Genomic DNA, 57,076 nt, shown 5'->3' with positions numbered 1-57,076 from the left:
CGCTCCCGTTGCCATGAAGGCGCGCAGAAGCTCCCGGCCGATTCCCTTGCGGCGATGCGACTCGTCTACCTCGATCTGATGGAGGTACAGCATCGACGAGTCATCTGGCCGGACAAGGTGATATCCCCAGGCCCATCCGTAGATCGTCGTGCCGGCAGATGCCACGAAGGTCAGAGTGCCTGGCGCTTCTGAATAGACCTCGCCGGCACCAGCGTCCATGAACTTACTAACTGCCAGTTTCAGCCAGTACGGGTCGGCCATCGTGATGCGGGGGTCCATTCGTACATCATGTCGTTCGTCCGGGCCGGTTCTGCGCTCCGGGTCAACCCGAATTCTTCATTAGCGCGGCCTCGTCAGCTGCAGAGCTTGAAACGCTAACCCACCTGTGGAGCCGTTGGACCTGATTCGAGAGGGTCGACCCATCCCGCCTTGACGAGGATCTCCCAGGCAACCTCGGTGGCACTCCGGTCATTGATGACGAAGAAATCCTCGATAGCGGCTGCATCAAACTGGGCCTCTTGCCGTGTGAGTGTCGCCAGAAGCCGTTCAGTCCTCGCCCCTTCCTCTCGATTGTGGAGACGCTGGCGGACGGTCGCCGTAGGGGCCACCAACCGGCACAACTTGACCTCACAGCCAGTAAGGCTAGTCGCGTATTGCTCGCGCAGGGTGAGACTGTCAATGCCACCAGCTACGACTATGAAATGGGCGCCGAACGCCTTGTAGTTCGTCCAGACTGAGGACAGGTTGACGCACTTCATGCGGTCATAGAACGCTCGGCGCTCCACCTGCGGTTTGCCCTCCAGCGCTGGCCCAAACTGGGCAAGCGCGTCGGTGTCGACAAGCGCGGTGACCTTTCCAGCAGCGCCGAGAGTCCGTCCGATCGCAGTGGAGATCGTCGTTTTCCCAACGCCGGCGACTCCACTTAGCAACAAGCCTCGATACATTGAGAACCTCCAACTTCCAGCCGAACATAGTCAACCGACATGGGATTCAGTAGTATGACGTGCCGTCACCGCTGGTCCCCCAGAACCGCCCGTGAGATCACCCAGATCTACGAACCACGCGTATGGCTCGGGTGTTATTTCGGAGGGCAAGTCGTTGGCCGAGCCAGCGCCGTTCCCCTCGGTGCGAGCCGTAATTCACCCTGCCGTCGTCCGGTCGAACGGATCGACACGCTGCCCACTCATGGCTGCCTTGGTCACACTCCACAAGCCTGTGATCACCGTCTCGTTGAGCGGTCGAAGTGAACGTGTGAAGGGTCGGTCGCACGGCCGATTCCTCCTTGCAGGTTTCGGTTCAGGCCCATCTCGGAGGGACCAGCTCCGGGCGGCGCCGCCTCTGGATCTTCAGGCCTAACCGGGTGCGCTCCCAGAGTCATTCCGGCCGGACACTTCCTCGATTCCCCGGTCAGCTCGTGCCGGTGACAGGGGTTAGTCCGAGATTGTCGAGAGCTGCCTGGCCGGTCGATGCGGTGTCGTGACCGGCCAGGATCAGCGTGCGGGCTCGTTGATACGGGCAGCCGGCGGTCTGGAACATGGTGGCGGTGGCGATGAGGCTCTCGTGGTCGTCATCGAGCAGCGCCGCGGCCCGGTCGAGTATCGCGCCGGCGACGGGGTTCCCGACGACGATCGGGCGGGCAGCGTCGAGATGGTGGGTCGCGTCGGGGTGACCGGCCAGCACGGCGGCCTCGGCTCGCAGGGCGACGTGCCAGTGGAGCAGTATCCCGGTGAGCCACGGGTTCGGCTCGTCGTCCCGGACGTCGAGCCGCTCCAGGGCGACTGTGGGCTGTCCATGGTGGAGCAGGGCGATGGCGTCGAAAGTAGGGCTATAACCGGCTCGGTCTGCGGCGGTGACGCCCAGCTGGTCGATGATGGCGCGCCATGTCGTTTGAGCGGCCCGGTCACCGCGCAAACCGTGGATCATCGTGACCGCGGCGGCCACCGGGCCGAAGCTGGGTGCCCGTGGGCAGCCCGCCTGGGTCCAGGCGTCGAGGAACCGGCCACTGGCGGCGATGACCTCAGTGGCATGCCCGGCGAGGGCATCGGCCATGAGCAGCCGTGACGTCGCGACGTGCCCGACCCCGGCCAGCACCGGCAGGTCACGCAGTTGCCGGCCCCATCGTCGCGCCGACGGGAGATCGCCGACGCCGATGCTGGTCGCCGTGGCGATCAGCAGAGCGTCGATCAGCTCGTCGGCCGTGGCTGGAGTGACCGGCACCGAGTCGAGCAGCTCGACGCGGCGGCGCGCGGTGGCCGCGGCAGCGCAGATGTCACCTGCCCGGCGCTGGGCTCCGATCAGGGCGTGGAGCGCGGCACACTCCGCCAGCGGGTCGTCCAGCCGGCGGGCCAGCTCAACGGCCCGCTCCGCGAGTGCGGTCATCTCCGATGCAGCCATCGTGCGCTCGGCCTGTTCGGCGAAGAACGCATAGCCTCGAGCGGAGCAGTCGGCCAGCGCCACCGTGGCCTGCGCCGCCGCGTCGTCGCCGGCCAGCTCGCGCGCTCGAGTGAGCAACGCAGTCGCCTCGTCGCGCGGGGGCAGCTGAGTGAAGGTGCCGAACTTCCGGAAGTAGGTGGTGGTGGCCATGGCCAGGTCCCGGGCAGCGGCCGCTGTGTCTCCGGCCCGCTGAGCGACGTCCGCGGCAGCCAGCCACAGGCGGTAGGCGTCGTCGCCGCGCATCCGGCACGCGGCCACGTTCGCGGCACACCGAAGGGCGGCAGCCGCCGCGGCGGGCACGTCGGTCAAGGCGGCTGCCTGCTCGTAGCGCTGCTGGGACTCGCTGGCCAGGTTGCGGGTGAAGGCGAGATGCGCCAGTGACAGTGCGAGGTGGTGTGCATCGGGGCGCCGGCCGGCCTGCTCCGCGGCCCAGCTCAGTGCGGCGCGGAAATCGTCGGCCGCCGCGTCGAACGTGGCCCGCCAGGCGCCGGTGGTGGGCTCCGGTTCCTCTGCCAGCTCCTTGGCGATAGCCAGGCACCAGCGCAGATGCCGAGCCCGGGCGGCGGCGAGCACACCGGCCGCGGCGAGCTGTTCGGCCCCGTACTGGCGGATCGTTTCCAGCGCCCGATACCGGGTGCCGCCGGCTGATGGGCCGACGCTGAGCAGGCTCTGGTCCGCGAGCCGGGCCAGCCCGTCGACCACCTGCCCCGGTTCGAGAGGGCTGAATCCGGCTACCTCCGCGGCCGCTGACGCGGTAAACGGCGAGACGAACACCGAGACCCGCTGCAGCAGGGTCAGGTCGTCACCGGTGAGCAGCGCCTGGCTCCAATCGAGCATGGCCCGCACCGACCGGTGCCGGTCGTCGGCCCGGTACCCGCCGACCAGTAGGCGCAGGTGATCCGAGAGACCTGCGACCAGCCCGTCGAGCCCGAGTGCCGGCAGGCGGGCCGCGGCGAGCTCGATCGCCAGCGCCACGCCGTCCAGCTTCCGGCACACGTCGGCGACCTGGTCCATGTGCTCGGCTTCAACCGTCCAACCTACGGCCGTGGCCCGGTCAATGAACAGTGCGACAGCATCCGGCGAACCGGCGTCACCGTGCCCGCCGGCGTCGCCGTGTCCTTCGAGGGACAGCGGCGGAACCGAGTAGACCCACTCGAAAGGAACCGTCAGCCGGGCACGGCTGGTGGTCAGCACCCTCACATGTGGGGACCGCGCGAGCAGGCGCTCGACGAACGGCGCCACCCCGTCGGATAGGTGCTCACAGTTGTCCAGCACCAGCAGGGAGCGCCGATCGGCCAGCGCAGCCAGCACCGAGTCGTCGATGCTGCGGCCCTGCAACTCCCCCACACCGATGGCGGCCGCGACCGCGGAACCGACCATCGCGGGGTCCGTGACCGGAACGAGGTTGACGAACCACACGCCGTCGGCGAAGTCGCCGGCGAGGTCTGCCGCGACGGCCAGCGCCAAACGGGTCTTGCCGACACCGCCGGGGCCGACGGCTGTGACCTGACGGTGCGCGCGGACGGCGTCGCGCAGCTCGGTGCGCTCCTGGGCTCGGCCGATGAAAGGGTTCAGGGGCGACGGCAGCCCGCTCAGCACCTGGCTGGTCCGCTCGGACTGGTTGATCTCGGCCGCGAGGTCGGCGAGTGCCCGGCGATCCGGGGCCTCGAGCTTGCGCAGCAGGGACGATACGTGCGTCTCGACGGTGCGCACCGAGATGAACAGCTGCGCACCGATCTCGGCATTGCTGCGATGTTCCCCGACCAAGTTCAGGACCTCGACCTCACGAGCCGAGATCCCCGCCGTGGCTGCCTGCTTCGACACGCGCCCCATTCTCCCGCATGGCCGCGCCACCCCACCTCACTGCCGGTCGCACCGCCCATCACGCCACCGGTCGTGCGACGGCCTACCGAGGGGTACGTGATGGATCCGTGGCACGTTCCGTGCTCGGCACGGATGTGGGCGCAGGCCGGTCAGCGACATGCTGTCTCGTGTCAGTCCACGTCACCGAGGAGCACACATGAGTCACAGCATCAAGACCATCATCATCCCGGTCCGGGACCTGAACGCCGCCAAGGCGCTCTACGGCACCGCCTTGGGCGTGCAGCCCTACGCCGACGAGCCGTACTACGTCGGCTTCCGGGTCGGCGACCAGGAGATCGGCCTCGATCCGAACGGCCACAACCACGGCATGACGGGTCCGGTGGGCTACTGCCACGTCGGCGACGTCACAGCGACCCTGCGCCTAGCCGTCGAGGCCGGCTGGCGAACGCGCCAGGACGTCAAAGACGTCGGCGGTGGGCAACTGGCCGCTATCGTCGAGGATCCCAACGGCAACGTCCTCGGGTTCCTCCAGCGCTGATCAAAGCTCCGGCACAGTCAACCCAGACAACGTCAACCTTAAGGACCAGCCATGACCACGATCGAGTACGTCACCTTCGAGGTGGCCGACACCACGGCCGCCAACGGCTTCTACACCGCTCTCGGATTGGACAAGCACGTGCGTGTGCGGGCCTCCGAAGCACCGACCACCGGCTTTCGTGCGTTCACGCTGTCGCTCGTCGTGTCCCAACCGGCGGACGTCGACGGCCTCGTCGGCGCGGCGCTCGATGCCGGCGCCACGACCCTGAAGCCCGCAGCGAAGTCCCTGTGGGGCTACGGCGGCGTCGTACAGGCACCGGACGGCACGATCCTGACGGTCGCGTCCTCGTCCAAGAAGGACGCCGGCCCGGCCACCATGCGGATCGACGACGTCGTGCTCCAGCTGGGCGTCGAGGACGTCGCCGCGAGCAAGCGCTTCTACGCGGACCGCGGCCTCACCGTCGGAAAGAGCTATGGCCGCAAGTATGTCCAGTTCGACTCTGGTCCTGTCACGCTGGCGCTTTACAAGCGTCGTGCCCTCGCCAAGGTGGCCGGTGTCTCGCCGGACGGCACCGGATCGCATCGGCTCGTCGTCGGCAGCGACGCCGGGCCCTTCACCGACCCGGACGGGTTCGCATGGGAGGCCACCTCGGCCTAAGCCGGACGGCGGCTGGCGTGGTGTTCGGCCGGACTCGGCACGGCGTAGCGTCCGGCGAGTTCGGCGCCGATCCTCCCGAGCTCGGCTCGGACGGCCGGCGGGTCCACCACCTCGGCCGCCGTACCCCAGCCGGCGAGGTTCCGGGCGATGTCCAAGGCCGTCGGCGCACCGACGCGGACCCGGGCCCGCCCGTCGTCGGCCTCGCCGTCGTCGTGACAGTGCTGACCGAAATGGTCGCGCAGGATGCGCACGAACCGCGCCTCGATGAGCACCGTGGCCCACGTGCGCGAACGGCGTTGCTCGACCTCCCCCACCACCTCTCGCCATGCGGCATCGAGTGCGAAGTCATCCGGGCGCTCAGCGGGCTGATCGGTTCGTTCGGCACGCTCGATCCGGTCGACCCGGAAGGTGCGCCGGCCTCGCGCGGTGCCCGCGATCAGGTACCAGATGTCGTCCTTGTCGACAAGCCCCCAGGGGTCGACGAGGCGTTCGGACCGTTCCCGGGACCCGCTGGTGTAGGTCAACCGGACCTTGCGCCGATCGATCACCGCGGCCTGCAGCAGATCGACGGTCGCGGGCCGGTCCCGGGCCCGCTCCCCCCACCTGGTGGGATCGATCATGGTGGCCGTGGCGGCGGCTTCGGCATGCTCCCGGAAGGTCTGCGGCAACGCACGTACCAGTTTGCGCAAGGCTGACTTGGCCTCGTCGGAGACGGCCGCGGCCGGGCCCACGAGCAGGAACAGCGCCTGTGCCTCACTGGCCGACAATCCGCTGAGGTCCGTGCGGGCGCCGCCGACCAGCGACCAGCCGCCGCCACGGCCCGGCTGCGGGTAGACAGGGATGCCCGCGGTCGACAGCGCTTCCAGGTCCCGGCGCGCCGTCGCCACCGACACCTCGAGTTCCTCGGCCAGCTCAGCGGCTGTCACCCGGCCCCGTGCCTGCATCAGCAGGAGGGCGGCGACAAGGCGGTCAGCGCGCATTTCTCCAGTCTGCCCGAAAAAGTGCTCAATTGGTGAGCACTTTGGCCGGCACGATGGTCTGTGTCACCAACCGAACGAGGGAAGGAACAGCCATGTTGCGAGGATTCACCACCGTCAGTTACTTCGCCGACGATGTCCCGGCCGCCGCCGCGTGGTACACGCAAGTGGTGGGCGTCGAGCCGTATTTCGTCCGCCCGGAGGAGGGACCGCCCGCCTACGTCGAGTTCCGCATCGGCGACTACCAGAACGAACTGGGCATCGTCGACAGCCGGTACGCGCCGCACGGCCAGTCGGACGCGCCTGGCGGCGCGGTGATCTACTGGGCCGTGGACGATGTCCAGGCAAGTGTCGAGCGGCTGCTATCCCTCGGAGCCACCGTGCACCAGGAGCCCATCGAGCGCGGGCCCGGGTTCGTCACCGCTTCCGTGATCGATCCCTTCGGCAACATCCTCGGTGTCATGTACAACCAGCATTACCTCGACGTCGTCAGCCGCACGATGGGAGACACGAGATGAACGTCGTGTTCGCGAGCACCGCGGAGGAGTGGCGGGAGTGGCTGATCCGCAACAGCCAGTCCGAGAAGGAGGTGTGCCTGGTGATCCAGCACAAGGACAGCAGCACACCGAGCGTGCGCTACCACGAGGCGGTCGAGCAGGCGCTGTGCTTCGGGTGGATCGACGGCCTGCACCGCAAGCGGGACGCGCACAGCTCCCAGCTCCGGTTTACGCCCCGCAAACAGCGCAGCTCATGGAGCCGGCTGAACCGGCAGCGCGCCGCCGCCATGATCGAGCTGGGCCTCATGACCCCGCAAGGCCAAGCGGCCATCGACGCCGCCAAGGAGCGCGGGACATGGCAGGCCGACCACACCTAGCATGAACTGGATGAGTACCAGCGCGAATCGGCAAGCGGGTCAGCCATGCCGGATGTCATGACCGTGGGCCACGGCGCGCGGTCCGCCGAGGAGTTCGTCGCGGTGTTGCTCGACGCCGGCGTCGGCACACTGGTCGACGTCCGCCGGTTTCCGGGCTCGCGTCGTCACCCGCAGTTCGGCCGCGAAGCCCTGGCCACCACCCTCCGCGCGCATGGCATCCGCTACGAGTGGCAGGGCGAGTCGCTCGGCGGACGACGACGCCGCTCGAAGGAAACCCGGCACATGGCGATCCTCAACGAGTCCTTCGGCGGATACGCCGACCACATGGACACACCGGAGTTCAGGGACGCCCTGACCGTGCTGCTCCGCCGGGCCGAGGGAGGCGAACGGCTCGCGGTCATGTGCGCGGAGACGTTGTGGTGGCGATGCCACCGCTCGTTCATCGCCGACGCCCTCATCTGCCGCGGCTCTGGCGTGGTACATCTGACCGACGTGGGCCAGCGGCGACACCACCGGCCCAAGCCCATCATGCGATGCGACGATGACGCCTGGCCCGTCTACGACGTCCCGGACACGCTGCCCATCGACGGTGAAGCCGGTCGCGGGCCGGGCGGCGTGTAGCGTTTCCCGGGTGACCGCCCTTGTGACTCTCGCCGATATCCGGGCAGCGCAACAGCGCATCGCCGGCGTCGCAGTCCGCACCCCGCTCCTCCCCGCGCCATGGGCCCCGGGTGACGGTGAGCTTTACGTCAAGCCCGAGATGCTGCAACCGATCGGCGCGTTCAAGATCCGCGGCGCCTACAACAAAATCGCACTGCTGTCCCCTGAAGAACGCGCCCGCGGGCTTGTCGCCTCGTCCAGCGGGAACCACGCGCAGGCGGTCGCCTATGCGGCCAGGATGTTCGGCGCCAAGGCCACGATCGTCATCCCGGACACCGCTCCGCCACACAAGGTCGAGGCCACCACGTCGCTCGGTGCGGACGTCGTCCTCGTTCCCCCTGCCGAGCGGGACGTGGTGCCGGTGCGGCTGGTCGAGGAGCGCGGTTTTGTTCTCGTGCCGCCGTTCGACGACCCGGCCATCATCGCCGGGCAAGGCACCATCGGCGCGGAGATCGGCGACGATGTGCCGGACGTCGATCTGGTGCTGGTGCCGGTGAGCGGCGGTGGACTCATCTCCGGAATCGCCACCGCCGTGAAGGTGCTGTGCCCGGACGCGCGCGTGGTGGGCGTGGAACCGGAGCTCGCCGGCGACGCGGCCGAGAGCCTCCGAGCCGGGCGGCGCACGGCATGGACACCTGAGCAGACGCACCGCACCATCGCAGACGGGCTGCGGACTGTGTCCGTGGGTGTCGCACCGTGGGAGCACATCCGCACCTACGTCGACGACATCATCACTGTGTCCGAGGACCAGATCCGGGCAGCCATGCGCGTGCTTGTGGTTCAGGGCCGGCTGGTGACCGAGCCGAGCGGGGCGGCCACCACCGCGGCCTACCTGTATGCCCGTGACCGGCTGCCCGAGGCGCGTGTGACGGTGGCCGTCGCCAGCGGTGGGAACGTCGACCCTGCCTTGCTGGCGGACGTCTTGGTCGGTAGCTGACACGGCTGTCTCCCCGCGCCCCCCAGCTGGCGGTCGCTGAGATGATCCCGGTGCCGACCCTGAAGGGTGTTATTCCTCTCCCTTTGCAGTGCACACACGGGCGCAACGGCTCCGGGATCGCGTCTATGGACCATCGATCACGGGTTGTCCACAGCCGCCCGATCGAGGGTTGATCATGACGCCCGGACGTATAAGGCTGGCCGTCATGACTCGTGACCGCCCTCCGGAGGCCGGAGATGGTTCTGGCGGCATCCAACCGCCTGAGCTGCCTCCACCGTACCTGTGGGAGCGCGTACTTCCAGGCATCGTCCGCCGAGTGCGACGTGAAGCCGACTTGAGTCAGCGTGAACTCGCCAAACAGGCAGGAGTAGCCGCATCAACAGTTGGGCGGATCGAAGCCGGGACGCTCGTGCCGAGTTTCCGGATGCTGCTTCGGCTGTTGGCTCCGGCGCGATTCATCCTCGTGGTTGCCGACGAGACAGGACGTGTCATCCGCCCGCTGTATGTCTGGGACGACACGCGCGACGGCGCCGACCGCAACTTCCCGGCACACCTGGACCTCATTCTTGATCCCACCGATGGTGACGACTGGTGGGGCGCCACGTACGGCTTGGCCCGACCGCCCGAGACTTACCACAGGTCCCGTGCCTACCGGGATGCCAAACGGAATCGAAGTCAGTGGGAGGTTCGGGTGAAACAGTTCCGGAACGATCCACCTCCGCGGGAGCCGGGGCCCGCGCCGTGGCGTTGACCGACCGCTGGCGCTAGCCGCGGCAGGCGCTCGTTCCAGCAAGACTCACCGAGCTGACATCACCATTCGCCAAGTCCTACCACCGGGCGTTGCGTCCGGGTGTGCATTGCGGGTGCGTCCGGGTGTGCATTGCGAGCGTTCCTAGGGCGCATTCGCGAGTCGTCGCCGTAAAAGCGCTGAAGTGCGTATATGTGTGCATTGCAAAGGCAGGAAGAGGGCCACGCCGGCCGACGCCGCCGCGTCCCACACCGCGACCGCCGCCGCACCACACCGCGCCCTAAGTGCCGTACAACGAGGCCATGGACGCCAGCACCGGTGAGCAGCCACCGTCTACCTTGAGCGTGGCCAGGTCGTCGCCGCGAGTCTCGCCCCGGTTGAGGATCACCACAGGCTTGCCCTGCTTGGCGGCGTGACGGACAAACCTCAAGCCGGACATCACGGTCAGCGACGAGCCGGCGACCAGCAGGGCGCCTGCCTCGTCGACCATCGCGTACGCCTCTGCGACCCGCGGTTTCGGCACGTTCTCGCCGAAGTACACGATGTCCGGCTTGAGTACTCCCCCGCACCATTCGCAGTCGGCGACCCGGAAGTGCGCGGTCGCGGCGATCACGGCGTCGGCGTCCGGCGCGATCTCCGCGTCGGACACCTCCACGTCGAAGTCCGGGTTGAGCGCCGTCAGCCGTTGGGCCAGCCGTGACCGGCTCGTCACCCGGCGGCAGGTCAGGCAGATCACCCGGTCGTAGCGCCCGTGCAAGTCGATCACCCGCCGGCTTCCGGCGCGACTGTGCAACGTGTCCACGTTCTGGGTGATCAGGCCGCTCACGACGCCGGACTGCTCGAGCCCGGCCAGGGCGCGGTGCCCGTCGTTGGGCCGCGTGCCTTCCATGTGCCGCCAGCCGACGTGGTTGCGTGCCCAGTAGTGCCGGCGGAACGCGAAGTCACCCACGAACTGCTGATACGTCATGGGGTTGCGCGGCGGCGAATACGGACCGCGGTAATCCGGAATGCCGGAGTCGGTCGAGATCCCCGCACCGGTGAGTGCGACTACCGGCCCGTCACCGAGCTCGGCCCGGATGTGCTCTGCCGCGGCGACTGCATCCTCGGCCTCCACCATGTTCAGCGTCACGGCTCGAGGATATGCGCCTACTCATCCGGGATCGCGGTGGCGATAGTGATCGCGCAGCGCCTTGGTCCGCTGCTTCCACACCGCCTTGTCCTGCTGCCGCAGCCGGGCGTCGGCTCGTCGTGCCTGATAGGCAGCTTCCCGCCCGAGCTTGAGCCAACGAGTGAACCGGCTCTCGTCGAGGTCACCGCTTTCGATCGCCGCCAAGACGGCACAGCCCGGCTCCGTGCGGTGCTGACAGTCCCGGAAGCGGCACTGCTCCGCGAGCTCGTCGATCTCGGGATAGACCTCGGCGATCGCCTCCGCGTCACTCACCAGACCCACCGATCGCACGCCGGGTGTGTCGATCACGATGCCGCCGCCGGGAAGGACGATCAGCTCTCGATGCGTAGTGGTGTGCCGGCCCTTGCCGTCACGGTCCCGGACCTCACCGATAGGCATCACTTCGGCGCCGGCCAGCGCGTTCACCAGAGTCGATTTACCGGCGCCCGACGGACCGACCACTGCCAAAGTCAGCTCCGGGCTCAGCCTGTCTCGCAATGGCGTCAGCCCCGCATCCTCCGGCACGCTCACCGCCAGTACCTTCACGCCGACGGCCACCTGGCTGACCTCGTCACGCATACCGTCCGGGTCGGCAACGAGGTCGGATTTGGTGAGAACGACGAGCGGGACGGCGCCACTCGCCCAGGCCAGGACCAGCAATCGCTCGATCCGGCCCAGGTCAGGGTCGGGATGCAAATGTTCCACGATGACGACGAGGTCGATGTTGGCGGCGACCACCTGCCCATGAGAGGTGCGATCTGCCGAATCCCTGATTAGGGCCGTGCGCCGCGGGAGAACAGCATCAAGAGTGATCCGGCCGTCCGGCCAGTGCCGGACCGCCACCCAGTCGCCCGCAGCTGGGAAGCGAGAACGATCGGCGGCGGCGTCGGCCAGGACAGCGCCGCCGTAGGTGACGTGCAGTGGTCCGTCCGCGGTGGTCACCACTGCCCCGCCCTTGTCGATCCGGCAGACGCGGGCGGGCAGGTGCGAATCGGCATAAGGCTGGAAGGCACCGGCGACGCCGGCAGCCCAGCCCAGCTTCTTGAGCGCATCGGAAGTGAAGTCCGAATGCGGGGTGGAAGAGATCCGGGGTTGACGAGGTTCGGGCATGACAAGGACCTTTGTGATCGGGGGAGGCCCTCCTGCCCACGCTGAGCGCGGATCAGCGAACGAGCCTCCGGGTAAACGGCATCAGGCTTACGTCTCGCACGGTCATGGCCGTTCACCTCCTCGCGATCAGCTCGGCTCAGCCGCTGCAACTCCACAGGCACGCTACCCGCTCGCCGCCGCGGCGGCCAGTGATTATTCGAGCGACCGGCAGCGTGCGACGCAGGCGAGAACGTCTGGTCTCACGCCGACTCGAGAACGAACCAGATCCCGACCGCCGGCTCGATCCCGTCGTTGCGATATCCGTGCGGTGTACTCGAGTCGAAGGACACGGCGTCCCCCGGTGAAAGCTGGTGCTCGTCGAAACCTAGTGTGAGGACTAGCTCGCCGCTGACCACGTACCCGTATTCCACGCCCGGGTGGCGCATCAGGCGGCCGTTGCCGGCGGAGGTGCTGCCCGGCTCATAGGTGATACGCAGAAAGTCGATGTGTGCGCCCGGCACCTGTCCCAGACGTTCCCACGTCACCCCCGAATCTAGGGTCAGCACTTCTCGTTCCGGCGGCGGTACCACCGGCCCCACCTGCCGATCGCGGTCCGGGCCGAGCACCCGGCGCCCGGCGTCGGGCCGGTCGCCGTCACTCGCCTGCGTCCAACCCAGTGCCGTCATCAGGTCAGGCAAGGCCCCGGACACCGGTGTGGCTACCGCACCTCCCGCCCGGCCGGCCGGCACCTGATCGGGACGGTCGAAGAGGTCTTCGATGGAGATGCCCAGCACATTGGTGATCGCATAGAGCGTGCTCACCGAGGGGCGGCTCTTGCCGGTCTCGATCTGCGAGACCAGGCTCGGCGAGACGCCGATCTCTCGCGCCAGACCACGCGCGCTGAGCCCTACTCGCAGCCGCTCGGCACGCAGCCGCCCGCCGATGTCCAGTTCAGGACTGCCAGCCACGCGGCATCCTCCTTCACGGCGATCAATAACGGTTAACACCCTACGCCCTCTTGGTCGTCATGAGCACCGACCCGCGCAGATCAGACCTTGACGCCGGGAAAGTCGTGTTCAATGATGAATAGTGTCACTACACATCAGTGAACACCGGCCTTGAGACGAGGTGTCAGCCCATGGCGATCCGGACCTTCGGCCCCAATGCGGTGGACTGGGAAGAGCGCGTCGACCTCGACCGGCTCCGAGACGAGCGGCTCGCCCGCCTGAAGGCCACGCTCGACACCTCGGAGCTCGGGTCGCTCCTGTCCTTCGACTTCGGCAACATCCGCTACACGACGTCCACCCACATCGGCACGTGGGCCATGGACAAGCTCATCCGGTTCGCCCTGCTCCCCCGGGGCGCCGCACCGATGGTGTGGGATTTCGGCTCCGCGGCGAAACATCACCAGCTGTACAACCCGTGGCTCGATGGCGACGAGCGGGCCAGGGCCGGGATCTCAACGCTACGCGGAGCCTTCCATCCCGACGCGGGCATCGCGGCGGACGTCGCGAGCAAGGTCGCGGCAGTCTTGCGCGAGCACGGCCTGGACCGGGATCCGGTCGGCGTCGACGTGGTCGAGATGCCCGTGCTGGAGGCGCTGCGCGCCGAGGGCCTGGACGTCGTCGATGGCCAGCAGGTCTTCCTGGAGGCCCGCCGGATCAAGACCCATGACGAGATCGCCCTGCTCACTCAAGCCTGTTCCATGGTCGATGCGGCGTACGAGCAGCTCTACGAGTTCCTGCGCCCCGGGGTCAAGGAGAACGAATGCGTAGGGCTGGTCAGCAAAGTCCTCTACGATCTCGGCAGCGAGTACGTCGAGGGCGTCAACGCCATCTCGGGTGAGCGCTGCTCCCCGCATCCGCACGTCTACAGCGACCGGCTCATCCGCCCGGGTGACCCGGCCTTCTTCGACATTCTGCACAGCCATCTCGGCTACCGCACGTGTTACTACCGGACGTTCGCGGTGGGCAGCGCATCGGTCGCCCAGCGCGACGCCTACACCCGCTGCCGCGAGTACATGGACCGCGCCATCGCCCTGGTGAAGCCGGGAGCCACCACGGCGGACATCGTCTCGGTCTGGCCCCGAGCCGAGGAGTTCGGCTTCCCGGACGAGACGGCGGCCTTCGCCCTGCAGTACGGCCACGGCGTCGGCCTGTCCATCTGGGAGAAGCCCATCTTCAGCCGGCTGGTCTCACTCGATCATCCGGAGACTCTTGAGGAGGGCATGGTCTTCGCCCTCGAGACGTACTGGCCGGCATCCGATGGCTGGTCGGCCGCCCGGATTGAGGAGGAGGTGGTGGTCACCACGGACGGCTGCGAGGTCATCACCAAGTTCCCGGCCGAGGAGCTCCTGGTAGCGGGCCGCAGGTACTGGACCACAGGCGGCGAGCTCAGCACGCTGCGGGAGTCGCAGTCCCACCTGAACACAGCCAACGGTCATCTGGGCGACGGTGAGCGGCGATGACCGAGGCGAGCGTGCGGCGCGTCGAGAGCCTCGGCGCGAGTGAACTCCTCGCGCTGTACGAGCAGATGTGCCTCATCCGCCGGACGGAGCAGGCGGCCCACGATCTGTTCATGTCCGGCATGGTCAAGGGCACCACACACCTGGCGGCCGGGCACGAAGCTATCGCCGTGGGAGCGAGCGCGGCGCTGCGGCCGGACGACTACGTATTCGCCACCTACCGCGGCCACCACCACGCCATCGCCCGCGGCGCCACGCCGGAGGAATGCCTCGCCGAGCTGATGAGCAAGGCGACCGGCCTGTGCCGCGGAAAGGGCGGCTCGATGCACCTGACCAAGGCGTCCACCGGCATGCTCGGCTCATACGCGATCGTCGGCTCCCATCTGCCGATGGCTACCGGAGCGGCCTGGTCGGCCCGGCTGCGCAAGACTGAGCAGGTCGCGGTCGCCTTCTTCGGAGACGGCGCGACGAACATCGGCGCGTTCCACGAAGCGCTCAATCTAGCCGCCGTGTGGCGGCTACCGGTGCTGTTCGTATGCGAGAACAACTTCTACATGGAGTACACACCCATCGCCGAGGTCACCGCCGTGCCGAACCCGGCGGCGGACCGGGCCGCCGCCCACGGGCTGCCGGGGATCGTCATCGACGGCAACGACGTGGCGGAGGTGCACGACACCGTCGCCCGGGCGGCCGCACAGGCTCGCTCGGGCGACGGCCCCACTGTCATCGAAGCACGCACGTACCGGCATTTCGGTCACAGCCGGACCGATCCGGCCAAGTATCGGCCCGCCGACGAGGTCGAGCGCTGGATGGCGCGAGATCCCCTGTCCGTGGCCCGGCAGCGGCTCGAGTCGCTGGGTGTCTCCGCCGACGAGCTACAGCAGGCCGACGCCCATGCGGCCGGCGTGGTCGAGGCAGCGGTCGACGCCGCCAAGAACGCGCCAGAAGCCGACCCGGCCGAGGCGTTCACGGATGTCTGGGCCGACGGAGGCAGCACATGGCGGACGTGATCACCTACCGCGACGCGGTGGCCGACGGTATCGCCCGCGAGATGCGGCGCGACCCCAGCGTCGTCTGCATCGGCGAGGACATCGGCGCCGCCGGCGGTGTCTTCAAGACCACGGTCGGCCTGCTGGACGAGTTCGGTCCGGAACGCGTCCGCGACACACCGATCTCCGAGCAAGCCATCGTCGGCGCGGCGATGGGCGCGGCGATGACCGGAGTCCGGCCGATCGCCGAGATCATGTTCAGCGACTTCCTCGCCTGCTGCTGGGACTACCTGGCCAACGAGATCCCCAAGGTCCGGTACATGACGGGCGGTCAGGTCACCGTGCCGCTGGTGATCCGCACCGCGAACGGAGGCGGGCTCGGCTTCGGAGCTCAGCACTCCCAGGCCGTGGAGAACTGGGCCTTCGCGGTCCCCGGACTCAAGATCGCCGCGCCGTCGACCCCGGCGGACGTCGTCGGCCTGATGGCTGCCGCCGTCCGCAGCGACGACCCGGTCGTCTTCTTCGAGCACAAGGGGCTGTTCGCGAGCAAGGGCGAGCCCGCCCCACCTGACCATGTCCTCGAGTTCGGGCAGGCCGGGATCGTGCGGGAAGGCACTGACGTCACCGTCGTCGCCCTGGCCTCCACAGTGGCCACGGCGCTGGCCGCGGCGGACCGGCTCGCCGAAAAGGACATCTCGGCCGAGGTGATCGACTTACGCTGCCTGATCCCGCTCGATGTCCGCACCGTGCTCACTTCGCTGGAGCGCACATCGCGCCTGGTGGTCGTCGAAGAGAACCCCTACCAGGGCGGATGGGGCGGCACGCTGGTGTCGATCGTCGCCGACGAGGGCTTCGACCTGCTCGACGCCCCGGTCAAGCGGATCGCGGGCGCCTGCGTTCCCCTTCCGTTCGCCGACGCACTAGAGGACCGCGTCATCCCTACGGCCGACGCGATCGTCGACCAGATCCGGACCCTCGTCGCCTACTGACCGCCCCGACCGCCTGAACCCGACGTCCCCACAGTCAACGACGACTCGCACAAGAGGGAGACAAGAGATGACTCACCGGATGCTTCTCCGTGGCGGCCACGTGCTGACCATGGACCCGCAGCTCGGCGACCTGCCCCAGGGAGACATCCTGATCGAGGATGCCAAGATCGCCGCCGTCGACCAGCACATCGAGGCCGATGCGGAGGTCATCGACGCCACCGGCCATATCGTGATCCCGGGTTTCGTCGACACGCACCGGCACACCTGGGAAGCGGCGATCCGCGGCTGCGCGCCCAACGCGACCCTCGACGACTACTTCGTCGACGTTCTCGACACGTTCGCACCGGCGTACCGCCCCGACGACGTGTACGCGAGCAACCTGGCCGGCTCGCTCGAGTGCCTCAACGCGGGGATCACCACACTCGTGGACTGGTCGCACATCAACAACACTCCCGAGCATCCCGATGCCGCCGTCACCGCACTTCGAGACACCGGCATCCGGGCTCAGTACGCCTACGGATCGGCCAACACCTCGCTGGCCAAGTACTGGTTCAACAGCGCGGAGGTCATCCCCGGCGACGACGTCCGCCGGGTGCGTGAGACCTACTTCCCAGGCGACGACGGCCTGCTGACGCTGGCTCTGGCCACCCGGGGACCGGGCTTCTGCCAGGACGACGTCGTCACCGCCGAATGGGGTCTGGCACGCGAGCTGGGCATCCCCATCACTGTGCACGTGGCCATGGGCCGGCTGGCGGGCCGCTACGCCATGGTGGAGCAGCTGGACCGCCTCGGTCTGCTCGGGCCGGACACCACCTACATCCACTCTTGTTACTTCAGCGATCACGAATGGCAGCGAGTGGCGGACACCGGCGGCACGATCTCGATCGCCGCCCAGGTCGAGATGCAGATGGGCCACGGCTGGCCGCCGGTGAACAAGTCCTACCAGTTCGGGTTGCGGCCCAGTCTCTCCGTCGATGTCGTCACCACCGTGCCGGGTGACATGTTCACCCAGATGCGAGCAGCATTCGGCGGTGAGCGGGCGCGTGTCAACGCCACCTGCTGGGAGGCAAACACCGGGGTGCCCGCGACGATGCTGACAGCCCGGCAGATGCTGGAGATGGCGACGATCAATGGCGCCCACGTCGCGGGGCTGGAGGATCGCACCGGCTCGCTCACCCCGGGCAAGCAGGCCGACGTGGTCTTGATCGACGCCCGCGCCGTCAACGTCGCGCCGGTGATCGATCCGGTCGCGGCCGTCGTCCTGTGCGCCGACGTGAGCAACGTGGACACCGTGATCGTCGACGGCACCGTCCGCAAGCGCGACGGGAAGCTCGTGGGAGATATCGACCGCGCCAGGGAGCTCGTGGAAGCCTCTCGCGACCACCTGGTGAACGCCACCGCTAAGGCGACGGCGGCCGCGTGAACGGGCGGCATCTGGTCCGGCGTGCCGCGCAGGCGTCCTACGCGCGGCCACCGGGCTGGTCGTCGGAGGCGACCGGCTACCGGCGCTGGACGGTGGTCGGTGAGCAGGCCGGGGCGGTACACACCGGGTTCGGCATCTGCGAACTCGATCCCGGCAGCGCCCTGCCGGCGCACGTCCACGCCTTCGAGGAGAGCTTCCACGTCCTCGACGGGGCGGCCATCGTGGACACACCGGAGGCCTCATACCGGGTCGGGGCCGGCGACTACGGTCTGATCCCGGTGGGCGTGCCGCACGCCTGGCGAACGGAGGGCGACGACGCCGTGCGCTGGGCGGAGATGCAGGGGCCGCAACCTCGCGAACGCATGGACGACGACACCTTCCTGGTGCCGGAGTTCGTCAAGCACGATCCCGTCCCGGTGGACGTCCGCGACCCGCGTACGAGGAGCCTTGGCACCATCACGCCCGCACACATGGACGCGACAAAGCAGGACCAGAGCATGCTGGCGGTGTCGGCCAGCATGCGCACCGCACTGCTCGTCTACAGCGGCATCACCGTCAAGATGATGGTGGACAGTGACCTTGGCGCACACCTGACCTCGATGTTCATGGTTCAGTACGAGCCTTCGGGGCGGGCCGGAGCACACGACCACCCCTTTGAGGAGACGTACCTGATTCTCGAGGGAACCGTGGAGGCGAGCTTCGACGGGGAGCGCCACATCCTGGAGCCGGGCGATGTCGCCTGGGCGGGTGTCGGCTGCGTGCACTCCTTCACCAATGTGGGCGACGGGAGGGTGCGCTGGCTGGAGACACAGGCGCCGCAGCCGCCGCCTCGGCACTCGTACCGGTTCGCCCGGGACTGGGACTACCTGCGCGAGGTGCTCGCCGGGAACGACGACAGGAGAGATTGATGAACGATCCGCGTCACGTGCTGGTGGTCGGAGGGACGTCGGGCATCGGCCTGGAGGTGGCCCGCCACTTCGCCGCAGCCGGCGACGACGTCGTGCTGACCGGGCGCGACCACGGCCGGGCCGAATCTGTGGCGAAGGAGCTCGGCGGCACCGCCCGCGGGCTCGCGCTGGAACTCACCGAGGTGGACGCGATCGCCACCGCGCTGACGAGCGTCGAGCGCGTCGATCACCTGGTGCTGTCCGCTGTCGACCGGGATCACAACACCGCAGCCGAGTACAACACGGCCGGAGCGCTACAGCTGGTCACGTTGAAGCTGGTCGGCTACACGGAAGTCGTGCACGCGGTGCTGCCGCGCATGGGACGCGACGCCTCGATCGTCGTGTTCGGTGGTCTCGCCAAGGACCGGCCGTATCCGGGCTCCACCACCGTCTCCACAGTGAACGGAGGCGTGATCGGGATGGTGCACACGCTGGCGGCGGAACTGGCCCCGATCCGGGTCAATGCCGTGCACCCGGCGATCGTCGGCGACAGCCCGTACTGGAGCGCCAAGCCCACCGCGGTCCTGGAAGGTTTCCGGTCCCGGACACCCACCGGCCGGCTTCCCGCCATGGCCGACGTCGTCGACTCGGTGGCGTTTCTGCTACGCAATCCGTCGGTCAACGGGGTGAATCTGCCCGTCGACGGCGGCTGGCTGCTCCAGTGAGCCCCGCGACCGAGACCCTGGAGCACCCGGCCGCCCGGATCGCGGTCGTGGGCACCGGGCGGATGGGCGCCGCGATGGCGGTGCGGCTGAGCGAGCAGGGCCGAGACGTCGTCGCCCTTTACAACCGGACGGCGTCGAAGGCCGAAGCCGTCGCGGCACGCGTCCGCGCCCCGGTGGCCGGCACAGCCCGCGAGGCGGCCGAGCCTGCCGATGTAGTGCTCGTCTCCCTCGGCGACGACGACGCCGTCCTCAGCACCTATCGCGGCGCCGACGGGCTCACGGCGGGACTGCAGCCCGATGCGGTGGTGGTCGAGACGAGCACCGTCGACCCACGCATCGTCGAGGAGATGGCACAGGCGGTCGCGGAGTGCGACGCCGGCCTGATCGACGCCCCCGTCTCCGGCAGTGTCCCGCTGGTGCAGAAGGGCGAGCTGACCTTCATGGCCGGCGGAGACCCGCGGCAGCTGGAGCTGGTGCGCCCGGTCCTCGATGCCCTCGCCCGGCAAGTCTTCCACGTGGGAGGGTCAGGCGCCGGAGCGGCGATGAAGCTGGCCGTGAACGCCGTCGTCCTCAGCCTGAACCAGGTGCTGTCCGAGGCGCTCGTCCTCGCCGAGGCCGCCGGCATCGACCGGTCCGCCGCCTATGACGTGTTGGCGGCGAGCGCGGTCGGTGCCCCGTTCGTCCACTACAAGCGCGACGCCTTCGAGCATCCCGACGACGCCCCGGTGGCGTTCAGTCTCGGCCTGGTCCTCAAGGACCTCTCTCTCATCACCGGCTTCGCCGAACGGCTCGGCGTACCGATGGAGCAGTCGGTACAGAACCGGCTTGTCGCCCAGGCCGCTGTGGATGCCGGTCTCGGTGATCGCGACATGAGCGCCATCGCCCGGTATCTCGCCGATCGTCGTCATACCACGGGCTCGTCCTGACGCCATTCGCTCGTCCTGACACCTTCCTGTCGCGTATTGGGCACAGAACTGGCTCTATGGCGCGACAGAAGTGCGCCAGGACGACACGAATGCGTCAGGAACCCGGCCCGCGCGCACAGGCCGGGCGCTACCTTCTGCGGATACCGTGGTGGTGTGGCTCACACACACGAGGTGACGAACCAGGCGCCGCCGCTGGAGGACTACGACGTCTTTGCCGCCGATGCCGCTCTTGTCGAGGCGTTCACCCGGTACGGTCTCGACGACGACCGGCCTAGCCTCCACGCGCTCGGGCGTACGGCCGGCTCGGCCGAAGCGCAGCAATGGGCCCGCGACGCCGATACGCACTCCCCCGTGCTGCACACCCACGACCGCTACGGCCATCGCGTCGACGAGGTCGAGTTCCATCCGTCGTGGCATCGGCTCATGGACACGGCCGTGGGCCACGGCTTGCACGCCTACCCGTGGTGCCGAGGGACCGCGGGTTCTCATGCCGGACGCGCCGCGGGCTTCCTTACCTGGAGCCAGGTGGAGGCCGCCCACCTGTGCCCGATCTCCATGACCTATGCGGCCGTGCCCGCACTCAGGATCGATCCCGCGGTCGGCGCGGAATGGGAGCGCCGGCTCGTCGTGCCGGACTACGATCCGGCGCTCCGGTCGGGCAGAACCAAACCGAGCGCTCTGGCCGGGATGGCGATGACCGAGAAGCAGGGCGGCTCGGACGTGCGCGCCAACACCACCAGGGCCGCACCGGCCGGTGACGGCTGGTACGAGCTGACCGGGCACAAATGGTTCTGCTCGGCACCGATGAACGACGTGTTCCTCATGCTGGCACAGGCGCCCGGTGGCTTGAGCTGCTTCGTCGTCCCGCGGATTCTCGACCACGGCGCCCGCAACCCGTTCGCCATCCAGCGGCTGAAGAACAAGCTCGGCAACCGGGCCAACGCCTCCGCCGAGATCGAGCTGGACGGGACCAGGGGCGAGTTGCTGGGAGAGGAAGGCCGCGGCGTGGCCACCATCATCGAGATGGTGGCGGCGACCCGCCTGGACTGCGTGCTCGGGTCGGCGTCGCTGATGCGCCGGGCCGTCGCCGAGGCGACCTGGCATGCCGCACATCGCACCGCCTTCGGCACCAAGCTCGACGACGCCCCGCTCATGCAAAGCGTCCTGGCTGATCTGGCGGTCGAGTCCGAGGCCGCCACCGCCCTGGCGATGCGTCTGGCGAGCTGCGTCGATCACCCGGATGATCCGCACGAGCGGGCGCTGCGCCGGATCGGGCTTCCGCTAGCCAAATTCTGGGTGTGCAAGCGCACCCCGCACGTCGTGGCCGAGGCCCTGGAATGTCTCGGTGGCAACGGCTACGTCGAGGACAGCGGCATGCCCCGGCTGTATCGCGAGGCGCCACTGAACTCGATCTGGGAGGGCGCCGGGAACATTCAGGCGCTGGACCTGCTGCGGGTGCTGGTCCGTGAGTCCGAGGCGATCGAGGCCTGGCGAGCCGAAATGGACGCCGCGGCCGACGCCGGCCCCGCCTCTTCCGGCCTCGTACGGAACGCCGTCGCAGAGGTCGACGAGCTGCTCAGGGAGACCGCGGCCGACCCGTCCACCGCCGCCAGGCATGGCCGCAGCCTCGCCGCCAGAATGGCCACGCTGCTTCAGGCGTCGTTGCTGATCCGATACGCGCCGCCGGCAGTGTCCGACGCCTACTGCGCCACGCGGCTGGCCGGTGCCTACGGAGTCTTCGGCCTGCTGCCCACCGGCCTCGACACCCGCGCCGTAGTAGACCGCGCCACTCCCCCACGGTGAACAGAAACGACGGAGGAGCGAAGTCGGAATGATCTGTCATCCTTGCGGCGAGGGTCGGCACCATGAGTGCGCGGCCGCGAGCAAAGGCCGGTCGTGGTGCGACTGCCAGCACCGAAGCCCCAAAGAACCAGTCGAGCCTGCCACCGGTCACCCATCCGAGTGACAAATTGTGAGACAGCAGCGTCCATATTATGGACGTCGCGTCGTTGTTCCTCGCTGGGGTGTGCGACCATGGCAGGCATGTTGCACGCGTCGATCCTCTACCTCGTGGTCCGTCGCCACGTGGACTTCCGGCGTGTCGCCAGCATGATGTGTCTGCGCAGCTGACCGTCGCCCGTTGATCATTTCCGGGCGCTCGGACGTGTCGGCTGTTTAGGTCACCGTCGATCTGACCCGCGCGGACGTGCGTCCCCGACGCCTCGAGGACGAGATCCCCTTATGCCAGCGAGCAACGTCACCATTCCCCGGCGCCCACGCGGCGAGGGCCAGTGGGCATTCGGCCACCTTGAACCGCTCAACGCCAACGAGCGGACCAAAAGGGACGACGACGGCCTCAACGTCCGCGCACGCATCGAGAACATCTACAGCAAGCGCGGCTTCGCCAGCATCGATCCGCAAGACCTCCGCGGACGCTTCCGCTGGTTCGGGCTCTACACCCAGCGCAAGCCCGGCATCCCGGGTGGGCGCACGGCCGTCCTCGAGCCGCACGAGCTCGACGACGAGTACTTCATGCTGCGGGTGCGCATTGACGGCGGCGCGCTCACCACGGAGCAGTTGCGGGTCATCGCCGACATCTCGACCACCTACGCGCGGGACACCGCCGACGTCACGGACCGGCAGAACATTCAGCTGCACTGGATCCGGGTGGAAGACGTCCCGGCCATCTGGGAGAAGCTGGAAGCCGTCGGCCTGTCCACCATGGAGGCCTGTGGCGACACGCCCCGCGTCATCCTCGGGTCGCCCGTCGCCGGTATCGCCGCCGACGAGGTCCTCGATCCGGAATGGGCCATCGAGGAGATCCAGCGCCACTACATCGGCTCCCCCGAGTTCTCCAACCTGCCGCGTAAGTTCAAGACGGCCATCAGCGGCCTGCCGGACGTCACGCACGAGACCAATGACATCTCCTTCATCGGCGTCCATCACCCCGAGCACGGCCCTGGCCTGGACCTGTGGGTGGGTGGTGGACTGTCCACCAATCCCAAGCTCGCGGTCCGACTCGGCACCTGGATCCCACTGGAAGAGGTCCCTGAGGTGTGGGCCGGTGTCACCGGGATCTTCCGTGACTACGGCTACCGGCGGCTGCGGCACCGGGCGAGGCTGAAGTTCCTGGTCGACGACTGGGGAGCGGAGAAATTCCGGGAGGTCCTCGAATCGGACCAGTACCTCGGTCGCAAGCTCATCGACGGCCCGCCGCCGCCCAACCCTGAGCAGCCCTACGACCATGTGGGAGTGCACCGGCAGAAGGACGGGCGCCACTACATCGGCGTCGCTCCCCTGGTGGGACGGGTGTCGGGCACCACGCTGTCCAAGCTCGCCGACATCATCGAAGCGCACGGATCCACCCGGATCCGAGCCACACCGCAGCAGAAGCTAGTCATCCTCGACGTCGCTTCCGAGGCGGTCGAGCCGCTGGTCCAGGAGCTGGACTCCATCGGCCTGCAGGCGAGGCCCAGCGTCTTCCGGCGCAACACCATGGCGTGCACGGGGCTGGAGTACTGCAAGCTTGCCATCGTCGAGACCAAGGGCCTGGCATCGGAGACGGTCGCCGAGCTGGAGAAGCGGCTCTCCGACATCGAGGGCCAGCTCGACGTCCCCATCACCCTGAACGTCAACGGGTGCCCCAACTCGTGTGCGCGGATCCAGACCGCCGATATCGGCTTGAAGGGCCAGATCGTCAAGGGCGAGGAAGGCTTTCAGGTCCATCTCGGCGGCGGGTTCGGGCTGGACGCCGGTTTCGGCCGCAAGCTGCGCGGGCTGAAGGTCACCGCCGAGCAGCTGCCCAGCTACGTGGAGCGGCTGGTCCGACGCTTCGTCGACCAGCGGGAACCGGCTGAGCGGTTCGCGCAGTGGGTCGCCCGTGCTGAGGAGGCGGACCTGCAATGAGCGAGACGAGAGCGGCCATCCTGCACTGCCCGTTCTGCAGCGAGGAGGATCTCTTCCCGGTCGAGGAAGGGGGAGGGTGGGAGTGCCGCTCTTGTCTGCGTGTCTTCTCGGTGAAGCTGCTCGGCCTGTCCACACGAAGGGGTGCTTGATGACCTGCACGACAACGGAGCCTCTCGAAGAGCTCGCGCTCGACGCCGCCCGCCAGCTTGAGGGCGCCTCAGCCGGAACCATCATCCGCTGGGCGCACGAGACCTTCGGCGAGAAGTTCACCGTCACCTCTTCGATGGCCGACGGCGTGCTCTCGCACGTGGCTTCGCAGGCGGTCCCCGGCATCAAGGTCCTCTTCCTGGACACCGGTTACCACTTCGCCGAGACCATCGGCACCCGCGACGCCATCGCCACGGCCTACAACATCGACCTGGAGACCGTTACCCACCCGTTGCGGGTGCCCGAGCACGAGGCCGAGTACGGCAAACTCTACGAGATCGACTCCGACCTGTGCTGCGCCATCCGCAAGGTGTGGCCACTGGACCGTGCCCTGGCTCCCTACGATGCCTGGGCCGCCGGGGTGCGGCGCGCCGAGTCCCCCAGCCGTGCCGACACGCCGGTGGTGGCCTGGGACCCCAAGCGCCGCAAGATCAAAATCCATCCGCTGGCCGCCTGGACCGACGACGACGTCGACGCATACGTCGCCGAGCACGACATCCTGGTGAACCCGCTCAAGCAGATCGGCTACCTGTCCATCGGCTGCGAACCCTGCACCCGTCCGGTCGCCCCGGGCGAGGACCCCCGGGCCGGCCGCTGGGCGGGGTCGTCGAAGACCGAGTGCGGAATCAACACCTAGATGGCCGACGACCCGAGGTATCCGCTGCTGCTCGACCTCACGGGCAAGCGCGTCGTGCTGATCGGCGGCGGACCCGTAGCGGCCCGGCGCGCGTCGGCGCTGGTGGATGCTGGCGCACGCCTCGACGTGATCGCTCCGGCTCTGTGTGAGCCGCTCGCGCTCCTGGTGTCCGAGAGCCGCGCGCGGTGGGAGCCTCGCCAGTACGTGGCCGGTGATCTCACCGGCGCCTGGCTCGTTCACACCGCCACCGGTGATCGCCTGGTCGACGACGCCGTCGCGGCGGAAGCGGACGCCGCCAGGATCTGGTGCGTCATGGCCAACGACGCGGCGTCGTCGTCGGCGTGGACGCCGGCGGTGGCCCGGGTGGGGAATGTCGTCGTCGCCGTCAGCGGCGGCGGTGACCCCGGACGAGCCCGCACCCTGCGCAACGCCGTGCAGGCGGCGCTGGACAACGGAGACCTCCCGCTGCGCCACGTCCGCCGGTCAGAGGCCGGGAGTGTGGCGCTGGTGGGCGGTGGCCCGGGGGACGCCAGCCTCATCACCACGCGCGGGCGGCGGCTGCTGGCCGAAGCCGATGTGGTGGTCGTCGACCGGCTGGCGCCTCGCGCGCTACTCGACGAACTCGACGACGACGTGGTCATCGTCGATGTGGGCAAGACTCCGGGGAACCACCCGGTCCCTCAGGACGAGATCAACCGGATCCTGGTCGAACACGCCCGTGCCGGAAACCGCGTGGTCCGGCTCAAGGGAGGGGATCCGTTCGTGCTCGGGCGCGGCGGCGAGGAGGTCATCGCCTGCCGTGACGCCGGCGTCGCCGTCGAGGTGGTACCGGGTGTGACCAGCGCCATCTCGGTGCCCGCCGCAGCCGGCATCCCGGTCACCCACCGCGGCATCTGCAAGCAGTTCACGGTCGTGTCCGGACATGAGGGACTGGACTGGCCCTCGCTGGCGTCCACGCAGGGGACGCTCGTGTTCCTCATGGGGGTGTCCCTGCTCGCCGATACGGCGGCGAACCTGGTGGACGCCGGCATGGCCGCCTCCACCCCCGCCGCCGTGGTGGAAGACGGCTACGGACCTGGCCAGCGGCTCACCACGGGTACCCTGGCGGACATCGCCGACCGGGCCGCCGCCGTGGGGGCCAAACCGCCCGCGGTGATCGTCGTCGGCGACGTCGTCGCCCTCGCTACCGAGAGCTGACTCGGTAGCACTGACCAACCTGCCGCTGGGGCAGTCTCCTCGCTGTCCTGCCGCCAGCAAGGTACCCCTGCGCACCCCTTTGCAATGCGCACCTATACGCAACGCCCGGCCGGCGTCTGTTCTCGGACCCGATGTTGCGCAGCCGGTGTCACTTTGCCTGGTGTTGCTTATGAGTGCGCATTGCAAAGGCGGCGAAGACACCCCCAGACAAGCCGCCACGGAGCCCCGGGGAACCGCAGTAAGCCGGCTACGCCGGACAGCCGACGCTCCCGCCGCATCACCCGTGACTGGGAGGCCGATTCGCGGTCAGTAGGCGCATTGCTGGGGGAACTTCGTGCATTGCGTGATCGTGGCGCCGCGAGCCGGGATGTCCGCCCAGCGATCCGGATCGACGTCGGAGAGCGTCCCGGCCGCGATCGCCTCGGCGATAGCCCACAGCCCGATGACATTCTGGTTCACCAGGTACCCACGGCTCTTCTGCCCGATTCCTCCGCGCGATTCGAAGAACATCGCATTGGTTCGCCATCCGGCATATTCCCCATCGGGACCAGGTGCGTTGAGCATAGACGCGGACGTCACGCCTTCGGGAATGTTGATGTACGGGTAGCGCGTCACATTGACCGCGCCATGCCGATCAGCGGCATCAGCAGCGACGACGGCCATCTGGCGCACGGCGTCCCACTGCTCGTCTTCCAGCATGCCCGGATCGAGGGATATTCCCATCGAGAACGTGGTCATGTCGTCGGAGTCACCCGAATAGTACGTTCCCTGGTGGTGCAGGTCGATCATGTAGTGCGGCAGGAACTCGGCCCACAAGTACCAGTGCGCCTGCGATTCCACCGCCCGGTGCCGGGTGTAGTTGTCGAACACCGATTCCGGCAGCTGAGGCAGTCCCTGTCCGGCGCGGACCGAGTTGACCAGGTCAAACGTGTCGCGATCGACGCCCCAGTCCCGGTTAAGGTCGATCCGGTGGGTGGTGTCCTGGCGGATGTACGCCTCGTATCCGTCCGGGTTGTACAGCGGGATGATGACGAACGTGATCTCTTCGAGAAGATCGCGTGCATGCTTGCCTCCCGCCGCCAGCTTCTTGAGAAAGGCCAGCGAGGCTTCCGCACCGTACGGCTCGTTGCCGTGGATCCGGCCCTGAATCCACACCCGGGTGTCGCCGGTGCCGATGTAGGCGACCCGTAGCGCGCGGCCCTCCCCACTGACGCCGATCTGCTCGACCCGGACGGTCCCCTTGCTGCGGGCCTCGATGGCCACAAGCTCCGCCTGGACCTCGTCGTAGGACAGCATCGCTGAGCGATTCGGCTCGCCTTGACCCGGGGGCACGTGCGGGCCCCCGGGCGTGGCCGCGGACGCCACGGCAGTAACGCCGCCGGCTCCGACAAGCAGTGTCGCAAGGACGAGCCACATACGGAACACCGGGAGACAACGGCGCAGACTGGCCATGGAGGAACCCTTCTGTTGGTCAGAAACCACACGAAATCGGGCTTGTGACATAGTGCACCGCCGTTCCCGTGCGGTCAATGATCTCGGCGGCCGTCGCCAGACGTACTCGGGTGAGCCTGGGGCGTAGCGAGCACCATCCACCGAGTGCGACAGCGAGCTTCCGCGCGGTGAAGTCCCCTATTTCCAGCGGAAATGCACGAAGACCCGACCGAAATTGCCGGAGTCCTTCTCCACGCGGTGATACAGGGCCTTGATCTCCTTCTGCTGAAGAAACCTCAGCACACGCTTCTTCAACTGACCTGATCCCTTACCCGGAATGATCTCGACGAGTTTGGCGCGTTTCGCCACCGCCTCGTCGATTACACCGCGCAATTGCCGGTCGATCTCGTCGCCGCGGTTGTAGACGTCATGCAGATCGAGCTTGAGCTTCACAGTAGAGATCGTCTCGGCTGAGCCGCCCCGATGCAACCCGGATTGCCTCCCTTCCGTCTCGCACAGACCGGCCGAGTTCCCCGCGTCGGCACCGAGAGGCGAAGGTCCGGAAACTTCGACGTCTTTGACCCTTGACGTAGCGCGGACGACGTGGGCAGACTGGTTGCGTACAACACAACAGTTGCTTATTGTGCAACTTGCACTCACAGCCTGTGTGTTCAGTCGCTACAATCCGCGTTCCGCGGTACGGAGCAACGCCTCATACCCCACCGGACCTCCACCAAGGGGGCGCGTCATGACCGACGTTCTCGGATCCCAGCTTTCTCAGCAGCCAGCCACCGGGGCCACTCCCGAAGCTGCGCCGGTCACCGAATCGGCAACCCCGCTCACCACCGCACCCACCTATCCGCCTCACCCGCAGATCATGCTGTACACCCGGCTGCGAAAGTCGCCGTACTTCTGGAAGTCGCGGGCGCACGGCGTGGCGATGTACAGCGTGTACAACCACACCTACCACCCGCGCCACTACGGCGATCCGGTGGCGGAGTACTGGCACCTGCTGGAGAGTGTCACGCTCTGGGATGTCGGCGTGGAGCGCCAGCTGGAGATCTCCGGGCCGGACGCCTTCGACTTCACCAACATGCTGGTCCCCCGTGACCTGAACAAGTGTGCCGTCGGCCAGTGCAAGTACGTCTTCATCACGGCGCCCGACGGAGGCATCATCAACGATCCAGTCCTCCTGCGGGTGGAGGAGAACCGGTTCTGGCTGTCGCTGGCAGACAGCGACGTGGGGTTGTGGGCGATGGGTCTGGCGCACGCGGGCGGCTGGGACGTCGAGATCAAGGAGATCGACGTCGCGCCGGTCCAGGTCCAGGGACCGAAGTCCAAGGAGGTCATGGTCGATCTGTTCGGCCCGTCCGTCCTCGACATCCCCTACTACCACCTGGGCCGGTACACGATCGACGGCATGGACGTCGTCGTCAGCCGCACCGGCTACACCAGTGAGGTGGGCTACGAGATCTACCTCTACGACGCGATCGCCAACGCGGGACGGCTCTGGGACGCGGTCTGGCAGGCCGGCGAACCGCACGGCATGCGGGTGATCGGGCCCTGCCACATCCGCCGCATCGAGGGCGGCATGCTCGCCTACGGCTGCGACATCACACTTGACACCAATCCCATGGAGGTCGGCTACGACTACCGCTGGATGGTGGACCTGGACCAGGAAGCGGACTTCGTCGGCAAGAAGGCCCTACAGCGCGTCCGCGACAACGGGATCTCCCGCCTGATGGTCGGTGTGGAGATCTCCGGCGAACCACTCGGCTCGTACAACGACGGCTCGATGATCGAACCGTTCACGGTCCTGGAACCCTCGGCGACCCGCCGCGAGCCCATCGGTACCGTCACAAGCGCCTGCTTCTCACCGCGGATGGAACGCAACATCGGGCTGGCGATGCTCCGCATCGGCTACACGGAGCTGGGCACGAATGTCGTCGTCGAGACGCCGCGCGGTCCCCAAGCCGCGGTTGTCGTCGAGAAGCCGTTCATCGATCCGGCCAAGCGGACTCCGAGGTCCTGACGGCAAGCGCGCGCGGCTACCGCGGGATACGCCGAGAGCCGGGGAGAACAGGGTGAGCCGACACAGGAGAGACCAGCGCTCGCCGAGGACGCAGCGCGCGCGGCTCACGCTGAGCGCGCTGCTGGAGGCGCCGCGGTTCGAGATCATGCCCACTCCGGACGCGCTCGACCGGGTCGCCGAGCTGCCGGCGGGGTCGACGGTCACCGTCACCGCGTCACCACGCCGCGGAAGCGAGGCCACCGTCGAGCTGGTCGAGCAACTCGCCGCGAGGGGGTTCGCGGCCGTTCCACACCTGGCCGCCCGCCGGATCTCCGACGAGTCGGAGCTGAACGCCATCCTGGCCCGCCTGCATGCCGCGGGGGTTCGCGATCTGTTCGTCGTCGGCGGCGACTCACCAGCACCGTCCGGTGACTTCGCGGACGGAGCCGCGCTCCTCAAGGCCATCGACGCGGCCGGCTTCGGCTTCGAGCGGATCGGGGTGCCTTCATATCCGGAAGGCCACCCGCATGTCGACGACGACGCCCTGTGGGACGCGCTGCTGGTGAAACAGGGCTACGCCACCTACACGGTGACCCAGATGTGTCTCGACGCCACGGTGGTCGGCCAGTTCATCTCGGCGGCGCGACGTCGCGGTGTCACTCTTCCGGTGATCGCCGGTGTGCCCGGGCCCGTGCCGCCGGCCACGCTCCTGCGCATGGGGCTGCGAATCGGTGTCGGAGACTCCCTCAAGTTCGCCCGCGGGCACCGGAAGCTCGCCCGCGCGTTCCTTCGTCCCAGCGGCTACCGGCCGGACGCGCTCCCTCTCGCCCTCGCGGCCATCCCCTCCCCGGGTCCCATCGCTCCCGGACCCGCGGGCCTGCACATCTACACGTTCAATGAGACCGCGGCCGCGGCGCAATGGGTGGATCACTTGCGCCGTACCGTCGTCCAGTCCGCTCCACAGTCCGCCCCACACCGACGAGAGGGCCGCACATGACCATGCCGACGGACCTGACGATCTCGCGCAGCGCCGTGGTGCAGCCTCTGGACCAGATCGCCGCAGGGATGGGCATCGGCACCCACCTGCTCGAGCCCTATGGCCGCGCGGCGGCCAAGATATCCCTGGACGCCGTCGACGAGCTGGCTGACCGGCCGCGGGCCCGGTACGTGGTCGTCACCGCGGTGACGCCTACGCCGCTTGGCGAGGGAAAGACCACCACCACGGTCGGCCTCGGTCAGGCGTTCGGCGTGCTCCGGCGGCGGGGAGTGATCGCCATCCGGCAGCCGTCGATGGGGCCCACCTTCGGCATCAAGGGGGGCGCAGCCGGAGGCGGGTACTCCCAGGTGACGCCGATGGAGGCGCTCAACCTGCACCTGACCGGCGATATGCACGCGGTGAGCGCCGCGCACAACCTGCTGGCCGCGATGACCGACAACCACGTCCACCAGGGCAACCGGCTGGGCCTCGACCCGCTTTCCATTACCTGGCGGCGGGTCCTGGACGTCAACGACCGCGACCTCCGCGAGATCGTGACCGGGCTGGGTGGCCGCGCGCACGGGAGGCCCCGCCAGACCGGCTTCGACATCACGGCGGCCAGTGAGGTCATGGCGGTGCTCGCGCTGGCGTCGTCGCTCCAGGATCTACGCGCCCGGCTCGGCCGGATCGTCGTCGGCTACACCTACGACGACGATCCGGTCACGGCCGAGATGATCAAGGCGGCCGGCGCCATGGCCGTCATCCTGCGGGAGGCGATCAAGCCGAACCTCATGCAGACCGTCGAGCAGACACCCGTCCTCGTTCACTGCGGTCCGTTCGGCAACATCGCACACGGGAACTCGTCGATCGTCGCCGACCGGATCGGCATCCGGGCGGCCGACTATCTCGTCACCGAGGCCGGTTTCGGCGCGGACATGGGCGCCGAGCGCTTTTTCAACATCAAGTGCCGGGCCTCTGGCCTGGTGCCCGATGCCGCCGTCGTGGTCACCACGGTGCGAGCCCTCAAGGCCCATTCGGGCAAGTACGTGGTCAAGGCGGGCAAGCCGCTGCCGGAGGAACTGTTCGAGGAGAACCCGGACGATGTCCGAGCCGGAGCGGCGAATCTGCGCAAGCAGATCGCCAATGTGCGGCTGCACGGTGTGCCACCCGTGGTGGCGGTCAACGCCTTCCCCACCGATTACGCGAGCGAGCAGCAGGCCATTCTCGACATCGCGGCGGAAGAAGGCGTTCGGGCGGCGGTCAGCACCCACTTCGCCGACGGAGGCAAAGGCGCCGTACAGCTGGCCGAGGCGGTCATGGAGGCATGCGAGGAACCGTCCGGGTTCGGGTTCCTGTACGACGACGACCTCCCCCTCGACGCGAAGATCGATGTCATCGCTCGGCAGGTGTACGGCGCCGACGGCATCGACGTCGCACCGGCCGCCCGCAGGCAGCTGGACCGGTACGAGCGCCATGGTCTCGGCACGCTGCCTGTCTGCATCGCCAAGACCCATCTGTCGTTGTCGGCGGATCCGTCGCTGCCCGGCGCCCCGACGGGGTGGCGGCTGCCGGTTCGCGAGGTCAGGGCCTCTGTCGGGGCCGGCTTCATCTATCCCGTGTGCGGCGACATGCGCACCATGCCCGCCTTGTCCTCGTCGCCCGCCGCGGAGCGGATCGACATCGACGAGGACGGCCAGATCGTCGGCCTGAGATGAGAGAAGACCCGAGGCCCGCCCATGATCATTGGCGTTCGCAAACCCGCCCAGGTACAGGATCGCCAATGATCACGGGCCGCTTGTGCAGGAGGTTGTCATGAATGCGAGCACTCTGCCGGTACGCGCGGACGTCGTCGTCATCGGCGCGGGGATCGTCGGCAACTCCATCGTGCACCATCTGGCAGATCTCGGCTGGTCGTCGATCGTGCTGGTCGACAAAGGGCCGCTGCCCGATCCGGGTGGATCCACCGGCCACGCATCGAACTTCATCTTCCCGGTCGACCACTCGCGCGAGCTCACCGACCTCACTCTGGATTCGATGCGCCAGTACGAGAAGCTCGGCGTCCTCACCACCTGTGGCGGTATCGAGATCGCCCGCACCGAGGAGCGTGAAGAGGAGCTGCGGCGCCGGATGTCCTCCGCCACCGCGTGGGGCATCGACGCCGAACTGATCGACGCGGCCCGGGCGGTCGAGCTGGTGCCGTTTCTCAACGGCGAGCTGATCCGCAGCGCCTTCTGGACCCCGTCGGTCGCCGTCGTCGACCCACTCCAGGCTGGGGCGCTGATGAGGGAGCAGGCGGCCGCGGTTGCCAGCCTCACGGTCGCCGCGAACACCGAAGTCCTCGGCATCGACACCGAGCATGGACACGTCGTCAGGGTCCGCACCGATCGTGGCGATGTCGAGACCAGCACCGTGGTGATCGCCTGCGGCGTATGGAGCCCGCGGATCGCCCGGATGGCCGGCGCGACGATCCCGCTCACTCCGGCGGTGCACCAGATGATGGATGTCGGCCCGATCCCGGAGCTCGCGGTGACCGGTGTCGAGATCGCCTATCCGATCGTCCGAGACATGGACACCCTGATGTACGAGCGGCAGAGCGGGGCGGACCTGGAGATCGGCTCTTATGCGCACCGGCCGATCCTGCACGAGCCCGACCACATCCCGAGCCTCGCCGCCGCCCAGCTCTCCCCCACCCAGCTGCCGTTCACGGCCTCGGACTTCGATCCCCAGATGGAGGATGCGCTGGAGCTGTTCGGCAGCATCCTGGACCGCGAGGACGTCGGCGTGCGGCACGCGATCAACGGCCTGTTGTCGCTGACCCCCGACGGAAGCCCGCTCCTCGGCGAGACCCCTGAGGTGTCCGGCCTCTGGTCTGCCGCCGCGGTATGGATCAAGGAGGGTCCGGGTGTCGGGCGGATGGTCGCGGAGTGGATGACGCACGGAACGGCGGAGATCGACCTGCACACCGCCGACATCGCCCGGTTCTATCCGCACCAGCGCACCCGCGCGCACGTACGGGCCCGCACGTCCGAGGGATTCAACAAGACCTACGGCATCGTGCACCCGCGGGAGCAGTGGAGCTCGTCCCGTCAGCAGCGCCTCTCCCCCTTCTACGACCGCGAGCAAGCACTCGAGGCGGAGTTCTTCGAGGTCGGAGGGTGGGAGCGGCCGCAATGGTATGAGTCCAACCGGGGCCTGCTGGACGAGTTCGGGATCGACGACCGACCGCACGAATGGGACCGGCGCTGGTGGTCGCCGATCATCAACGCCGAGCACCGGGCCATGCGTGATCGCGTCGCGATGATCGACGTGAGTGCGTTCGCGCAGTTCGAGGTCTTCGGGCCGGGTGTCGTCGACTACCTGCAGCACCTGATCGTCGCCAACGCGGACCGGAAGGTGGGCCGGCTGATCTACACGCCCGTCCTCGCGCCCAACGGCGGCTTCCGCAGCGACCTCACGGTAGTCCGGCTCGGCGACGAGCGGTACCGCGTCATCACCGGCGGTGCCGACGGCGCCCGGGACGCGGCCTGGTTCGCGCGGCATCTCCCGGCCGACGGCTCGGTGGGATTTGCCGACGTCACCTCCGCGGTGTGCACGCTCGGATTGTGGGGGCCGCGGGCCCGCGGCGTGCTCAGCTCGGTGACCGGTGACGACGTCTCCAACGACGGCTTCGGATTCGCCACGGCTCAGGAGATCGAGATCGGCACGGTGCCCGTCCTCGCACTGCGCGTGTCCTATGTGGGCGAGCTCGGCTGGGAGCTGCACGCCCCGTTCGAGCAGGGCAAGTTGCTGTGGGACATCATCGCCGAGGCCGGCCGGCCCCACGGCATCGTGCCGGCGGGCATCGGCGTCTACGGCACGACTGGACGGCTGGAGAAAGGTTACCGGCTGATGGGCGCCGAGCTCTCGTCGGAGTACACGCCGGTGGACGCCGGGCTGGCCTTCCCCAAGGTAAAGGACCACGACTTCATCGGTAAGAACGCTTACCTGCGGGCACGGGAACGCGAAGCCGTCGCCGTGCTGTGCACCCTGACCGTCGACGACCACCTCGACTCCACGGGCCGCCGCCGTTACCCGCAGGGCGGCGAGCCCATCCTGACGCCGACCGGCGAGCGGATCGTGGATCGGCTGGGACGGCCCTCCTACGTCACCAGTGCCGGAGCAGGGCCGTCCGTGGACGCGTATCTGCTCATGGCGTATCTTCCGGCCGAGCTGGCTGTGGAAGGCACCAGCCTGCTGGTGCAGTACATGGGCGAGCGGTATCCGGTGACGGTGGCCCGGGCCGGCCGGGTTCCGCTGTTCGATCCGGACGACGCGCGGATGAAGGCGTGATCCGGCATGCGCATCATGGTCTGCGTCAAACGGGTGCCGGCGTCCGGCGGCGCCCCACAGCTCACCGAGGACGGCCGTGGTATCGACACCCGGCACCTCTCCTTCACGGTCGGACCCCACGAGGAGTGCGCGATCGAGGAGGCCGTGCAGCTCGTGGAGCGGTTCGGCGGCAGCGTGACCGTGCTCACCGTGGGGCCGGCGGAGGCTGAGGAACAGCTCCGCTTCGCGATATCCCTAGGTGCCGACCACGGGATCCTGGTGGAGGCCGGCCCGGACGAAGTGGACCCGCAGGCCACGGCGTTCGCGCTCACGGAGGCGATCCGGGACGGCGAGGCGGCTTCCGGCGCGCCGTTCGACCTGATCATGTTCGGCAACGAATCGCCCGACGCGGGGCATTACCAGGTGGGTGTGCGGGTGGCGTGCGCCTTGGGCAGGCCGATCGTCGGAGGTGTCAAGGGCATCGACGTGGACCCGGATGCCGGCCGGGTCCGGTTCCGCCGGGACACCCCCGGAGGCGCCGAGGTCTTCGAGGCGGCGCTCCCCGCCGCGGTCGCGGTGCGTGAGGGGCTCAACCTCCCCCGCTACCCGAGCATGCGCGGCCGCCTCCGTGCCCGCAAGGCGGAGATCACGGAGCTCCGCCCTCATGTGCCGGCGGGAGGACTGCGCCGAATCCGGCTACGCGTTCCTGAGCAGCAGCGTCCGGAGACGGTGGTTCTCGGTCACGGAGCCTCCGCCGCACCGGCCGTCGTGGACCTGCTGGAAGAGCTGGAGGTGGTCTGAGATGGGCGGCGTGCTGGTTCTGGTCGAGCCGGACGGCGGGGTGGAATCGTCGGCGGTGGCCCTCGCGTTCGGCCGCGTCATCGCCGGCGGGCTAGGCGAATTGCTGGGAGCAGCAGCGATCGGCCCGGTCGCCGACGGCGCGGACGACGCCCTCCCGGCGCTGGCCGGCGGGCACGGGGCGACCCACGTGCATCATGTCCGGCATCCACTGCTCGACGACTACTCCCCGGAGTGCTGGGGCGAGGCGCTCGCCCAGCTCGTCGCTCACACGGAGCCCCGCGCGGTCATCTCCCCCGCGACCGCGCGCGGCACCGAGGTCATGGCGCAGGCGGCCGCCCGGGCGGACCTCCCGTTGGCGACCAATTGCCTCACTGTCTCGCCGGATTCCCGGGCCTGGCAACTGAGCCGGATTCGCCAGGGCGGCATGCTGATCGAAGACGCGGAGCTCACGGCGGGCGTCGTCATGATGACCATCGCGGCTGGGGCGGTGCCACCGGACGATGCCGGCCCCACGGCAGTCTCCACTTCCGGAACAGCCCAGGTGGTGTCCTACACGCCGGAGTTCGATACGAGCTTCGTCCACAGCCGGGTGGTGGATCGCTCCGCCCAGGAGAGCGGGGTGAGCCTGACCACAGCGCGGGTCGTGGTCTCCGGGGGCCGGGGCGTCGGCGGCGCCGAGGGTTTCCTCCCGCTGGAGGAACTGGCCAAGCTGACCGGCGGGGCGGTCGGGTGTTCGCGGGTGGCCACCAACAACGGCTGGCGTCCACATCGGGATCAGGTCGGCCAGACCGGCAGCAAGGTCAATCCCGACCTGTACATCGCCTGCGGTATCAGCGGCGCCACCCAGCACTGGGTGGGCTGCATGGGCGCCAAGCACATCCTGGCTGTCAATACCGATCCTGACGCTCCCTTGGTGACGCGCGCCACTCATGCGGTCATCGGCGACGTGGCCGAGGTGATTCCGGCCGTCGTCGAGGAGATCCACCGCCGCGCCCGACGCACGTGAGCCGCGCGCCGGGGCGATGGTCGGTAAACTCGCCTCGTGTGGAGTCAACCAGCAGCGCCCGCCCGTCCGGTCATGTCCAATCCGTTGAACGCGCGATAGCCATTCTGGAGTTGCTGGCCCGCCAAGACTGGGCCGGCGTCACCGACGTCGGCAACTCCCTGGGGGTGCACAAGTCAACGGCGTTTCGCCTGCTGAGCACGCTCGAGAACCGCGGGCTGGTGGAGCAGCACGCGCAGACCGGGAAGTACCGGCTGGGGTTCGGCCTGGTGCATCTCGCGCACGCCGTGACGGTCGGGCCGGACGTGACCCGGCAGGCCCAGAGTGGATGCGAATGGCTGGCCAAGCACAGCGAGGAAACCGTCACCCTGTCCGTGCTCGAGGGCAACGAATCGGTCACGATCGATCAGATTCTTTCCACGTCTACCGTCGCCAGCCGCAGCTGGCTCGGGCGGCGTACGCCACTGCATTGCACCGCGCCGGGGAAGGTCTTTCTCGCTCATTTGGACGACGACGCCCGCGAAGCCATTGTCGGCCGGACGCATGTGCGCTTCACCGAGCACACCATCGTCGATCCCGGCGCACTCCGGGACGAGCTGGAGAAGGTGCGCGTGAACGGCTATGCGACCACATTCGAGGAATTCGAGGAGGGCCTGGCAGCGGCCGCGGCACCCGTGTTCGGCGCGGACAACGTGGTCATCGCGGCTATCGGCTTGTCCGGGCCGTCGTATCGGCTGGACACGACGGAGATCAACAATGCCGGGGGGCTGGTCCGGGACGCGGCCGCCATGGCGTCGATGGGCAGGGATGATTCACAGACACCCGAATAGGGCACCGCGGAATTCATCTCTCGCGAATGGCGCGCGATCGGATTCGCTATAATCGTGAATTCGCGCCAAAAAAGAAGAATACGCGAGAAAGGGACCACTATTAACAATAGTGAGCAGCGGGACACCCTGTCAAATGACGATCATGGCGTTCCGGTTCCGTTCGCCGCGCCCGAGGAAGGCATCGGTCCTGTCGAGGCCGAGCAGGCCTATGTGTCGATGCTCTACGACCGGCTGGACCGGCTCCGAGACCGCACCACCACGCGCCTGGCCGAGCTGTACAAGCAGCGCGGGTTCAACCACCAGGCGGTGTGGGAGCGCGAGGCCTTCGTCGACCGCGAGGTGGAGCGGATGGAGCGGCTGCTCGGCGTCGATCGCGGCCTGTGTTTCGGCCGGCTCGACACGATCGAAGGGTCGGTCTCGCACATCGGCCGGATCGCCCTGGCCGACGAGGAATACAACCCGCTGCTGATCGACTGGCGGGCGCCGGCCGCCGAACCCTTCTACCGGGCAACGGCGGCCAACCCGGGGCAGCTGGCCCGGCGGCGGCATATCCAGGTCCGGCACCGCAAGGTCATCGGCGTGGACGACGAGGTGTTCGTCGGTGATGCCCAGGCCGCGCCGGCCGGCTCGATCCACGGCGAGGCCGCCCTCATCGCGTCGCTGAACGCGCATCGCACCGGCCGCATGTCGGACATCGTCGCAACCATCCAGGCCGAGCAGGACCGGATCATCCGGGCACCACTGAAAGGCATCCTGGTGGTGCAGGGCGGGCCCGGCACCGGCAAGACCGTCGCGGCGCTGCACCGTGCGGCCTACCTGCTCTACACCCACCGGGAGCAGCTCGAGCGCAGCGGTGTCCTCGTCATCGGCCCCAACAGCACCTTCATGCGCTATATCGACCAGGTGCTGCCCTCACTCGGCGAGACGGGCGTCAATCTCACCACCATCGGCGGGCTGCTGCCCGGCATCGAGGCGTCGGCCGACGACGACGCGCTGGCACAGCTCAAGGGTGACCTGCGGATGGCCGGTGTCGTCGCCGCCGCCGTCCGGTACCACCAGCGGGTTCCGCGCAAGCCGGTCCGGCTGGAGATCGACGGCGTCGGCCTGGACCTCGACCCGGAGTTCGTCCGTACGGCACGCACCCGCGCCCGCAGGTCCAGGCGCTCTCACAACGAGGCCCGGCCGGTGTTCGTCCGGGAGGTGCTGCGGCCCCTGGCACTGCAGTACCTCGAGCGCTCCGGCCAGGCCGTCGACGACGACGAGCTGGCCGACATGCGGGCGGAGCTGGCCGATCATCCCGACGTTCGCTCGGTGCTCGACGACCTGTGGCCGGCGTTGAGTCCCCAAAGTCTGCTGGCGGCCTTGTTCAGCGACCCGAAGCTGGTGTCGGCCGCTGCTCGTTCCCTCGACCCAGAGGAGCGGCACCTGCTCCAACGCTCCGGACGCAGCCAGGACGGGCCGTGGTCGGAGGCCGACATCCCGTTGCTGGACGAGGCCGCCGAGCTGCTCGGTGAGATCCCCGACGAGACGGCGCTCGCCGCCGCGCGCCGAGCGGAGCAGGAACGCCGCGCGGAACAGGAGTTCGCCGCGGATTTACTCACCGGCCTCGACCTCGGATTCCCCGTCGATGCCTCCCAAGTGGCCGAACGCTACCGGGGAACACCCGCCAGCACCACCACCGAACAGCGGGCCGCGCAGGACCGAGCCTGGGCGTACGGCCACGTGATCATCGACGAGGCGCAGGAACTGTCCCCCATGGCATGGCGGATGGTCATGCGCCGGGTGCCGAGCAAGTCGATGACCGTGGTCGGCGACATCGCCCAGACGTCGGCCGTGGCCGGTGCCCGTTCCTGGAGCGCTGTGCTCGATCCGCACGCCGAAGGCCGGTGGCGGCTGCAGACCCTCTCGGTCAACTATCGGACCCCGGCCGAAGTCATGAAGGTCGCAGCCGACGTGCTCGCCAGCATCGACCCGTCCCTGACGCCACCGGAGTCGGTCCGCTCCACCGGCGAGGCACCGTCAGCCGTACCGGTCACCCCAGACCGGCTCGACGACCGGCTGGCCGAGCTCGTGGCTGTGGACCTCGACGCTGAGGCCGAAGGCCGCACCGCGGTGATCGTCCCTTCGCGCCGGGCCGAGGACGTGTACGCGCGGCTGACCGATCCGGGCGGCGGCGGGATCCCGCCCGAGACGGTGGCGCTCGGCACGCGCGACCCCGCGGCGCTGGACGCCCGGCTCGTGGTGCTCACCGTGAACCAGGCCAAGGGGCTGGAGTTCGACTCGGTGATCGTGATGGAGCCGGCGGAGATCCTCGCCGAATCGGCCCGGGGAGCCACCGACCTCTACGTGGCGGTCACCCGGCCCACCCAGCACCTGACCGTCCTGTACACCGGCGACCTTCCGGACGAGCTCGCCTCCCTCGCCCCATGATCATGGGGACAGTTCCGTGGTGAGGTCAGCCACGAGGCGGACCACGCGATCGTCGGCGGCCAGCTCCTCGTCGAGGCCGCCCAGCACCGACCGGACCGCCTGATCCAGAGGCCCTCGCGCCGCCTCGGTGAACTCGCCGGCCGACGGATCGCGGACCTCGAACGTGTCACCGCGCAGGTGCCGGATCCACCCGGCGAGCAGCCGCGCCGGCCCGACGGCCTCCCGGCCGGCGGCGAGCTCAGCACGCAGCACCGGGAACGCACGAACCGGCAGTTTGCGGGAGCCGTCCATCCCGATCTGGGCCAGCTGGTGCTGAATGCGGGGATTGGTGAACCGGGCGGTCAGCGCGGCCCGGTAGTCGGAGACCTCCGTGCCGTCCAGTTCCAGGTGACGCGCCGCGGCGTCCCACCATTGCTCCACCCAGGCCGCACACACCTCATCGTGCATCGCCTCGGCCACGGTCGCGTGGCCGCGGGTTGCCCCGGCGTAGGCCAGGAGCGAATGAGCGCCGTTGAGCAGCCAGAGCTTGCGCCGTTCGTATACCTCGACGTCGTCGATGAACCGGGCGCCCGCGACGTCCCATTGGGGCCGCCCGGACGGGAACTCCCCGGCCAGGAGCCACTCCGAGAACGGCTCGGTGACTACCGGGCAACGATCGGCCCATCCGGTGAGTGCCTGTGCGACGGCACGGTCCTCCGGTGTCGTCGCGGGCGTGATGCGGTCCACCACGGTGGACACGAACGAGATGTGCGCGTCGATCCACTCCCGCAGGTCCGCGTCGTCGCCCGCGGCGCCCTGAACGGCAATGCGCAGGGCGTTGCCGTTTTCCGGCAGGTTGTCACAGGACACCAGCGCCAGCGGGCCACCGCCTGCCGCACGCCGGGCACGCAGGCCGGCCAGCAGCCGCCCGGGAATCGCCGATGTGGGCTCATACCCGGCCTCGGTGACGGTCAGTGTCACCACGGCCAGCTCCGGAGCAGACATGGTGGCGTGCCAGGCCTCGTCGTCGCCGCCCGGATGGGCCTCCGTCACCACCGGGATGATTTCGGCGTGGTCGCCTTCGGCCCGCCGCGCGATCAGCGTGTACCGGCGCCCCTGGGCATTGAGCGCGTCGGCCATCGCCGGGCTGCGTCCGGTGAAGGCCGCGATTCCCCAGCTGTCGGCGTCCGGCGCGTGCGCTGTGTACCAGGCCTGATGCGCCCGGAAGAACGCGCCAAGCCCGAGATGGGCGATGCGGACCGGTCTGTTCACGATTCTTCCTCCAGTTTGAACGCCCGTCGTGGCTGCCGATCTGTCAGCTGGACGATCACCTCGGTGGCCTCGTCCTCGTCCAGCCGGTGCTCGGCGACGTACTGCGCGAGGACACCGGCGTCGACCCTGCGGGACAGGTCGTGCCGGGCGGGTATCGAGCAGAACGCTCGCGTGTCATCGACGAATCCGGCCGTCTTGCCGAAGCCGGCCGAGTCGGTGACCGCCAGCCGGAAGCGGCGGATGGCGTCGGGAGTGTCGAGGAACCACCACGGCGCGCCCACGTACACGCTCGGGTAGAAGCCGGCCAGCGGCGCGATCTCCCTCGAGTACAGGGACTCGTCGACGGTGAACAACACCAGGTGAAAGCCGGGATGGGTGCCGTAGCGCTCCAGGAGCGGCCGCAGCGCCCGGGTGACCTCCAGCCGCGCCGGGATGTCGTGTCCGGTGTCCGGGCCGAAGCGCTCGAAGGTCGGGCCATGGTGGTTGCGGACGATACCCGGGTGCAGCGCCATCGCCAGTCCGTCGTCACAGGACATCCGGGCCATCTGGGCGAGCATGTGCCGCCGGAACGCGGTGCATTCGTCCTGCGTGGCCGTACCGGTCAGGGCCGCCGCGTAGATACGGTACGCCTCCCTGGCGACCAGGGGTTCAGTGCCGAGGTCGAGATGGCTGTGGTCCGTGGCGGTCGCACCGTGATCGATGAAGTACCGGCGACGCTTCTCCAGGGCGGCGACGTAGCCGTCGTAGGTGCCGGTGTCGACGTCGGCCACCCGGCCGAGGACATCGATCCGCTCCCGCCAGGCCGGAGCGGACGGTTCGAGGTACGCGTCCGGGCGGAAGGTAGGAACCACGCGGCCCCTCCACGACGGGTCGTCCCGCAATGCCGCATGCGCGGACAGGTCGTCGCACGGGTCGTCCGTGGTCGCGAGCACGTCGATGCCGAAGCGCCGATACAAAGCACGCGGCCGGAAGGCGGGGCCGGCGAGCTTGGCCGCGATCTCGTCGAACGTCGCGTCTGCCGTCGCCGCATCCAGCCGGCGATTCACGCCGAAGATCTCCGCCAGCTCCACCTCCAGCCAGTACCGGATGGGGGTGCCCCGGAACTCGGCCCAATGCTCACAGAGCCGGCGCCAGGCCAGCCGCGCTGCCTTCTCGTCCAGCTCACCCTGTCCGACGCCGAGCTCGGCGAGATCGACGCCGTGAGCATGCAGGAGCCGGGTGACGTAGTGATCCGGCGTGACGAACAGGCTGGCAGGGTCCCGGAACGGCTCGTCGCCGGCGAGCATGCCCGGATCCACGTGACCGTGCGGCGAGACGATTGGCAGCTCCCGTACCCGCTCGTACAGCCCCCTGGCGATGGATCGGGACGCGGGATCGGCGGGGAAGAGCCGATCCGGATGAAGCTCATAGCGGCGCGACGATCCGGTCATGCCGACCATCCTCGAGCCGCCACTCCCGAACGGACAAGCGGTTGCCATCTCTTGCCGGACGCGCCGGCTCACTCACGTCCAGAACCGGGCCGGTCACCGTCCTCGTCCCGGGGAGGCGCCGTGGACTCCCGCACGATCAGCTGGGACGGAAGCACGAGGGGCCGACGGGGTCGTGCGTCGGCACCGTTGATCATCGCAATGAGGTGCTGCACCCCCCGTGTACCCAGCTCACGCAACGGCGCTGCCAAGGTCGTCAACGCAGGGGTACACCAGTCCGAGCCGAGGATATTGTCACAACCGATCACGCTGACGTCGTCCGGTACCTTCACCCCGAGATCGTGCAGGCCCTGCATCGCGCCGATGGCCAGCAGATCGTTGTAGGCGATCACCGCCGTGGGCAGAGGGCTCACCAGGTCCGCCGCCGCGGCCCAGCCACCGGCCACCGTGGGTGCATACGGCCCGATCCGGCGGATGGTCATCCCCAGCTGCTCCCCCGCCGCTCGCAACGCCCGCCAGCGGACTGTGTTCGCCCAGGACGTCGGCGGGCCGGAGACGTAGGTGACACGGCGATGCCCCAGCTCGGCCAGGTGCTCCCCCGCGTACCGCATGCCCTGGCCGTTGTCCGGCACGACGCTCGGCACCTGCTGGGTGACCCGATTCATGGTCACCATCGGGCGTCTCCGGGCGACGGCGCGAATGGCCGCGTCGGTCAGCCGGGACGTCGCCAGCGCGAACCCGTCGACCGTGCGGACAAGCTTCTCCATCACCTCGCGTTCCCGTTCCGGAGACTCCCCCACGTCACTCAGGACCAGCGTGTACTCCGCGGCCGCGGCCGCGGACTCGGCGCCACGGATCACCGGGAAGTAGACCGGGTTGGTGATGTCGGAGACGATCAGCACGATGGTGCCGGTCCGGCCGGTCGGTAGGTACTTGGCCAGCGGATTGGCCTGATATCCCAGGCGCGCCGCGACCTCGTGGATACGCTCGCTGGTCTTGGCGCTCACCCGGCCCGGCTGCGACAGCGCCCGCGACACGGTAGACGGTGCCACACCGCACTCCCGGGCCACGTCGTAGATGGTCGGCAGCGACTCGCCATTTCTCTTGCCCATCTGGCCTTTGTGTCATCCCGTCTGGTGGCAACCGATTGCCGCCCGGTACAGTCTGCCATTCGGCGGTCCTGCGCGCACTGGTGCCGATCAGCTCCGGGCCGTGGTCTCACGGGACAGCGCGACCAGGCGGCTCACCGCGCGGTAGTACTTCTTGCGATAGCCACCGGCCAGCAGTTCGCCCGTGAAGAGCCGGTCCAGCGGGACGCCACTCGCCACCACGGAGATGCCCCGGTCGTAGAGGCGGTCGGCCAGCACCACCAGCCGCAGCGCGATGCTCTGATCGTCGACCGGGTGCACGTCGCGAAGGTGGACCCGGGATACGCCGTCGAGCAGCGGCCCGTACCGCGACGGATGAACCGTACTCAGGTGGCGGCACAACGCGTCGAAGTCGTCGAGGGCGCCGCCGGGCCCGTACGCTGTGGCCACTGCTGTCACGGTGTCGGCACTGGCAACCGGTTGCGGAGCCGCGGGCAGGCCACGGTGCCGGTAGTCCTCGCCGTCGATACGCAGCACGTCGAAGCGTGCAGCCAGCGCCTGGATCTCGCGGAGAAAGTCGTCCGCGGCAAACCGGCCCTCGCCCAGCTTGTCGGGAAGCGTGTTGCTCGTCGCCGCCGTCTTGACACCGGCCTCAGTCAGCCGGGTCAGCAACGTGGAGACCAGGACGGTGTCCCCGGGGTCGTCGAGTTCGAACTCGTCGATGCAGACCAGCAGCCGGCCCGAGAGCGCCTCGACCGCAGTCGCGAAGCCGAGCGCGCCCACGAGGTTGGTCAGCTCGACGAACGTGCAGAAGGTCTTGAGCTCGGCGGGCACGGCCACGGCATGCCACAGCGACGCCAGCAGATGTGTCTTGCCCACGCCGAAGCCTCCGTCGAGGTACACGCCGGGGCGTCCAGCGGGAGGAGCGGCGCGCCTGCCGAACCAGCCGCGGCGGCCCTGAGACTCGCCTATCCGTCCGGCGAACGCCCGCAGAGCTGTCACGGCACGCTCCTGAGACGGCTCGGCCGGGTCCGGGACGTAGGTCTCGAAGCTGACCTCGGCGAATCGAGGAGGGGGAATCATCTCCGCTATCAGCCGCGACGGCGGCACCTCAGGATGACGGTTCACCAGCTGATCGGGCACGTCGTCCAGGATAGAGGCGACCGGTCTGATGGAATCAGGGTGTGCGACTCATCTATCCCCCATTCGAGACCGCCGCTAGCCATGACCTGGACCTCGACGATACCGAGGCGCTCGCGGCGCTCTACGCTTATCCGGAGCTCACATCGAGCGGCGTCTGGACCAGGGCCAATATGGTCAGCAGCATCGACGGGGCCGCGCAGGGGCCCGACGCCCGCTCCGGTACTCTCTCCACGCCCACCGACCAGCGGGTCTTCGCCTTACTTCGCGCTCTCGCCGACGTGGTGCTCGTGGGCGCCGGCACGGCACGCGCGGAAAGCTACGGCCCGGCCGAGCCGGACACCGTCTACGCGACGCTGCGTGAGCGTGACGGCCGCCCCCCGGCCGCGCCGATGGCTGTGGTCAGCCGCCGGCTCGAACTGCACCCGTCGTCGCCATTGTTCACCCGCGCGCTCGACGTGACGGGCGCCGCACAGCGCACCATCGTCCTGACCGTCGAGTCCGCGCCGCCCGAACGGCGCTCGGCTCTGGCGGAGGTGGCCGATGTGATCGTCGCGGGAGAGAAGGACGTCGACCCCTCCGCCGCGCTCTCGCAGCTGGCCGAGCGCGGACTGCGGCGAGTGCTGTGCGAGGGCGGCCCGAGCCTGCTCGCGGAGGTGGCGCGCGCCGGCCGGCTGGACGAGCTGTGCTACACCGTCACGCCGATGCTCGCGGGCGGTTACGCCACCCGCATCCTCGACGGCGCGCCGATCCACGACAGCCGCTGGCAGCTCGCGCACCTGCTGGAGGACGACGGCGCACTGCTCACCCGCTGGCTGCACAGCCCGGTGATGCGTCAGAGCGAAAGAACGGACGCGATGTCGTAACTGACCGGCTCCTCGAGCTGTTCATAGGTGCAGGTGCGCGGGTCCCGGTCCGGTCGCCAGCGCCGGAAGGGCGCCGTGTGCCGCAGGCGGGTGCCCTGCATGTGGTCGTAGGCGACCTCGACCACCAATTCCGGGCGCAGCGGTTCCCACGACATGTCCTTGCCGGCGTTCCACCGGCTCTGCCCTCCGGGGAGCCGTTTACCTTCGTGCGCCTCCGCCCGGGCCCACTCCGCCCAGGGGTGCTCGGTGAAGACCTCGTCGCCCATCCGGAACGGAGCGAGTTCCTCGACCAGCTCGGCGCGGCGCTTCATCGGGAACGACGCGCTGACGCCGATGAAGTGCAACGTGCCCTCGTCGTCGTAGAGACCCAACAGCAGAGAGCCGACCACGCCCCCGCTCTTGTGCCAGCGGAAGCCCGCCACCACACAGTCGGCAGTCCGGTCATGCTTGATCTTCACCTGCGTACGCTGGCCCGGCTGATACGGGTCTCGCAGCCCTTTGGCGATCAGCCCGTCCAGGCCCGCTCCTTCGAACTGGTCGAACCACTGCTCGGCCACCGTCAGATCGGTGGTGGCCTGCACCAGGTGCACCGGCGGGCCAGCATCGGCCATGGCGTCCACCAGAGCGGCACGCCGCTTCTCGAACGGGTCGGCCATCAGGTTGACGTCGCCGAGGGCGAGCAGGTCGAAGGCGACGAAGCTGGCCGGCGTGCGTTCCGCGAGCTCGTCTACGCGTGACTTCGCCGGATGGATCCGGTCGAGCAGGCGCTCGAAGTCCAGATGGTCGTCGGTGACGATGACGATCTCACCGTCGACGACGCACCGAGGCGGCAAGTGCTCGCGCACCGCCTGGACGACTTCCGGGAAATACCTGGTCATCGGCTTCTCGTTCCGGCTGCCGATCTCCACCTCGTCGCCGTCGCGGTAGATGATGGCGCGGAAGCCGTCCCATTTGCCCTCATAGTGCATTCCGGCGGGGATCTTCTTCGCGGATTTGGCCAGCATGGGCGCCACGGGCGGCATCACAGGTAACAGCACACGAACAATCTAGCGGCAGGCATTCATCTGTGACCACGAACACGCGTGGTAGTGCCACTATGGCGTAAGCGGCCTCGGCGCGATGCCAGTAGCGTCGAGCGGCGGACACCGGGAGGTTGGCCATGTCGTACAAAGTCGTCGTGCTGGTCGAGGAGCCCGTCACCAACTGGGACGCCCGGCAGATCGTCGCCCTTCACGCGGATATTCCCCACGACGTCCATTACTTTGTGCTGATCCCCGTCGAGGATGCCGCGAGCCGAGTGGAGGCCACCATCGGATCTCTCGCCGCGAGCGAGGTCATGGGGACAGCCGCCCTGTATCTGGACGAGAACGACCTGGAACGGGTCCACGAGGAGATCCGGGCGGCCAGCAGGCACTCGCTCGAGATCTCGGTCCGCGCCTTCGGCGATCTCGGTGTGCGGGTCACCGGCGAGGTCACCGCCACCGACCCGCTCGAGCGGCTGTATTCACTGGTCCAGGAGTGCGATGCCGCCGAGGTCATCATCCTCACCCGCCCGCACGTTGTCGCGGAGCTGTTCCACGTCGACTGGACCACGCGGGCACGGCGTAGGCTCAAGGTCCCGGTACTGCACCTGCTCGCGCAGTCCGAACCCGACTGGGAGTCCGAGGCACGCCAGCACCACGGAGACCAGGAGCTCGGAGAGGACGCGTGAGGACGGCGACCATCACGAGCACCCGGCACGTGGGGACCGGAACGCGAACGGAGTAGACGAGTGAGTGAACCGGTCTTCCTCGACGTGGGCGGCCGCGAGGTCCGGGTGTCCAATCCGGACAAGGTGTACTTCCCTGAGCGTGGTTTCACCAAGCTCGACGTCGTTGAGTACTTCCTCGCCGTGGGCGACGGCATCCTGCATGCTCTGCGCGAGCGCCCCACCACGCTGGAACGCTGGCCCAGTGGCGTCATCGAGGGCGCGAAGCTGTCCACGCGGCAGGACAACAGAGGCGATGCCTTCTACCAGAAGCGGGTGCCGAAGGGTGCGCCGTCATGGGTGGAGACCGCCCGCATCACCTTCCCCAGCGGCCGGCCCGCCGACGAAGTCTGCCCCACGGAGCTCGCCGTTGTGCCATGGGCGGCCAACCTGGGCACGCTGACCTTCCATCCGTGGCCGGTGCGCCGCGACGACACCGACCGGCCGGACCAGATGCGCATCGACCTGGACCCGCAGCCGGGTACGGACTTCGCCGACGCCGCACGCCTGGCGCACGCCGCCCGTGCCCTCCTGGACGAGCTCGGCATGGACGGTTTCCCCAAGACATCCGGCGGCCGCGGTGTCCACCTGTACGTGCCCATCGAGCCGCGCTGGGACTTCGTCGAGGTCCGCCGCGCGGTCATCGCGTTCGGCCGCGAACTAGAGCGCCGCGAGCCCGAACAGGTCACGATGTCCTGGTGGAAGGAGGACCGCGGCGAGCGGGTCTTCATCGACTACAACCAGATGTGCCGGGACCGGACCATGGCCTCGGCGTACTCGGTCCGGCCGAAGCCCCGGGCGACGGTCTCGGCGCCGCTGCGCTGGGACGAGCTGGACGACGTCGTCCCGGAAGACTTCGACATCTCCACCATGCCGGACAGGTTCGCCCAGGTAGGCAACCCGCACACCGAGCTCGACGAGCGCGCGTACTCCCTCGAGCCACTCCTGGAGATGGCCGAGCGCGACTCCCGAGACCGGGACCTCGGCGATCTCCCCTACCCGCCGGATTATCCGAAGATGCCGGGAGAGCCGAAACGCGTCCAGCCCAGCCGCGCCCGGGCCGACACCTGACCCCGCGCTCAGCGGCGCGCTACGGTCATAGGTATGGCCTACGAGGTACAGAAGACCGAGGACGAGTGGCGGGCTGAGCTCTCGCCGCAGGAATACCACGTGCTCCGCGAGGCGGGCACCGAACGCGCCGGTACCAGTCCGCTGGAACACGCCGACGACCGGCCATACGTGTACCAGTGCCGTGCATGCGGGGCCGAGCTGTTCGAGACCGCCACCAAGTTCGACGCGCACTGCGGATGGCCGGCGTTCTACGCACCGCTCGCCGAGGACCGTGTCGAGTACATCGAGGACCGGAGTCTCGGTCAAGTGCGGACCGAGGTCCGCTGCTCCCGCTGTGGCTCGCACCTCGGACATCTCTTCACCGGCGAGGGTTTCCCCACGCCCACCGATCAGCGGTATTGCATCAACGGCGTGGCATTGCGTCGCGTTTCCTGAAACGTCCTCCGCCGCGGGAATTCCCCAAGGGAATTCGCGCGGTTTCCGGGGGAAGGGACATTCGCGTCTGCCGACCACGAAAAACCTCTCCGATGCCCCGAATCTGCAAGCATGGCTTGACGCTGACCTGCTTGTTTGCCGAATGTCGATGGGCTACTCTCAGCCGTGAGGCCACTACGCATCAAACGTTGTGCGGCTCTCATCGGATGTGAAAGGAGGCCGACGTGGCAGCGTCGCCCGAGTCCCCCACTGACACGATTCCGGAATTCGACCCTGACTTTCGTGGCACAGAGTATGTCTATATCCGCATGGCCGATCATCTCGAGGCTCGGATCCGAGCTCGCGAGCTACTCCCTGGCAGCAGACTGCCGTGCGAGCGCGAGCTGGCGATGGAATACGGCGTATCTCTGGGCACGGTCCGCAAAGTCGCCGCGGAGTTGAGGAAGCGGCACCTCATCTGCACGCTTCCGGCCAAGGGCACGTATGTCCTGTGACGGTTTCGCGTGATGGCACAGGACATACCCGGCCTGCGCACCGCCCGGTTCCGCGACCTCGATGCCCACACGCTCTACGGGTTGCTGAAACTGCGTGTCGATGTCTTCGTCGTCGAGCAGGAGTGCCCGTATCCAGAGCTCGACGGAAGAGACACCCTGCCATCCACCTGGCACCTCTGGTTCCCCGGTCCGGATCACCTGCCACTGGCCTACCTGCGGATGCTGGACGAGCCGGGCGGCGCCGCGCGGATCGGCCGGGTGGCCGTGGCGCCCGCGGCACGGGGAACCGGCCTCGCGGGCCGGCTGATGGACGCCGCGCTCGAGCTGGTCGGTGATCGGTCCTGTGTGCTCGACGCCCAGGCGTACCTGGTGGCGTTCTATCGGCGATACGGGTTCTCCCCTACCGGCCCGGAGTACCTGGAGGACGGGATCCCGCACGTCCCCATGGCCCGGCCCCCCGCTCCACGCTCCTGATCAGCAAGGATCGCCAGACTCAGGGCAGGGCGGCGACGAGCTCCTCCACCGGCATCCGACGACCCGTGTAGAAGGGGACTTCCTCCCGCACATGCCGGCGCGCGCCCGAGGCCCTCAGGTGCCGCATCAGGTCGACGATCCGGTGCAGTTCGTCGGCCTCGAACGCCAGCATCCACTCGTAGTCGCCGAGCGCGAACGAGGCCACGGTGTTGGCTCGCACATCCGGGTAGCCGCGCGCCATCTGGCCGTGTTCGGCCAGCATGGCGCGGCGTTCATCGTCGGGCAGGAGGTACCACTCGTACGACCGGACGAACGGGTACACGCACACATAGGCACGCGGCTCTTCGTCGGCCAGGAACGCGGGCACGTGACTCTTGTTGAACTCCGCCGGACGGTGCAGCGCGGCCTGCGACCAGACCGGATCGAGCCGCGTGCCCAGCCCCGTCCTGCGGAAGCGCTGGTAGGCACTTTGCAGCTCGTCGATGTCCGCCGCATGCCACCAGACCATCAGGTCCGCGTCGGCGCGCAGACCGGAGACGTCATAGAGGCCCCGGACCACCACGTCCTTGCCGGCCAGCTCGTCGAACAGCCCGGTGACACCGGCGGCCAGGGGCGCACGTTCGGACTCACCCAGGGGGTCCCGTACCCGGAACACCGACCACATCGTGTACCGGATCACGTTGTTCAGTTCGCGGGCCTTGGGACGCGGGGACTGCTCCGTCATGACTCGATCCTGACACGGCCGTCGCGTACGTCCTCAGCCACCCCGGCAGCGGCCGCCTGCGCCGCGGCCACGCAGGCAGCGATCCCAACTCCGTCGTAGGCGGCGCCGCACACGGCCAGCCCCGGCAGTGCGGACACATGCTCGCGGATACGGCGGACGCGGCCGAGGTGGCCCACCGCGTACTGCGGCAGCGCGCCACCCCAGCGGGTGACTCTGGCGTCCACCGGCCGCCCGCGCACTCCGGTGGCGACGGTCAGGTCGGTCATCACGGCCTCGATTAGTTCCGCGTCGTCACGCTGCAGCTCGGCCTCCTGCCGGTACCGGCCCACGGAGGCTCGCAGCACCACCACGTCGCCGGCCCGCTTCCCCAGCCAGGGCCACTTCACCGACGAGTACGTGACCGCCTTGATCGTGTGCCCGTCCACGGGCGGCACCAGGAACCCCGACGCCGCGGGAGGCTCGGGAAACGACGCCACAGGAATGGCGAGCGTGACGATGGCCATGCTGGCCGTCTCGATCGAGGCCAGCTCGGCCGCGGCGGTACCGGCCACGTCGCGCAGCAGCCGGGCCGAGGGCGCCGCCGGCACGGCGAGCACCACGGCGTCCACGTCGAGGAACTCCGGCGCCGGGCGCGGACCGGTCACCAGGCGCCATCCCCTGGCGGTACGGGCGAGCTCGCGGACCGTGATTCCGGTACGGACGGTTGCCCGTGCAGCCCGGGCGACCGCCCCCGGGATGCGGCCGAGTCCACCGTCCACGCCGGCGAAGACGTGTCCACCCGCAGGCCCCCGGGCTGCCTGTAGGGAGTCGGCCGCCGCCGCGAGGGTGTCGTGCCTGCGGGCGGCCGCGGCGAGCGCCGGCACCGTGGCCTCCAATGACAGCTCATCCGCGTGCCCTGCGTAGACGCCGCCGAGCAACGGCTCGACGACGCGTTCCACCACAGCGCGGCCCATCCTGGCGGCGACCAGGCGCCCGATCGCGATGTCGTCGTCGTGCAGCACGCCAGCGGCGCTGGCTTCGTCGGCATGCTGCGCGGCGGCGACCTCCTGCTCGGTGAGCAGCCCGGTGAGCGACGACGCACGGGACGGGACGCCCATGACAGTTCCCGCGGGCATCGGGTGGATCCGCCCGCGGCTCCAGATCCCGGCGCCGGCCTCGGCGGGGTGCATGACGTCGTCACCGAGCCCGGCCGCGCGTACCAGCTCCACGGCCTCCGGACGCCGCGCCAGCAAGGACTCCGCACCTATGTCCACCGGCAAGCCGGCCACCTCGGCTACCCGCAGGTGACCGCCGACGACGTCGCGTTGCTCGAGAACCACCAGCTCGGCGTCGTCTCCGAGTGACTGCCGCAGGAACCACGCGGCCGCCATCCCGCTGATGCCTCCGCCGACGACGGCGACCCTCGTGCCGCCAGGTGGTGCTCCCATCCCGCAACCTTCCCCGTGACGTTCCCGTGGCCTGATCGTGACTCGGCGAGCGCAACCGCCGCGAGCCGTTCGCCGTCCGATAAGGCGACGGACCGGACGCGACGGAAGGCACGCCATGAAACGACGGACGGTAGTAGCGTACGCGGCCGCCGGGGCGGTCCTGTTCACCGGCGCATGCAGCGCCGTTGGATCGGATTCCAGTGGCGGCTCGGACATGGACCGCAACGTCGCCGCGCAGGAAGCTCCCGACTCCGATGACAGCGCGTCCAGCCCCGACGGCGAGTCTCAAGGCGGCGAGGAAGCCTCGGCCGCTCGCGGCTCCGCCGGTGTGATCACCCAGGTGCCGGACGAGGCGCTGGGCCGGAGCATCGTCTACACGATCGGCCTGTCGATCACCACTGACGACGTCGACGAAGCCGCCGCGAAGGCGGCGTCCGTCGCCCGCAGCGCGGGAGGGTTCGTCGCGGACGAGCGGACCACGTCGCACTCCTCGACGCTCACCCTGCGGGTGCCGACAGAGCAGCACTCGGACGCGGTCGCCGAACTCCAGGATCTGGGTGAGGTCACTCACCGCAGTCGCAGCACCGAGGACGTCACGCAGCAAGTCGTGGACACGAAGTCCCGCATCTCATCTCAGCGCGAGAGCATCGCCCGGATCCGGACGCTTCTCGGCGAGGCGGAGGAGCTCAGCGACGTGATCTCCATCGAGGCCGAACTCGCCGCCCGCGAGGCGGATCTCGACGCACTCCTGAGCCGCCAGGAGCAGCTGTCCAACCTGACGACGCTGGCCACGATCGACGTCACCTTCCGTGCGGCATCCGCGGAGGCCGAGGACTCCGAAGCTGCCGTCGGCTTCCTCGCCGGCCTGAAGAACGGCTGGAACGCGTTCACCGACGTGATGGGCGGCGCCGCCACCGCTCTCGGCGCGGCGCTGCCCTTCATGCTGCTGGCAGCCGTGCTGGGCGTGCCGCTGTGGCTGTGGCTCAGGCGCCGGCGTCCGTCCGGGCAGCACCCGATGGCCGCTCAGCCTTCCGTGCCTCCCGCGGCGTGAACCCGTTCGACGACCCGGGCCAGCACGTCGGGGTCGGTTGACGGCAGGACACCGTGACCGAGATTGAAGATGTGCCCGGGCGCGGCTCGACCCTCGGCGACGATGCGATCCACCTCGACGTCAACGACGGCCCGGTCCGCGAACAGGATCGCGGGGTCGAGGTTCCCCTGCAGCGCCTTTCCGGGCACCCGCCGGGCGGCCTCGTCGAGTGGCAGCCGCCAGTCGACACCGACGACGTCCGCGCCCGCCTCCGCCATCAGCGGAAGGAACTCCGACGTCCCGACCCCGAAGTGGATCCGCGGCACCGAGGCGATGCCCGCGAGCACCGACGCGCTGTGTGGCATGACATAGCGCCGGTACTCCGACTCGGACAGGGCACCCGCCCAGGAGTCGAACAGCTGGATCACGCTGGCGCCGGCGTCGATCTGCACCTGCAGGAACGACGCGGTGATCGCGGCCACCCGGCTGAGCAGTTCGTGCCACACGGCCGGCTCGCTGTGCATCAGGGCCTTGGTCCGCTCGTGATGACGCGACGGGCCCCCCTCGACCAGATACGAGGCGAGAGTGAACGGCGCGCCCGCGAAACCGATGAGCGGTGTAGAGCCCAGCTCGGCGACGAGTCCGTGGATCGCTTCGGTGATAAACCCGACGTCGCCCGGCTCAAGTGGCCGCAGGCGCTCCAGGTCGGCCGCTCCGCGGACGGGCGAGGCGACCACGGGCCCGACGCCCGGCTGGATCTCCACGTCGATCCCCGCGGCTTTCAGCGGAACCACGATGTCGGAGAAAAGGATCGCCGCGTCCACGCCGTAGCGGCGCACAGGTTGCATGGTGATCTCCACGACCATGTCCGGCCGCTGGCACGATTCGAGCATCGGCACGCCCTCGCGGACCTTGCGGTACTCGGGCAGGGACCGGCCGGCCTGGCGCATGAACCACACAGGTGGACGCTCGGTTCGCTGGCCGCGGCTGGCACGTACCAAAAGGCTCTCGTTCACGCGTCAATCGTGGCATGCTGGGCGCGCCTCCCTGACAGCGGGCGCATTCCGGCTTAATCTGCCGTATGTGGCGAGGAGCAGTGAACGTCTCCAGCCGGAGGCTCCGGCCGTTTTCGCGCGTGCCGTCGAGACGTTGCGGGCTGCCAGTTTCCGGCCCGAAGTACATCTCGAGGAAACGCCGCCGCCGAAGCGGCTGGCAACGCATACGTTCGCGCTGAGCGCGGACGTCTTCACCGACGGCGACGTGCCCGGCGACCAGGACAGTGAGCCGGTGGCCACCGGGCGGCTGGTGCTCCTGCACGAACCGCGAGGCCACGAGGCGTGGCACGGAGACTTCCGCCTGGTCACCTACATCCGCGCCAGCTTGGAACCCGAGATGGGGTCCGATCCGCTTCTGCTGGCCGTGGCCTGGACGTGGCTGACCGACGCGCTCGCCGCTCGCTCCGCGTCGTTCACCGCCGCCAGCGGAACCGTCACCCGGGTTTCGTCGGAGGGCTTCGGCGGGATGGCGGGCGAGCCGCCGTCATCGGAGGTCGAGATCAGGGCCTCGTGGACGCCGCTGAACGACGACAACTTCGAGCCGCATGCCCTGGCGTGGGGTGACGGGCTGATCACCGCGGCCGGGCTTCTGCCGCTGCCCGCCGGCGTCGTCGCCATTCCGACATCGAGACCTAGGCAGCAGCGACGGTGACGTCCGAGACGCCCGTCCCTCTCACCGAACCGCGAGAAGGACTTCCCGAGGTCATCACCACCCCGGACGCGCTCGCCGAGGCAGTGGCCTCCGTGGAAGCCGGACACGGTCCGGTGGCCATCGACGCCGAGCGCGCGTCCGGCTACCGGTACGGGCACAGCGCCTACCTTGTCCAGCTTCGGCGCACAGGTTCGGGCACGTTCCTCATCGACCCGCTCGGGGTGCCGGATCTGTCGCGCGTCGAGGCCGCCATCGGCAAGACCGAGTGGGTGTTGCACGCCGCCTCGCAGGATCTGCCCTGCCTGGCGGAGGTCGGCATGCGGCCATCCCTGCTCTTCGACACCGAGCTGGCCGGCCGCCTTCTCGGACTTCCCCGGGTGGGCCTGGGCCCCCTGGTGGAGAACGTCCTCGGTTTCACCTTGGAGAAGGGGCATTCAGCGGCCGACTGGTCCACCCGCCCACTGCCCGAGGCCTGGCTGAAATACGCGGCCCTGGACGTGGAGCTGCTGATCGAACTGCGGGACGCCCTGGAAGCTCAGCTTCGCGAGGCGGGCAAGCTCGAATGGGCGCACGAAGAGTTCGCCGCCATCGTGGCCTCGCCGCCGGCCGGCCCCCGGATCGACCCGTGGCGGCGCACCTCGGGCCTGCACCGAGTCCGTGACCGGCGTCGTCTCGCCATCGTCCGCGAACTCTGGTACACCCGCGACGAGCTGGCCCGCACACGTGACCTGTCTCCGGGACGAGTGCTGCCCGACGCCGCGATCATCGACGCGGCGCTGGCCCAGCCGGCCACCCAAGCCGAGCTGACCGAACTGCCGGTGTTTCGTGGACGCGCACAGCGGCGTGAGGCGGCTCGCTGGTTCAGCGCCGTTCAACGAGCGCAGGCGATGGACAAGGACGAGCTTCCGCCGCAGACCGCCCGCTACGACGGCCCTCCGCCGGCCCGGACGTGGGCTTCCCGCGAACCGGAGGCTGCAGCCCGGCTGGCGGCCGCACGCGCGGCAATCACCGAGATCGCCGAGGCACACAGCCTGCCGGTGGAGAACCTGCTGGCACCGGAGACCCTGCGCCGTGTGGTCTGGGACCCGCCGGACCCACCCACCGAAGAGAGCATCGCGGACGCCTTCCGCACGCGCGGCGCCCGAACCTGGCAGATTCAGCTCACGGCTGCTGCGGTGTCGCAGGCGCTCTCGGCCCCATAACCGGCAGGAAGCTTTCGATGGCGTACGACGACAGCCCCACGGCGCGGGCGCTGCTGGCCCTCGACCTGATCCAGAGCAGCCCGGGTGTCACCGCAGGCCGGCAGGCGACGAGGCTCGGGGTGTCCGAGCGTGCGGCGCGGCGCTACGTCGCCATCCTGCGTGAAGCGGGCGTGCCGGTGGAGTCGGTCCGCGGTCCGTACGGCGGCTATCGGCTCGGCCGCGGGCTCCGGGTGCCGCCGCTGATGTTCACCACCACCGAAGCCCTCGGGCTGGTCATGGCTGTGCTCGACGGTCACCACGACGCCGCGGATCCCGCCGGCCCGGTGGGCAGCGCGCTCGGCAAGATCATCCGGGTACTGCCCGAGCCGGTCGCCCGGCAGGCCGAAGCGGTGCGGGTGACCACCGCTCCCGCACCGGATCGCAGCGCCGCACGGCCCAGGGCCGAGACGGCCACCACTCTGGTGCAGGCATGCTCGGAACATCGGCGTACCCGGATCGGATACCGCTCCGGGGCGTCCGCCGAGTGGATCACCGTGGTCGACCCGTGGGCCGTGGTGGTCCGCCACGGACGCTGGTACCTCGTGTGCTGGTCGCATCAGAAGGAGGAGATCCGCACGCTGCGGGTGGACCGGGTCACCCACGTCGACGCCCTCGACGAGACGTTCAGCCGCCCTGCCGGTCTCGACCCTGTCCGCACTCTCGAGGAACACCTGGCCGTCGGCTGGGAGTACGACGTCGAGGTCGTCATCGACGCGCCGCTCGAGGCGGTGGCGTCCTGGCTGCCACGCAGCCTCGGCCTCTGTGAGGCCGTGGACGCCGGCACCACGCGGCTGGTGGCGACCACCAGCAATCCGTCCTGGTATGCCGAGCAGCTGGCGATGATCCGGGCGCCGTACCGCATCATCGGCTCAGCCGAGCTTCATGCCTGCGCCGCGGCGCTCGCCAAGC

General features: G+C 68.8%; 54 protein-coding genes (2 of these 54 running past the window's edge). 37 read left to right on the top strand and 17 right to left on the bottom strand.

Features of this window, described 5'->3' with window-relative positions; translation table 11 throughout:
- From G1H11_RS02470 to G1H11_RS02460, 3 genes are all read right to left on the bottom strand, one after another.
- Positions 1-279 carry the 5' portion of a GNAT family N-acetyltransferase gene (locus G1H11_RS02470; protein ID WP_163815651.1) on the bottom strand. Its footprint begins 135 nt before the window's first position, so 279 of the gene's 414 nt are visible here — the first part of the coding sequence; it begins with the start codon at positions 277-279; its stop codon lies beyond the left edge, outside the window.
- Positions 280-374: 95 nt separating this feature from the next.
- Positions 375-944 (bottom strand): AAA family ATPase, encoded by a 570-nt coding sequence (locus G1H11_RS02465; RefSeq protein WP_163815649.1) that lies wholly within the window; start codon positions 942-944, stop codon positions 375-377.
- A 463-nt stretch (positions 945-1,407) separates the two neighbouring features.
- A complete protein-coding gene (locus G1H11_RS02460) occupies positions 1,408-4,266 on the bottom strand; it encodes an ATP-binding protein (RefSeq protein ID WP_163815647.1) in 2,859 nt (952 codons plus the stop codon).
- A gap of 187 nt (positions 4,267-4,453) precedes the next feature.
- On the opposite strand from G1H11_RS02460, the gene G1H11_RS02455 reads away from it, so the two are divergent.
- On the top strand, positions 4,454-4,795 hold the full coding sequence (locus tag G1H11_RS02455; RefSeq protein WP_163815644.1) for a VOC family protein: 342 nt from the start codon (positions 4,454-4,456) through the stop codon (positions 4,793-4,795).
- A 51-nt stretch (positions 4,796-4,846) separates the two neighbouring features.
- Positions 4,847-5,452, top strand: a complete 606-nt coding sequence (locus G1H11_RS02450) for a VOC family protein (protein ID WP_163815642.1) — start codon at positions 4,847-4,849, stop codon at positions 5,450-5,452.
- On the opposite strand, the gene G1H11_RS02445 is transcribed toward G1H11_RS02450, so the two are convergent.
- Entirely contained in the window at positions 5,449-6,432 is a 984-nt protein-coding gene (locus tag G1H11_RS02445) for a helix-turn-helix transcriptional regulator (protein WP_163815640.1), read from the bottom strand. The two genes, G1H11_RS02450 and G1H11_RS02445, sit on opposite strands and share 4 nt — an antisense overlap.
- Before the next feature lie 92 nt (positions 6,433-6,524).
- On the opposite strand from G1H11_RS02445, the gene G1H11_RS02440 reads away from it, so the two are divergent.
- The 5 genes from G1H11_RS02440 to G1H11_RS02420 all read left to right on the top strand — a co-directional run bounded on the left by G1H11_RS02440 (position 6,525) and on the right by G1H11_RS02420 (position 9,651).
- Positions 6,525-6,947 (top strand): VOC family protein, encoded by a 423-nt coding sequence (locus tag G1H11_RS02440; RefSeq protein ID WP_163815638.1) that lies wholly within the window; start codon positions 6,525-6,527, stop codon positions 6,945-6,947.
- Positions 6,944-7,303, top strand: a complete 360-nt coding sequence (locus G1H11_RS02435; RefSeq protein WP_163815636.1) for a YdeI/OmpD-associated family protein — start codon at positions 6,944-6,946, stop codon at positions 7,301-7,303. The genes G1H11_RS02440 and G1H11_RS02435 overlap by 4 nt, the downstream gene beginning before the upstream one ends.
- A gap of 57 nt (positions 7,304-7,360) precedes the next feature.
- Positions 7,361-7,924 (top strand): DUF488 domain-containing protein, encoded by a 564-nt coding sequence (locus G1H11_RS02430; protein WP_216843365.1) that lies wholly within the window; start codon positions 7,361-7,363, stop codon positions 7,922-7,924.
- A gap of 10 nt (positions 7,925-7,934) precedes the next feature.
- Positions 7,935-8,900, top strand: coding sequence for a threonine ammonia-lyase (locus G1H11_RS02425; RefSeq protein WP_216843364.1), 966 nt, complete (start codon positions 7,935-7,937; stop codon positions 8,898-8,900).
- 316 nt (positions 8,901-9,216) lie between these two features.
- Entirely contained in the window at positions 9,217-9,651 is a 435-nt protein-coding gene (locus tag G1H11_RS02420) for a helix-turn-helix transcriptional regulator (protein ID WP_216843363.1), read from the top strand.
- A 277-nt stretch (positions 9,652-9,928) separates the two neighbouring features.
- Here the strand turns inward: G1H11_RS02420 and G1H11_RS02415 are convergent, their stop codons facing one another.
- From G1H11_RS02415 to G1H11_RS02405, 3 genes are all read right to left on the bottom strand, one after another.
- Positions 9,929-10,765 carry an NAD-dependent protein deacetylase gene (locus G1H11_RS02415; RefSeq protein WP_163815956.1) on the bottom strand — a complete coding sequence of 279 codons (837 nt, stop codon included), beginning with the start codon at positions 10,763-10,765 and terminating at the stop codon, positions 9,929-9,931.
- A gap of 33 nt (positions 10,766-10,798) precedes the next feature.
- Complete coding sequence (rsgA, locus tag G1H11_RS02410; RefSeq protein ID WP_163815628.1) at positions 10,799-11,926, bottom strand: ribosome small subunit-dependent GTPase A; 1,128 nt, start codon at positions 11,924-11,926, stop codon at positions 10,799-10,801.
- Between the two features lie 239 nt (positions 11,927-12,165).
- Positions 12,166-12,873 (bottom strand): cupin domain-containing protein, encoded by a 708-nt coding sequence (locus tag G1H11_RS02405; protein WP_163815626.1) that lies wholly within the window; start codon positions 12,871-12,873, stop codon positions 12,166-12,168.
- 170 nt (positions 12,874-13,043) lie between these two features.
- Between G1H11_RS02405 and G1H11_RS02400 the strand changes: the two genes are divergently transcribed.
- The 12 genes from G1H11_RS02400 (at position 13,044) to cobA (ending at position 26,255) form a co-directional block, all read left to right on the top strand.
- On the top strand, positions 13,044-14,372 hold the full coding sequence (locus tag G1H11_RS02400; RefSeq protein WP_163815624.1) for a M24 family metallopeptidase: 1,329 nt from the start codon (positions 13,044-13,046) through the stop codon (positions 14,370-14,372).
- Complete coding sequence (locus G1H11_RS02395) at positions 14,369-15,379, top strand: thiamine pyrophosphate-dependent dehydrogenase E1 component subunit alpha (RefSeq protein WP_163815623.1); 1,011 nt, start codon at positions 14,369-14,371, stop codon at positions 15,377-15,379. The genes G1H11_RS02400 and G1H11_RS02395 overlap by 4 nt, the downstream gene beginning before the upstream one ends.
- Complete coding sequence (locus tag G1H11_RS02390; RefSeq protein ID WP_163815621.1) at positions 15,367-16,347, top strand: alpha-ketoacid dehydrogenase subunit beta; 981 nt, start codon at positions 15,367-15,369, stop codon at positions 16,345-16,347. The genes G1H11_RS02395 and G1H11_RS02390 overlap by 13 nt, the downstream gene beginning before the upstream one ends.
- 67 nt (positions 16,348-16,414) lie before the next feature.
- The gene (locus G1H11_RS02385) at positions 16,415-17,770 is read left to right on the top strand and encodes an amidohydrolase family protein (RefSeq protein ID WP_163815619.1); all 1,356 of its coding nucleotides are present in this window, start codon (positions 16,415-16,417) and stop codon (positions 17,768-17,770) included.
- The gene (locus tag G1H11_RS02380; protein WP_163815617.1) at positions 17,767-18,678 is read left to right on the top strand and encodes a cupin domain-containing protein; all 912 of its coding nucleotides are present in this window, start codon (positions 17,767-17,769) and stop codon (positions 18,676-18,678) included. Before G1H11_RS02385 ends, G1H11_RS02380 begins: the two co-directional genes overlap by 4 nt.
- On the top strand, positions 18,678-19,382 hold the full coding sequence (locus tag G1H11_RS02375; RefSeq protein ID WP_163815615.1) for an SDR family NAD(P)-dependent oxidoreductase: 705 nt from the start codon (positions 18,678-18,680) through the stop codon (positions 19,380-19,382). The genes G1H11_RS02380 and G1H11_RS02375 overlap by 1 nt, the downstream gene beginning before the upstream one ends.
- Positions 19,379-20,308: an NAD(P)-dependent oxidoreductase gene (locus tag G1H11_RS02370; protein ID WP_216843361.1), complete on the top strand. Its 930-nt coding sequence runs from the start codon at positions 19,379-19,381 to the stop codon at positions 20,306-20,308. The genes G1H11_RS02375 and G1H11_RS02370 overlap by 4 nt, the downstream gene beginning before the upstream one ends.
- A gap of 153 nt (positions 20,309-20,461) precedes the next feature.
- Positions 20,462-22,111, top strand: a complete 1,650-nt coding sequence (locus G1H11_RS02365; RefSeq protein ID WP_163815613.1) for an acyl-CoA dehydrogenase family protein — start codon at positions 20,462-20,464, stop codon at positions 22,109-22,111.
- A gap of 438 nt (positions 22,112-22,549) precedes the next feature.
- A complete protein-coding gene (locus G1H11_RS02360) occupies positions 22,550-24,214 on the top strand; it encodes a nitrite/sulfite reductase (protein ID WP_163815611.1) in 1,665 nt (554 codons plus the stop codon).
- Positions 24,211-24,363, top strand: a complete 153-nt coding sequence (locus G1H11_RS02355) for an Insertion element protein (RefSeq protein ID WP_163815609.1) — start codon at positions 24,211-24,213, stop codon at positions 24,361-24,363. Before G1H11_RS02360 ends, G1H11_RS02355 begins: the two co-directional genes overlap by 4 nt.
- Entirely contained in the window at positions 24,363-25,058 is a 696-nt protein-coding gene (locus tag G1H11_RS02350; RefSeq protein ID WP_163815607.1) for a phosphoadenylyl-sulfate reductase, read from the top strand. The genes G1H11_RS02355 and G1H11_RS02350 overlap by 1 nt, the downstream gene beginning before the upstream one ends.
- A complete protein-coding gene (gene cobA / locus G1H11_RS02345; protein ID WP_163815605.1) occupies positions 25,059-26,255 on the top strand; it encodes a uroporphyrinogen-III C-methyltransferase in 1,197 nt (398 codons plus the stop codon). It begins immediately after the preceding gene.
- Positions 26,256-26,561: 306 nt separating this feature from the next.
- On the opposite strand, the gene G1H11_RS02340 is transcribed toward cobA, so the two are convergent.
- Both G1H11_RS02340 and G1H11_RS02335 read right to left on the bottom strand, forming a co-directional pair.
- Complete coding sequence (locus G1H11_RS02340) at positions 26,562-27,707, bottom strand: M14 family zinc carboxypeptidase (protein ID WP_163815603.1); 1,146 nt, start codon at positions 27,705-27,707, stop codon at positions 26,562-26,564.
- 177 nt (positions 27,708-27,884) lie between these two features.
- The gene (locus G1H11_RS02335) at positions 27,885-28,139 is read right to left on the bottom strand and encodes a Smr/MutS family protein (RefSeq protein WP_163815601.1); all 255 of its coding nucleotides are present in this window, start codon (positions 28,137-28,139) and stop codon (positions 27,885-27,887) included.
- 424 nt (positions 28,140-28,563) lie between these two features.
- Between G1H11_RS02335 and G1H11_RS02330 the strand changes: the two genes are divergently transcribed.
- From G1H11_RS02330 to G1H11_RS02295, 8 genes are all read left to right on the top strand, one after another.
- Positions 28,564-29,718 (top strand): glycine cleavage T C-terminal barrel domain-containing protein, encoded by a 1,155-nt coding sequence (locus G1H11_RS02330; RefSeq protein WP_343074794.1) that lies wholly within the window; start codon positions 28,564-28,566, stop codon positions 29,716-29,718.
- 52 nt (positions 29,719-29,770) lie between these two features.
- Positions 29,771-30,694 carry a methylenetetrahydrofolate reductase gene (locus G1H11_RS02325; RefSeq protein WP_216843360.1) on the top strand — a complete coding sequence of 308 codons (924 nt, stop codon included), beginning with the start codon at positions 29,771-29,773 and terminating at the stop codon, positions 30,692-30,694.
- Positions 30,691-32,388 (top strand): formate--tetrahydrofolate ligase, encoded by a 1,698-nt coding sequence (locus tag G1H11_RS02320; RefSeq protein ID WP_174257289.1) that lies wholly within the window; start codon positions 30,691-30,693, stop codon positions 32,386-32,388. Before G1H11_RS02325 ends, G1H11_RS02320 begins: the two co-directional genes overlap by 4 nt.
- 97 nt (positions 32,389-32,485) lie before the next feature.
- A complete protein-coding gene (locus G1H11_RS02315) occupies positions 32,486-35,002 on the top strand; it encodes a GcvT family protein (RefSeq protein WP_163815597.1) in 2,517 nt (838 codons plus the stop codon).
- 6 nt (positions 35,003-35,008) lie between these two features.
- A complete protein-coding gene (locus tag G1H11_RS02310; protein ID WP_163815595.1) occupies positions 35,009-35,782 on the top strand; it encodes an electron transfer flavoprotein subunit beta/FixA family protein in 774 nt (257 codons plus the stop codon).
- 1 nt (position 35,783) lies between these two features.
- Entirely contained in the window at positions 35,784-36,788 is a 1,005-nt protein-coding gene (locus tag G1H11_RS02305) for an electron transfer flavoprotein subunit alpha/FixB family protein (protein WP_163815594.1), read from the top strand.
- A 38-nt stretch (positions 36,789-36,826) separates the two neighbouring features.
- Positions 36,827-37,615 carry an IclR family transcriptional regulator domain-containing protein gene (locus G1H11_RS02300; protein ID WP_163815591.1) on the top strand — a complete coding sequence of 263 codons (789 nt, stop codon included), beginning with the start codon at positions 36,827-36,829 and terminating at the stop codon, positions 37,613-37,615.
- A 216-nt stretch (positions 37,616-37,831) separates the two neighbouring features.
- The gene (locus G1H11_RS02295; RefSeq protein WP_163815949.1) at positions 37,832-40,045 is read left to right on the top strand and encodes an AAA family ATPase; all 2,214 of its coding nucleotides are present in this window, start codon (positions 37,832-37,834) and stop codon (positions 40,043-40,045) included.
- Here the strand turns inward: G1H11_RS02295 and G1H11_RS26800 are convergent, their stop codons facing one another.
- The 4 genes from G1H11_RS26800 to zapE form a co-directional block, all read right to left on the bottom strand.
- Entirely contained in the window at positions 40,046-41,296 is a 1,251-nt protein-coding gene (locus tag G1H11_RS26800; protein ID WP_216843359.1) for a mannitol dehydrogenase family protein, read from the bottom strand.
- A complete protein-coding gene (gene uxaC, locus G1H11_RS02285; protein WP_163815589.1) occupies positions 41,293-42,726 on the bottom strand; it encodes a glucuronate isomerase in 1,434 nt (477 codons plus the stop codon). The genes G1H11_RS26800 and uxaC overlap by 4 nt, the downstream gene beginning before the upstream one ends.
- A 68-nt stretch (positions 42,727-42,794) precedes the next feature.
- Complete coding sequence (locus tag G1H11_RS02280) at positions 42,795-43,835, bottom strand: LacI family DNA-binding transcriptional regulator (protein WP_163815588.1); 1,041 nt, start codon at positions 43,833-43,835, stop codon at positions 42,795-42,797.
- Between the two features lie 87 nt (positions 43,836-43,922).
- Positions 43,923-44,954: a cell division protein ZapE gene (zapE, locus tag G1H11_RS02275; protein ID WP_216843358.1), complete on the bottom strand. Its 1,032-nt coding sequence runs from the start codon at positions 44,952-44,954 to the stop codon at positions 43,923-43,925.
- A gap of 41 nt (positions 44,955-44,995) precedes the next feature.
- Between zapE and G1H11_RS02270 the strand changes: the two genes are divergently transcribed.
- Positions 44,996-45,817, top strand: a complete 822-nt coding sequence (locus G1H11_RS02270; RefSeq protein WP_216843357.1) for a pyrimidine reductase family protein — start codon at positions 44,996-44,998, stop codon at positions 45,815-45,817.
- On the opposite strand, the gene G1H11_RS02265 is transcribed toward G1H11_RS02270, so the two are convergent.
- Positions 45,787-46,854, bottom strand: coding sequence for an ATP-dependent DNA ligase (locus G1H11_RS02265; protein ID WP_163815586.1), 1,068 nt, complete (start codon positions 46,852-46,854; stop codon positions 45,787-45,789). The genes G1H11_RS02270 and G1H11_RS02265 overlap by 31 nt on opposite strands.
- A 122-nt stretch (positions 46,855-46,976) precedes the next feature.
- Between G1H11_RS02265 and G1H11_RS02260 the strand changes: the two genes are divergently transcribed.
- The 5 genes from G1H11_RS02260 to G1H11_RS02240 all read left to right on the top strand — a co-directional run bounded on the left by G1H11_RS02260 (position 46,977) and on the right by G1H11_RS02240 (position 50,038).
- A complete protein-coding gene (locus tag G1H11_RS02260) occupies positions 46,977-47,528 on the top strand; it encodes a hypothetical protein (protein WP_163815584.1) in 552 nt (183 codons plus the stop codon).
- Positions 47,529-47,588: 60 nt separating this feature from the next.
- Positions 47,589-48,635, top strand: a complete 1,047-nt coding sequence (gene ligD, locus G1H11_RS02255) for a non-homologous end-joining DNA ligase (RefSeq protein ID WP_163815582.1) — start codon at positions 47,589-47,591, stop codon at positions 48,633-48,635.
- Positions 48,636-48,668: 33 nt separating this feature from the next.
- Positions 48,669-49,070 carry a peptide-methionine (R)-S-oxide reductase MsrB gene (gene msrB / locus G1H11_RS02250; RefSeq protein ID WP_163815580.1) on the top strand — a complete coding sequence of 134 codons (402 nt, stop codon included), beginning with the start codon at positions 48,669-48,671 and terminating at the stop codon, positions 49,068-49,070.
- Between the two features lie 224 nt (positions 49,071-49,294).
- The gene (locus G1H11_RS02245) at positions 49,295-49,564 is read left to right on the top strand and encodes a winged helix-turn-helix domain-containing protein (protein WP_216843356.1); all 270 of its coding nucleotides are present in this window, start codon (positions 49,295-49,297) and stop codon (positions 49,562-49,564) included.
- Between the two features lie 12 nt (positions 49,565-49,576).
- Positions 49,577-50,038, top strand: coding sequence for a GNAT family N-acetyltransferase (locus G1H11_RS02240; RefSeq protein ID WP_163815578.1), 462 nt, complete (start codon positions 49,577-49,579; stop codon positions 50,036-50,038).
- Between the two features lie 19 nt (positions 50,039-50,057).
- On the opposite strand, the gene hemQ is transcribed toward G1H11_RS02240, so the two are convergent.
- Together hemQ and hemG are read right to left on the bottom strand one after the other, a co-directional pair.
- Positions 50,058-50,762 carry a hydrogen peroxide-dependent heme synthase gene (gene hemQ / locus G1H11_RS02235; protein ID WP_163815576.1) on the bottom strand — a complete coding sequence of 235 codons (705 nt, stop codon included), beginning with the start codon at positions 50,760-50,762 and terminating at the stop codon, positions 50,058-50,060.
- Positions 50,759-52,189: a protoporphyrinogen oxidase gene (hemG, locus tag G1H11_RS02230; protein WP_163815574.1), complete on the bottom strand. Its 1,431-nt coding sequence runs from the start codon at positions 52,187-52,189 to the stop codon at positions 50,759-50,761. The genes hemQ and hemG overlap by 4 nt, the downstream gene beginning before the upstream one ends.
- A gap of 115 nt (positions 52,190-52,304) precedes the next feature.
- On the opposite strand from hemG, the gene G1H11_RS02225 reads away from it, so the two are divergent.
- On the top strand, positions 52,305-53,240 hold the full coding sequence (locus tag G1H11_RS02225) for a DUF4349 domain-containing protein (protein WP_163815572.1): 936 nt from the start codon (positions 52,305-52,307) through the stop codon (positions 53,238-53,240).
- Here the strand turns inward: G1H11_RS02225 and hemE are convergent.
- Entirely contained in the window at positions 53,213-54,235 is a 1,023-nt protein-coding gene (hemE, locus tag G1H11_RS02220) for a uroporphyrinogen decarboxylase (RefSeq protein WP_163815570.1), read from the bottom strand. The two genes, G1H11_RS02225 and hemE, sit on opposite strands and share 28 nt — an antisense overlap.
- Before the next feature lie 67 nt (positions 54,236-54,302).
- On the opposite strand from hemE, the gene G1H11_RS02215 reads away from it, so the two are divergent.
- The 3 genes in view from G1H11_RS02215 to G1H11_RS02205 are tightly spaced (at most 17 nt apart) and all read left to right on the top strand, a layout consistent with a single transcriptional unit that may run on beyond the window.
- Complete coding sequence (locus G1H11_RS02215; RefSeq protein WP_216843355.1) at positions 54,303-54,926, top strand: DUF3000 domain-containing protein; 624 nt, start codon at positions 54,303-54,305, stop codon at positions 54,924-54,926.
- Entirely contained in the window at positions 54,923-56,128 is a 1,206-nt protein-coding gene (locus G1H11_RS26795; RefSeq protein WP_163815567.1) for an HRDC domain-containing protein, read from the top strand. The genes G1H11_RS02215 and G1H11_RS26795 overlap by 4 nt, the downstream gene beginning before the upstream one ends.
- 17 nt (positions 56,129-56,145) lie before the next feature.
- Positions 56,146-57,076: the 5' portion of a helix-turn-helix transcriptional regulator gene (locus G1H11_RS02205; RefSeq protein ID WP_163815565.1), read on the top strand. The gene runs 38 nt beyond the window's last position; the window shows 931 of its 969 coding nt (coding positions 1-931); its start codon is at positions 56,146-56,148; its stop codon lies off the right edge, out of view.

The organism is Phytoactinopolyspora alkaliphila (genome assembly GCF_010550695.1).
Classification (GTDB): domain Bacteria; phylum Actinomycetota; class Actinomycetes; order Jiangellales; family Jiangellaceae; genus Phytoactinopolyspora; species Phytoactinopolyspora alkaliphila.
Note: the sequence above shows the minus strand (reverse complement) of the source record. Positions and strands in the feature narration are given on the sequence as shown.

Excerpts from the sequence above, each read along its gene's own strand:
- G1H11_RS02465 (WP_163815649.1), bottom strand. The coding sequence starts at position 944 with ATGTATCGAGGCTTGTTGCTAAGTGGAGTCGCCGGCGTTGGGAAAACG.
- G1H11_RS02460 (WP_163815647.1), bottom strand. The coding sequence starts at position 4,266 with ATGGGGCGCGTGTCGAAGCAGGCAGCCACGGCGGGGATCTCGGCTCGT.
- G1H11_RS02455 (WP_163815644.1), top strand. The coding sequence starts at position 4,454 with ATGAGTCACAGCATCAAGACCATCATCATCCCGGTCCGGGACCTGAAC.
- G1H11_RS02450 (WP_163815642.1), top strand. The coding sequence starts at position 4,847 with ATGACCACGATCGAGTACGTCACCTTCGAGGTGGCCGACACCACGGCC.
- G1H11_RS02445 (WP_163815640.1), bottom strand. The coding sequence starts at position 6,432 with ATGCGCGCTGACCGCCTTGTCGCCGCCCTCCTGCTGATGCAGGCACGG.
- G1H11_RS02440 (WP_163815638.1), top strand. The coding sequence starts at position 6,525 with ATGTTGCGAGGATTCACCACCGTCAGTTACTTCGCCGACGATGTCCCG.
- G1H11_RS02435 (WP_163815636.1), top strand. The coding sequence starts at position 6,944 with ATGAACGTCGTGTTCGCGAGCACCGCGGAGGAGTGGCGGGAGTGGCTG.
- G1H11_RS02430 (WP_216843365.1), top strand. The coding sequence starts at position 7,361 with ATGACCGTGGGCCACGGCGCGCGGTCCGCCGAGGAGTTCGTCGCGGTG.
- G1H11_RS02415 (WP_163815956.1), bottom strand. The coding sequence starts at position 10,765 with ATGGTGGAGGCCGAGGATGCAGTCGCCGCGGCAGAGCACATCCGGGCC.
- rsgA (WP_163815628.1), bottom strand. The coding sequence starts at position 11,926 with ATGCCCGAACCTCGTCAACCCCGGATCTCTTCCACCCCGCATTCGGAC.
- G1H11_RS02400 (WP_163815624.1), top strand. The coding sequence starts at position 13,044 with ATGGCGATCCGGACCTTCGGCCCCAATGCGGTGGACTGGGAAGAGCGC.
- G1H11_RS02395 (WP_163815623.1), top strand. The coding sequence starts at position 14,369 with ATGACCGAGGCGAGCGTGCGGCGCGTCGAGAGCCTCGGCGCGAGTGAA.
- G1H11_RS02390 (WP_163815621.1), top strand. The coding sequence starts at position 15,367 with ATGGCGGACGTGATCACCTACCGCGACGCGGTGGCCGACGGTATCGCC.
- G1H11_RS02385 (WP_163815619.1), top strand. The coding sequence starts at position 16,415 with ATGACTCACCGGATGCTTCTCCGTGGCGGCCACGTGCTGACCATGGAC.
- G1H11_RS02375 (WP_163815615.1), top strand. The coding sequence starts at position 18,678 with ATGAACGATCCGCGTCACGTGCTGGTGGTCGGAGGGACGTCGGGCATC.
- G1H11_RS02360 (WP_163815611.1), top strand. The coding sequence starts at position 22,550 with ATGCCAGCGAGCAACGTCACCATTCCCCGGCGCCCACGCGGCGAGGGC.
- G1H11_RS02355 (WP_163815609.1), top strand. The coding sequence starts at position 24,211 with ATGAGCGAGACGAGAGCGGCCATCCTGCACTGCCCGTTCTGCAGCGAG.
- G1H11_RS02350 (WP_163815607.1), top strand. The coding sequence starts at position 24,363 with ATGACCTGCACGACAACGGAGCCTCTCGAAGAGCTCGCGCTCGACGCC.
- cobA (WP_163815605.1), top strand. The coding sequence starts at position 25,059 with ATGGCCGACGACCCGAGGTATCCGCTGCTGCTCGACCTCACGGGCAAG.
- G1H11_RS02340 (WP_163815603.1), bottom strand. The coding sequence starts at position 27,707 with ATGGCCAGTCTGCGCCGTTGTCTCCCGGTGTTCCGTATGTGGCTCGTC.
- G1H11_RS02330 (WP_343074794.1), top strand. The coding sequence starts at position 28,564 with ATGCTGTACACCCGGCTGCGAAAGTCGCCGTACTTCTGGAAGTCGCGG.
- G1H11_RS02320 (WP_174257289.1), top strand. The coding sequence starts at position 30,691 with ATGACCATGCCGACGGACCTGACGATCTCGCGCAGCGCCGTGGTGCAG.
- G1H11_RS02315 (WP_163815597.1), top strand. The coding sequence starts at position 32,486 with ATGAATGCGAGCACTCTGCCGGTACGCGCGGACGTCGTCGTCATCGGC.
- G1H11_RS02310 (WP_163815595.1), top strand. The coding sequence starts at position 35,009 with ATGCGCATCATGGTCTGCGTCAAACGGGTGCCGGCGTCCGGCGGCGCC.
- G1H11_RS02305 (WP_163815594.1), top strand. The coding sequence starts at position 35,784 with ATGGGCGGCGTGCTGGTTCTGGTCGAGCCGGACGGCGGGGTGGAATCG.
- G1H11_RS02295 (WP_163815949.1), top strand. The coding sequence starts at position 37,832 with ATGCTCTACGACCGGCTGGACCGGCTCCGAGACCGCACCACCACGCGC.
- uxaC (WP_163815589.1), bottom strand. The coding sequence starts at position 42,726 with ATGACCGGATCGTCGCGCCGCTATGAGCTTCATCCGGATCGGCTCTTC.
- G1H11_RS02280 (WP_163815588.1), bottom strand. The coding sequence starts at position 43,835 with ATGGGCAAGAGAAATGGCGAGTCGCTGCCGACCATCTACGACGTGGCC.
- G1H11_RS02260 (WP_163815584.1), top strand. The coding sequence starts at position 46,977 with ATGTCGTACAAAGTCGTCGTGCTGGTCGAGGAGCCCGTCACCAACTGG.
- msrB (WP_163815580.1), top strand. The coding sequence starts at position 48,669 with ATGGCCTACGAGGTACAGAAGACCGAGGACGAGTGGCGGGCTGAGCTC.
- G1H11_RS02240 (WP_163815578.1), top strand. The coding sequence starts at position 49,577 with ATGGCACAGGACATACCCGGCCTGCGCACCGCCCGGTTCCGCGACCTC.
- hemQ (WP_163815576.1), bottom strand. The coding sequence starts at position 50,762 with ATGACGGAGCAGTCCCCGCGTCCCAAGGCCCGCGAACTGAACAACGTG.
- hemG (WP_163815574.1), bottom strand. The coding sequence starts at position 52,189 with ATGGGAGCACCACCTGGCGGCACGAGGGTCGCCGTCGTCGGCGGAGGC.
- G1H11_RS02225 (WP_163815572.1), top strand. The coding sequence starts at position 52,305 with ATGAAACGACGGACGGTAGTAGCGTACGCGGCCGCCGGGGCGGTCCTG.